This is a genomic window from Variovorax sp. GW821-FHT09A10, from assembly GCF_059418385.1.
The window spans coordinates 110,818-160,283 of the sequence record NZ_JBWKPT010000012.1; the positions used below are offsets into that span (position 1 = coordinate 110,818).

The 49,466-nt window shown below is 69.5% G+C and carries 55 protein-coding genes (1 of these 55 running past the window's edge); 18 read left to right on the top strand and 37 right to left on the bottom strand.

The genetic code is table 11. The annotated features are described in order from the left end of the window. The 6 genes from AC07Q9_RS29115 to ispC all read left to right on the top strand — a co-directional run. Positions 1–387, top strand: the final stretch of a protein-coding gene (locus AC07Q9_RS29115) for a Rieske 2Fe-2S domain-containing protein (protein WP_495312683.1). 738 nt of this gene lie to the left of the window's left edge; only the last 387 of its 1,125 coding nucleotides appear in the window; its start codon lies beyond the left edge, outside the window; the stop codon is at positions 385–387. Between the two features lie 73 nt (positions 388–460). Beyond that, positions 461–1,333 carry a polyprenyl synthetase family protein gene (locus AC07Q9_RS29120; protein ID WP_495312720.1) on the top strand — a complete coding sequence of 291 codons (873 nt, stop codon included), beginning with the start codon at positions 461–463 and terminating at the stop codon, positions 1,331–1,333. 38 nt (positions 1,334–1,371) lie between these two features. After that, entirely contained in the window at positions 1,372–2,496 is a 1,125-nt protein-coding gene (locus AC07Q9_RS29125) for a Rieske 2Fe-2S domain-containing protein (protein WP_495312684.1), read from the top strand. Positions 2,497–2,521: 25 nt separating this feature from the next. After that, on the top strand, positions 2,522–3,460 hold the full coding sequence (ispH, locus tag AC07Q9_RS29130) for a 4-hydroxy-3-methylbut-2-enyl diphosphate reductase (RefSeq protein ID WP_495312685.1): 939 nt from the start codon (positions 2,522–2,524) through the stop codon (positions 3,458–3,460). Continuing rightward, positions 3,457–4,755 carry a flavodoxin-dependent (E)-4-hydroxy-3-methylbut-2-enyl-diphosphate synthase gene (ispG, locus tag AC07Q9_RS29135; protein ID WP_495312686.1) on the top strand — a complete coding sequence of 433 codons (1,299 nt, stop codon included), beginning with the start codon at positions 3,457–3,459 and terminating at the stop codon, positions 4,753–4,755. Before ispH ends, ispG begins: the two co-directional genes overlap by 4 nt. Positions 4,756–4,765: 10 nt before the next feature. Beyond that, positions 4,766–6,013 (top strand): 1-deoxy-D-xylulose-5-phosphate reductoisomerase, encoded by a 1,248-nt coding sequence (ispC, locus tag AC07Q9_RS29140; RefSeq protein ID WP_495312687.1) that lies wholly within the window; start codon positions 4,766–4,768, stop codon positions 6,011–6,013. 94 nt (positions 6,014–6,107) lie between these two features. On the opposite strand, the gene phnY is transcribed toward ispC, so the two are convergent. The 4 genes from phnY to psrA form a co-directional block, all read right to left on the bottom strand. Beyond that, positions 6,108–7,565 carry a phosphonoacetaldehyde dehydrogenase gene (gene phnY, locus AC07Q9_RS29145; protein ID WP_495312688.1) on the bottom strand — a complete coding sequence of 486 codons (1,458 nt, stop codon included), beginning with the start codon at positions 7,563–7,565 and terminating at the stop codon, positions 6,108–6,110. A gap of 22 nt (positions 7,566–7,587) precedes the next feature. Beyond that, a complete protein-coding gene (gene phnA / locus AC07Q9_RS29150) occupies positions 7,588–8,829 on the bottom strand; it encodes a phosphonoacetate hydrolase (RefSeq protein ID WP_495312689.1) in 1,242 nt (413 codons plus the stop codon). Positions 8,830–8,863: 34 nt separating this feature from the next. Continuing rightward, positions 8,864–10,180 (bottom strand): MFS transporter, encoded by a 1,317-nt coding sequence (locus AC07Q9_RS29155; protein ID WP_495312690.1) that lies wholly within the window; start codon positions 10,178–10,180, stop codon positions 8,864–8,866. A 103-nt stretch (positions 10,181–10,283) separates the two neighbouring features. Then, a complete protein-coding gene (psrA, locus tag AC07Q9_RS29160; protein ID WP_495312691.1) occupies positions 10,284–11,378 on the bottom strand; it encodes an iron-containing alcohol dehydrogenase PsrA in 1,095 nt (364 codons plus the stop codon). A gap of 175 nt (positions 11,379–11,553) precedes the next feature. Between psrA and AC07Q9_RS29165 the strand changes: the two genes are divergently transcribed. From AC07Q9_RS29165 to AC07Q9_RS29190, 6 genes are all read left to right on the top strand, one after another. Then, on the top strand, positions 11,554–12,438 hold the full coding sequence (locus AC07Q9_RS29165) for a LysR substrate-binding domain-containing protein (protein WP_495312692.1): 885 nt from the start codon (positions 11,554–11,556) through the stop codon (positions 12,436–12,438). An 86-nt stretch (positions 12,439–12,524) separates the two neighbouring features. After that, entirely contained in the window at positions 12,525–14,078 is a 1,554-nt protein-coding gene (locus AC07Q9_RS29170; RefSeq protein WP_495312721.1) for a class I adenylate-forming enzyme family protein, read from the top strand. A 4-nt stretch (positions 14,079–14,082) separates the two neighbouring features. Continuing rightward, positions 14,083–15,204, top strand: a complete 1,122-nt coding sequence (locus AC07Q9_RS29175; RefSeq protein WP_495312693.1) for an SLC13 family permease — start codon at positions 14,083–14,085, stop codon at positions 15,202–15,204. Positions 15,205–15,244: 40 nt separating this feature from the next. Continuing rightward, complete coding sequence (locus tag AC07Q9_RS29180) at positions 15,245–15,934, top strand: helix-turn-helix domain-containing protein (RefSeq protein WP_495312694.1); 690 nt, start codon at positions 15,245–15,247, stop codon at positions 15,932–15,934. Positions 15,935–16,124: 190 nt separating this feature from the next. Beyond that, positions 16,125–16,976 (top strand): DMT family transporter, encoded by an 852-nt coding sequence (locus AC07Q9_RS29185; RefSeq protein ID WP_495312695.1) that lies wholly within the window; start codon positions 16,125–16,127, stop codon positions 16,974–16,976. Between the two features lie 79 nt (positions 16,977–17,055). Further along, positions 17,056–17,385 (top strand): hypothetical protein, encoded by a 330-nt coding sequence (locus tag AC07Q9_RS29190; RefSeq protein WP_492683071.1) that lies wholly within the window; start codon positions 17,056–17,058, stop codon positions 17,383–17,385. Between the two features lie 31 nt (positions 17,386–17,416). Here AC07Q9_RS29190 and AC07Q9_RS29195 read toward each other — a convergent pair whose 3' ends face one another. The 7 genes from AC07Q9_RS29195 to AC07Q9_RS29225 all read right to left on the bottom strand — a co-directional run bounded on the left by AC07Q9_RS29195 (position 17,417) and on the right by AC07Q9_RS29225 (position 26,053). Next, positions 17,417–18,460 (bottom strand): NADP-dependent oxidoreductase, encoded by a 1,044-nt coding sequence (locus tag AC07Q9_RS29195; protein ID WP_495312696.1) that lies wholly within the window; start codon positions 18,458–18,460, stop codon positions 17,417–17,419. 118 nt (positions 18,461–18,578) lie between these two features. Beyond that, the gene (locus AC07Q9_RS29200; RefSeq protein WP_495312697.1) at positions 18,579–18,941 is read right to left on the bottom strand and encodes a DUF3325 domain-containing protein; all 363 of its coding nucleotides are present in this window, start codon (positions 18,939–18,941) and stop codon (positions 18,579–18,581) included. Positions 18,942–18,972: 31 nt separating this feature from the next. Continuing rightward, the gene (locus tag AC07Q9_RS29205) at positions 18,973–19,614 is read right to left on the bottom strand and encodes a DUF4198 domain-containing protein (protein ID WP_495312698.1); all 642 of its coding nucleotides are present in this window, start codon (positions 19,612–19,614) and stop codon (positions 18,973–18,975) included. A gap of 53 nt (positions 19,615–19,667) precedes the next feature. Continuing rightward, positions 19,668–21,842, bottom strand: coding sequence for a TonB-dependent siderophore receptor (locus AC07Q9_RS29210; protein ID WP_495312699.1), 2,175 nt, complete (start codon positions 21,840–21,842; stop codon positions 19,668–19,670). 171 nt (positions 21,843–22,013) lie between these two features. Then, positions 22,014–24,497, bottom strand: a complete 2,484-nt coding sequence (locus AC07Q9_RS29215) for a TonB-dependent siderophore receptor (RefSeq protein WP_495312700.1) — start codon at positions 24,495–24,497, stop codon at positions 22,014–22,016. Between the two features lie 85 nt (positions 24,498–24,582). Beyond that, positions 24,583–25,521, bottom strand: coding sequence for a FecR family protein (locus AC07Q9_RS29220; protein WP_495312701.1), 939 nt, complete (start codon positions 25,519–25,521; stop codon positions 24,583–24,585). Further along, complete coding sequence (locus AC07Q9_RS29225; protein ID WP_174543711.1) at positions 25,514–26,053, bottom strand: sigma-70 family RNA polymerase sigma factor; 540 nt, start codon at positions 26,051–26,053, stop codon at positions 25,514–25,516. Before AC07Q9_RS29225 ends, AC07Q9_RS29220 begins: the two co-directional genes overlap by 8 nt. Positions 26,054–26,236: 183 nt before the next feature. On the opposite strand from AC07Q9_RS29225, the gene AC07Q9_RS29230 reads away from it, so the two are divergent. Genes AC07Q9_RS29230 through AC07Q9_RS29240 form a run of 3 tightly spaced genes read left to right on the top strand, consistent with a single transcriptional unit; the run spans position 26,237 to position 30,779 of the window. After that, entirely contained in the window at positions 26,237–27,430 is a 1,194-nt protein-coding gene (locus tag AC07Q9_RS29230; RefSeq protein WP_495312702.1) for an efflux RND transporter periplasmic adaptor subunit, read from the top strand. After that, entirely contained in the window at positions 27,427–29,403 is a 1,977-nt protein-coding gene (locus tag AC07Q9_RS29235) for a MacB family efflux pump subunit (RefSeq protein WP_495312703.1), read from the top strand. The genes AC07Q9_RS29230 and AC07Q9_RS29235 overlap by 4 nt, the downstream gene beginning before the upstream one ends. An 8-nt stretch (positions 29,404–29,411) precedes the next feature. Beyond that, a complete protein-coding gene (locus AC07Q9_RS29240; RefSeq protein WP_495312704.1) occupies positions 29,412–30,779 on the top strand; it encodes an efflux transporter outer membrane subunit in 1,368 nt (455 codons plus the stop codon). Here the strand turns inward: AC07Q9_RS29240 and AC07Q9_RS29245 are convergent. The 10 genes from AC07Q9_RS29245 to AC07Q9_RS29290 form a co-directional block, all read right to left on the bottom strand. Continuing rightward, positions 30,760–32,160, bottom strand: coding sequence for a sensor histidine kinase (locus AC07Q9_RS29245; RefSeq protein WP_495312705.1), 1,401 nt, complete (start codon positions 32,158–32,160; stop codon positions 30,760–30,762). The genes AC07Q9_RS29240 and AC07Q9_RS29245 overlap by 20 nt on opposite strands. Next, positions 32,157–32,855, bottom strand: coding sequence for a response regulator transcription factor (locus AC07Q9_RS29250; protein WP_495312706.1), 699 nt, complete (start codon positions 32,853–32,855; stop codon positions 32,157–32,159). Before AC07Q9_RS29250 ends, AC07Q9_RS29245 begins: the two co-directional genes overlap by 4 nt. A 50-nt stretch (positions 32,856–32,905) precedes the next feature. Beyond that, a complete protein-coding gene (locus tag AC07Q9_RS29255; protein ID WP_495312707.1) occupies positions 32,906–33,265 on the bottom strand; it encodes a hypothetical protein in 360 nt (119 codons plus the stop codon). Positions 33,266–33,291: 26 nt separating this feature from the next. After that, positions 33,292–33,783: a DUF4260 domain-containing protein gene (locus AC07Q9_RS29260; protein ID WP_495312708.1), complete on the bottom strand. Its 492-nt coding sequence runs from the start codon at positions 33,781–33,783 to the stop codon at positions 33,292–33,294. After that, on the bottom strand, positions 33,776–34,240 hold the full coding sequence (locus tag AC07Q9_RS29265) for a Spy/CpxP family protein refolding chaperone (RefSeq protein ID WP_495312709.1): 465 nt from the start codon (positions 34,238–34,240) through the stop codon (positions 33,776–33,778). The genes AC07Q9_RS29260 and AC07Q9_RS29265 overlap by 8 nt, the downstream gene beginning before the upstream one ends. A gap of 83 nt (positions 34,241–34,323) precedes the next feature. Beyond that, the gene (locus AC07Q9_RS29270) at positions 34,324–34,707 is read right to left on the bottom strand and encodes a hypothetical protein (protein ID WP_062478905.1); all 384 of its coding nucleotides are present in this window, start codon (positions 34,705–34,707) and stop codon (positions 34,324–34,326) included. 168 nt (positions 34,708–34,875) lie between these two features. Continuing rightward, a complete protein-coding gene (ptsP, locus tag AC07Q9_RS29275; RefSeq protein WP_495312710.1) occupies positions 34,876–36,687 on the bottom strand; it encodes a phosphoenolpyruvate--protein phosphotransferase in 1,812 nt (603 codons plus the stop codon). Positions 36,688–36,697: 10 nt separating this feature from the next. Next, positions 36,698–36,967, bottom strand: coding sequence for an HPr family phosphocarrier protein (locus AC07Q9_RS29280; RefSeq protein WP_062478901.1), 270 nt, complete (start codon positions 36,965–36,967; stop codon positions 36,698–36,700). Beyond that, positions 36,936–37,391 carry a PTS sugar transporter subunit IIA gene (locus AC07Q9_RS29285; protein ID WP_062478898.1) on the bottom strand — a complete coding sequence of 152 codons (456 nt, stop codon included), beginning with the start codon at positions 37,389–37,391 and terminating at the stop codon, positions 36,936–36,938. The genes AC07Q9_RS29280 and AC07Q9_RS29285 overlap by 32 nt, the downstream gene beginning before the upstream one ends. A 149-nt stretch (positions 37,392–37,540) precedes the next feature. Next, positions 37,541–38,077 carry a hypothetical protein gene (locus AC07Q9_RS29290; protein WP_492683100.1) on the bottom strand — a complete coding sequence of 179 codons (537 nt, stop codon included), beginning with the start codon at positions 38,075–38,077 and terminating at the stop codon, positions 37,541–37,543. Between the two features lie 103 nt (positions 38,078–38,180). Here AC07Q9_RS29290 and AC07Q9_RS29295 point away from each other — a divergent pair, with 103 nt between their 5' ends. Next, complete coding sequence (locus AC07Q9_RS29295; RefSeq protein ID WP_495312711.1) at positions 38,181–38,678, top strand: TlpA disulfide reductase family protein; 498 nt, start codon at positions 38,181–38,183, stop codon at positions 38,676–38,678. 150 nt (positions 38,679–38,828) lie between these two features. Here AC07Q9_RS29295 and AC07Q9_RS29300 read toward each other — a convergent pair whose 3' ends face one another. Further along, on the bottom strand, positions 38,829–39,275 hold the full coding sequence (locus AC07Q9_RS29300) for a c-type cytochrome (RefSeq protein ID WP_495312712.1): 447 nt from the start codon (positions 39,273–39,275) through the stop codon (positions 38,829–38,831). 159 nt (positions 39,276–39,434) lie between these two features. On the opposite strand from AC07Q9_RS29300, the gene AC07Q9_RS29305 reads away from it, so the two are divergent. Both AC07Q9_RS29305 and AC07Q9_RS29310 read left to right on the top strand, forming a co-directional pair. Further along, positions 39,435–40,142 carry a cytochrome b/b6 domain-containing protein gene (locus AC07Q9_RS29305; protein WP_495312713.1) on the top strand — a complete coding sequence of 236 codons (708 nt, stop codon included), beginning with the start codon at positions 39,435–39,437 and terminating at the stop codon, positions 40,140–40,142. Continuing rightward, on the top strand, positions 40,139–40,729 hold the full coding sequence (locus AC07Q9_RS29310) for a GNAT family N-acetyltransferase (protein ID WP_495312714.1): 591 nt from the start codon (positions 40,139–40,141) through the stop codon (positions 40,727–40,729). The genes AC07Q9_RS29305 and AC07Q9_RS29310 overlap by 4 nt, the downstream gene beginning before the upstream one ends. A gap of 109 nt (positions 40,730–40,838) precedes the next feature. Here AC07Q9_RS29310 and AC07Q9_RS29315 read toward each other — a convergent pair whose 3' ends face one another. The 15 genes from AC07Q9_RS29315 to AC07Q9_RS29385 form a co-directional block, all read right to left on the bottom strand. Then, entirely contained in the window at positions 40,839–41,345 is a 507-nt protein-coding gene (locus AC07Q9_RS29315; RefSeq protein ID WP_070061892.1) for a peroxiredoxin, read from the bottom strand. Between the two features lie 83 nt (positions 41,346–41,428). Further along, positions 41,429–41,698, bottom strand: coding sequence for a 30S ribosomal protein S17 (rpsQ, locus tag AC07Q9_RS29320; protein ID WP_056576548.1), 270 nt, complete (start codon positions 41,696–41,698; stop codon positions 41,429–41,431). A 9-nt stretch (positions 41,699–41,707) separates the two neighbouring features. Beyond that, positions 41,708–41,917 (bottom strand): 50S ribosomal protein L29, encoded by a 210-nt coding sequence (gene rpmC / locus AC07Q9_RS29325; RefSeq protein ID WP_056577224.1) that lies wholly within the window; start codon positions 41,915–41,917, stop codon positions 41,708–41,710. Between the two features lie 55 nt (positions 41,918–41,972). Then, complete coding sequence (gene rplP / locus AC07Q9_RS29330) at positions 41,973–42,389, bottom strand: 50S ribosomal protein L16 (protein WP_007838137.1); 417 nt, start codon at positions 42,387–42,389, stop codon at positions 41,973–41,975. Positions 42,390–42,441: 52 nt separating this feature from the next. Beyond that, positions 42,442–43,353, bottom strand: a complete 912-nt coding sequence (gene rpsC, locus AC07Q9_RS29335) for a 30S ribosomal protein S3 (protein WP_056576551.1) — start codon at positions 43,351–43,353, stop codon at positions 42,442–42,444. Positions 43,354–43,370: 17 nt separating this feature from the next. Further along, the gene (rplV, locus tag AC07Q9_RS29340) at positions 43,371–43,703 is read right to left on the bottom strand and encodes a 50S ribosomal protein L22 (protein WP_007838134.1); all 333 of its coding nucleotides are present in this window, start codon (positions 43,701–43,703) and stop codon (positions 43,371–43,373) included. 9 nt (positions 43,704–43,712) lie between these two features. Then, positions 43,713–43,991 (bottom strand): 30S ribosomal protein S19, encoded by a 279-nt coding sequence (gene rpsS, locus AC07Q9_RS29345; RefSeq protein WP_062478874.1) that lies wholly within the window; start codon positions 43,989–43,991, stop codon positions 43,713–43,715. Positions 43,992–44,001: 10 nt separating this feature from the next. Then, positions 44,002–44,826 carry a 50S ribosomal protein L2 gene (gene rplB / locus AC07Q9_RS29350; RefSeq protein WP_056576555.1) on the bottom strand — a complete coding sequence of 275 codons (825 nt, stop codon included), beginning with the start codon at positions 44,824–44,826 and terminating at the stop codon, positions 44,002–44,004. 2 nt (positions 44,827–44,828) lie between these two features. Next, positions 44,829–45,164, bottom strand: a complete 336-nt coding sequence (rplW, locus tag AC07Q9_RS29355) for a 50S ribosomal protein L23 (RefSeq protein ID WP_056576559.1) — start codon at positions 45,162–45,164, stop codon at positions 44,829–44,831. Further along, complete coding sequence (gene rplD, locus AC07Q9_RS29360) at positions 45,161–45,781, bottom strand: 50S ribosomal protein L4 (protein WP_013543942.1); 621 nt, start codon at positions 45,779–45,781, stop codon at positions 45,161–45,163. The genes rplW and rplD overlap by 4 nt, the downstream gene beginning before the upstream one ends. Next, a complete protein-coding gene (rplC, locus tag AC07Q9_RS29365; protein ID WP_489061989.1) occupies positions 45,781–46,461 on the bottom strand; it encodes a 50S ribosomal protein L3 in 681 nt (226 codons plus the stop codon). Before rplC ends, rplD begins: the two co-directional genes overlap by 1 nt. A gap of 236 nt (positions 46,462–46,697) precedes the next feature. Further along, complete coding sequence (locus AC07Q9_RS29370) at positions 46,698–47,252, bottom strand: hypothetical protein (protein WP_495312715.1); 555 nt, start codon at positions 47,250–47,252, stop codon at positions 46,698–46,700. 17 nt (positions 47,253–47,269) lie between these two features. Then, positions 47,270–48,856 carry a hypothetical protein gene (locus AC07Q9_RS29375; RefSeq protein ID WP_495312716.1) on the bottom strand — a complete coding sequence of 529 codons (1,587 nt, stop codon included), beginning with the start codon at positions 48,854–48,856 and terminating at the stop codon, positions 47,270–47,272. A 151-nt stretch (positions 48,857–49,007) separates the two neighbouring features. Continuing rightward, the gene (gene rpsJ, locus AC07Q9_RS29380) at positions 49,008–49,322 is read right to left on the bottom strand and encodes a 30S ribosomal protein S10 (protein WP_007838118.1); all 315 of its coding nucleotides are present in this window, start codon (positions 49,320–49,322) and stop codon (positions 49,008–49,010) included. A gap of 21 nt (positions 49,323–49,343) precedes the next feature. Further along, the coding region (locus AC07Q9_RS29385; RefSeq protein WP_455342413.1) for an EF-Tu C-terminal domain-related protein at positions 49,344–49,466 on the bottom strand (123 nt) is incomplete at its 5' end.

Sequence of the window (49,466 nt, forward strand, 5' to 3'; positions counted from 1 at the left end):
TACGGCGTCGGCTATGTGATGGGCTCGTTCGAGATGCCCGACCTGGGCGTGCGGCTGCAGACGCAGGTCTTCTTCACGCAGATCGCACCGCTGAAATGGAAGCTGGCGATCGCGGACCGGCTGCGCATCGTGCGGCTTGGCCGCGCGCCGCGGATGGTAAGGAGCGCGATCTACGCCGTGCTCACGCCGATCGCCAGCCGATGGATGCGGTGGTTCATCGAGCCGGACTTTCCGATATGGAATGCCAAGAGTTTCATCAAGCACCCCCGGCTGACCGCGGGCGACAAGACCCTCATCGTCCACCGGCGCTGGGCGTCCCGGTTCTATCCAGGCGGCCTGGTGGACGACCCTGGCGCACTGCATGCGGGAGACCACCATGCCACTTGAAGCCCTGCTGCCGTGCGACGTCCGCGAGGCCCCGGTGCCGCAGGGCGGACCCGCCGCCCCCTTCGACACCTGGATGCACGACGCGGTCCGCCGCACCGAGCACGCCCTCGCCGCCGGCCTGCCGCCGGCCGACACCCTGCCCACGCACCTGCACGAAGCGCTGCGCTACGCCGCGCTCGGCGGCGGCAAGCGCATCCGCCCGCTGCTGTGCCAGGCGGCGGGCGCCCTCGCGGACGCACCGCCCGACGCGCTCGACGCCACGGGCGCCGCGATCGAGATGGTCCACGTCTACTCGTTGGTGCACGACGACCTGCCCGCGATGGACGACGACGACCTGCGCCGCGGCAAGCCGACCGTGCACGTGGCGTATGACGAGGCCACCGCCATCCTCGTGGGCGATGCGCTGCAGGCCCAGGCCTTCTTCACGCTGAGCGAACTGCCGCTGCCGGCCGAGCGCCGCATCGCGCTGGTGCGCGAGCTGGCGCAGGCGGCCGGCTCGCGCCAGCTCGTGGGCGGCCAGGCCATCGACCTGCAGAGCGCAGGCCGGTCCTTGAGCCAGCCCGCGCTCGAGCAGATGCATCGCATGAAGACCGGTGCGCTGATCCGCGCGGCCGTGCGCATGGGGGCGCTGTGCGGCGCGGCCGACGTGCCGGCCAACGCCGCGCTGTACCGCGCGCTCGACGACTACAGCAGCGCCGTCGGCCTGGCCTTCCAGGTGGTCGACGACATCCTCGACGCGACCGCCGACACGGCCACGCTCGGCAAGACCGCGGGCAAGGACGCGTACGACGACAAGGCGACCTGCGTGTCGATGCTCGGCCTCGACGCCTCGCGCACGCTGGCCCGCACGCTGAACGCGCGCGCCCATGCGGCGCTCGCGCCCTTCGGTGAGCGCGCCGCGCGGCTCGGCCAGCTGGCCGACCTGGTGGTCCAGCGCGCGCACTGAGCCCCACCTGCGAATGCCCCCGCCCCAGGAGCCCCGACATGCCTGAACCGTCGACCCATTTCATGAGGGAACCGCTGGGCGTGAACAGCGCCTCGCCCGCTGCCGACGAACGCCACGCGCGCGTCGTGGAGGTTCGCACGCCGCCGCGGCCCATGCGCAGCACCACGGGAGAGACACGCCCCCCGCACCCGTATGCCAACGGCTGGTTCGCCGTGTGCTTCAGCCACGAGGTCAAGCCGGGCGCGGTGCGCATCGTGCCGTTCGCGGGACAGGACCTGGTGATCTACCGCACGCAGTCGGGCCTGGCCCGTGCCATCGATCCGTACTGCCCGCACCTGGGGGCGCACCTGGGCCACGGCGGGAAGGTCGACGGCGAGAACCTGGTCTGCCCGTTCCACGGCCTGAGCTTCGGCCCCGATGGCGGCTGCGTGCGCGCCTGCACGGGCCAGACCCCGCCGAACGCGGCGCTGACGGGGCGCTACATGAAGGAGATGAACGGCGCGATCATGGTGTGGCGACACAGCGAGGACCGGCCGCCCGACTGGGACATTCCGGAAATGGACCTCAGCGACCGCATCAATCCCCGGTACGGCAGCCACGCGCTCGAAGGCTACTTCGACTCGATGGTCGAGAACAGCATGGACCTGACCCACTTCGGATGGGTGCACGGGTTCACCGAGACCGCGCTGTCGCACGAGGTGGACGGGCACAAGCTCATCGTCACGATCACCGCCCGCTGGAAGGGGCAGCGTTTCCACTCGCGCCTGACCAACTTCGGCCTCGGCTTCACCCGCGGGGAGAACGCGTTGCCGGACCTCGGCGTGCAGGTCGTGACCCTGGCCTTCGCGACACCCGTCGCGCCCATGAAGTGGACCTTCCGCTGGAGCGACAACCCCAGCGTCGCGCGCTTCGATCGCTGGCCGGCCCCGCTGCGCAAGCTCGCCTACCAGGTGCTCAATCCGCTGGCGCACCGCTGGCTGATCTCGGTGGTGGGCGGCGACTTCCCGATCTGGGACGCCCGCACCCGCCTGCCGCATCCCAAGCTCATGGCGGGGGAGCGCTCCTTCACCGCCTTCCGGCGCTGGTCGGCGCAGTTCTACCCGCCCACCTCCGGCGACGACGCGCAGGCCAACCATGTCCTGCGCATGTCTGCGGGACGCTGAGCCACCCCCACCAGGAGTTCCCACCATGCGCGTCATCCTTGCCCAGCCCCGAGGCTTCTGCGCCGGCGTCGTGCGGGCCATCGACACGGTCGAACACGCACTGCGGCGCCACGGCACGCCCATCTACGTGCGCCACGAGATCGTGCACAACAAACACGTCGTCGACGACCTGAAGGCGCAGGGCGCGGTCTTCGTCGAGGAGCTGGCCGAAGTGCCCGCGGACGCGGTGGCGATCTTCAGCGCGCACGGCGTGAGCCACGCGGTGGAGGTCGAGGCCCGCGCGCGCGGCCTGCGCGCGATCGACGCCACCTGCCCGCTCGTCACCAAGGTGCACGAGCAGGGGCGCCGCTATGCCGCCAAGGGCTACGCGCTGATCCTCATCGGCCACGCCGGGCACCCCGAGGTGACCGGCACGCTGGGGCAGATTCCCGCGTCGGTCACGCTGGTGCAGACCGAGGCCGACGTGGACGCGCTGGTGCTCGATGCCGACACGCCGCTGGCCTACATCACGCAGACCACGCTGTCGGTGGACGACACGCGCGGCATCATCGATGCGCTGCAGCGGCGCTTTCCGCAGATCGTCGGGCCCGACACGCGCGACATCTGCTACGCCACGCAGAACCGGCAGACGGCGGTGCGCGAACTGAGCCAGCAGGTCGACGTGGTGCTGGTGGTCGGCGCGCAGAACAGCTCCAACTCGCAGCGCCTGCGCGAGATCGCGGCGCAGGCCGGCGTGCGCAGCTACCTCATCGCGCAGGGCAGCGAGCTCAAGCCCGACTGGGTGCGCGACGCCGGCGCGGTGGGCGTCACCGCCGGCGCCTCGGCGCCCGAGACCATGGTGCAGGACGTGGTCGCCGCGCTGCGCCGGCTGGCCGAGGTGGAACTGCTGACGCTGCCCGGGCGCGAGGAGCACGTGGTGTTCCGGCTGCCGGCGGAACTCGCAACGGAAGTGGCCGTGCCATGAAACCGCCTGTCGCACGCCGCGGCTCGCGGCAGGTGCGCGTGGGCACCGTGCGCATCGGCGGCGACGCGCCCGTGGCCGTGCAGGCCATGACCAACACCGACACCGCCGACGCGGCCGCCACCGTGGCGCAGGTGGCGGCGCTCGCGCGCGCGGGGGCCGAACTGGTGCGCCTCACGGTCAACAACGAAGAGGCCGCCGCGCAGGTGGCGCCGATCCGCGACGCGCTCGCGCGCCAGCAGGTGCACGTGCCGCTGGTGGGCGACTTCCACTTCAACGGCCACCGCCTGCTCGCGCAGCACCCCGACTGCGCGCAGGCGCTGGCCAAGTACCGCATCAACCCCGGCAACGTGGGCCGGGGCGACAAGCGCGACGCGCAGTTCTGCCAGCTCATCGAGATCGCCTGCCGCCACGGCAAGCCGGTGCGCATCGGCGTGAACTGGGGCAGCCTCGACCCCGCGCTGCTGGCGCGCCTGATGGACGCGAACGCGCAGGCGGCGCAGCCGCAGCCGGCGGACGAGGTGATGCGCCAGGCGCTCATCGTCTCGGCGCTGGAGAACGCCGCGCGCGCCGAAGACGTGGGCCTGCCGCCCGATCGCATCGTGCTGTCGGCCAAGGTGAGCCAGGGGCAGGACCTGATCGCCGTGTACCGCGAACTCGCCGCGCGCTGCGACTACCCGCTGCACCTGGGCCTGACCGAGGCGGGCATGGGCTCCAAGGGCATCGTCGCCTCGGCCACCGCGATGGGCGTGCTGTTGCAGCAGGGCATCGGCGACACCATCCGCGTGTCGCTCACGCCCGAGCCGAACGGCGACCGCACGCGCGAGGTGCTGGTGGCGCAGCAGATCCTGCAGTCGATGGGCCTGCGCGCCTTCACGCCCAGCGTGACCGCCTGCCCCGGCTGCGGGCGCACCACGAGCACCTTCTTCCAGTCGCTGGCCAGCCAGATCGAAGGCTGGCTGCACGCGCAGGCGCCGGCCTGGCGCGTGCGCTTCCCGGGCGTGGAAGACATGCACGTGGCCGTGATGGGCTGCGTGGTCAACGGCCCCGGCGAGAGCCGCCTCGCGCACCTGGGCATCTCGCTGCCGGGCTCGGGCGAGCAGCCCGTGGCGCCGGTGTACATCGACGGCGAACGCGCGCTGACGCTCAAGGGCGAGCACATCGCCGACGACTTCACGCGGCTGGTCGAGACCTACGTGGCCGCGCGCTACGGCGCCGACGCCGAAGCGCGCGAGCGGCTCGGTGCGTGGATGAAGCCGTCGTCGCGCGAGCGCGTCGTGCCGATCGCTGCCGTCTGAAGGCATCGCCATGGCCACGCAACGCCTCACCCTGCTCGGTGCCACCGGGTCGATCGGCGACAGCACGCTCGACCTCGTGGCGCGCCACCCCGACCGCTTCACGGTGCACGCGCTGACGGCGCACCGCAACCTCGACAAGCTCTTCACGCACTGCGTCGCCTTCCGCCCCGAGGTCGCGGTGGTCGGCGATGCGCGAGACGCCATGCAGTTGCAGGCCCGGCTGCGTACAGCCGGCCTGCGCACCGAGGTCATGCACGGCCCGCAGGCGCTGTGCGAAGTGGCGCAGTCGGCGGGTTGCGACACGGTGGTTGCGGCCATCGTCGGTGCGGCGGGGTTGCTGTCGTCGCTGGCGGCGGCGCGCGCGGGCAAGAAGATCCTGCTGGCGAACAAGGAGGCGCTCGTGATGTCCGGCGCGCTGTTCATGCGCGCGGTGGCCGCGCACGGCGCCACGCTGCTGCCGCTGGACAGCGAGCACAACGCGATCTTCCAGTGCCTGGCGGGCGCACCGGCCGGCTGCGTAGGCGTGCAGCGGCTGGTGCTCACCGCGTCGGGCGGGCCGTTCCTGCACCGCCCGCTGGAGGCGCTGGACCGCGTCACGCCCGACGAGGCCTGCGCGCACCCGACCTGGCGCATGGGCCGCAAGATCTCGGTCGACTCCGCGACGATGATGAACAAGGGCCTCGAGACCATCGAGGCCCGCTGGCTGTTCGCGATGCCGCCCGAGCGCATCGAGGTGGTGATCCACCCGCAGAGCGTGATCCATTCGATGGTGGCCTATGCCGACCAGTCGGTGCTGGCGCAGCTGGGCCGCCCCGACATGCGCACGCCGATCGCGCACGCGCTGGCCTGGCCCGAGCGCATCGACTCGGGCGTGGCGCCGCTGGACTTCCTGCAGCTCGCCCACCTGAGCTTCGCCGCGCCCGAGCTGAAACGCTTTCCCTGCCTGCGGCTGGCGCTGGAGGTGCTGCGCGAGGGGTGCGCGGCCAGTGTGACGCTCAATGCGGCGAACGAAGTGGCGGTCGATGCCTTCCTGAACGGGCGCCTGCGCTACACCGACATTGCGCACGTGGTGGAAGACTGCCTTCAGCACGCGCCCTCGTCCGCGCACGAGAACCTGGACGACATCCTCGCGGCCGACGCGCAGGCGCGCGTGCGGGCGGGTCAGGCGATCCAGCGTGCGGCGTTGCGGTCCCCATCGCCTGCGGTCCCGCTTTCCGAGTCGGTCACCTTGGACGAAGGCATGGGCGCGCGGCTGTAGCGCGACAGCCATTTGGCTGCCACGGCCAGCGCCATCGGCGGCGGGGTCTCACGCACGGCGCGCGACGCGCCATGCGCCTCGTGCGCCGCGCCGCTCACCATGGCAGCGAGTAGGTCTTGGTGTTGGTGAAGCTCTTCATCGCTTCGAGCACGCCTTCCTTGTAGCCCAGGCCCGAGTCCTTGATGCCGCCGAAAGGCGTGAGCTCCAGGCGGTAGCCCGGCACTTCGCGCACATTGACGCTGCCCACGTTCAGCTCGCGGATGAAACGCGTGATGTAGTCCAGCCGGTTGGTGCAGATCGACGAAGACAGACCGTAGGCCGTGCCGTTGGAGATGCGGATCGCCTCGTCGATGTTCTTGAAACGGATCACCGGCGACACGGGGCCGAAGGTCTCTTGCTTGGCGACGGTCATCTCGGGATCGACGTGGTCGAGCACGGTGGGCGAGTACAGCGCACCGCGGCGCTCGTTGCCGTACAGGAGCTTGGCACCGGCTGCGATCGCTTCATTGACGACGGCTTCGAATTGCTTGGCCGCCGCTTCGTCGATCACGGTGCCCATGTCGGTGTCGGGGTCCATCGGGTCGCCGTACTTCAGGGCGCGGGTCTTCTCGACCAGCAGTTCGACGAAGCGGTCAGCGACCGATTCGTGCACCAGCATGCGCTTCACGGCTGTGCACCGCTGCCCCGAGTTCTTGTATGACCCGTTGGCAGCCAGCGTCGCCGCCTCCTCGATGTCCGCGTCTTCCATCACGATGATCGGGTCGTTGCCGCCCAGCTCCAGGATCTGGCGCTTGTAGGTGGCCTTGCCCGCGATGTACTTGCCGATGGGCACGCCGCCCGTGAAGGTGACGAGGTCGACGTCGGCATTGGTCAGCAGCTCGTCGGCGATCTCCTTCGGGTCGCCCGTGAGCACCGACAGCATCTGCGGCGGCAGGCCGGCTTCGTACAGGATGTCGGCCAGCAGGAAGGCCGTGAGCGGCGTCTTCTCGCTGGGCTTCAAGACGATGCGGTTGTTGGTCGCAATGGCCGGCGCCACCTTGTGGATCACCTGGTTCAGCGGATGGTTGAACGGCGTGATGGCGGTGATGGCGCCCAGCAAGGGTTCGCGCATCGTGTAGACCTTGCGGCTCTTGCCGTGGTGCGTGAGGTCGCAGGAGAAGACCTGGCCGTCGTCCACCAGCGCCTGGTTGGCGGCGAACAGCAGCACGTCGGAGGCGCGGCCCACTTCGTACAGCGAGTCCTTGCGCGACAGGCCCGACTCGAGCGTGATGGTGCGCGACATCTCGTCCAGGCGCGAGGCGATGATCTCGCCGGCGCGCATGAGGATCTTGTAGCGCTCGTAGCGCGTGAGCGTGGGCTTGTAGTCGCGGGCGATGCGCAGGGCATTGCGCACGTCGTCCAGCGTGGCCTTGGGCACGGTGGCGATCACTTCGCCGGTGTACGGGTAGGTGACCTCGATGGTGCGGTCGCGGTGGACTTTCTCGCCGGCGATGCGCAGGGCCTCGCGGTACACGGTGCCGGACTTCAGGCCGGCGTGGTCGGATGGGCTCATGGAATGCTCCGTCAAATGGGGTTCAGGCGGCCACGGGGCCTTGGGCGTGGTTCAGTGCGAGGTCGAGCGCGTCGAAGTTGCGCAGCCGGCGCGTGCTCGCCACGCCTGCGACGGGGCGGTTGCAGATCAAGGGCACCTTCTGCTCCGAGACACCACCGTGCGAGCGCAGCGGCACTTCGAGCGCCGTGAGGTCGTGGCGCGTGGCCGAGGTGCCGATGACGGTGCTTTGCTCGCTGACCACCACGATGTCGCCGATGCGGTCCGGCGGCAGCTCGAAGCGCTGCGCGGCCTCCTTGCGCGAGAGCACGAGCTGCATGCCGGGGATGCGCTGGATGCGGTCGATCCAGCCGGGCACCTCGTCCTCGCTCGGCACATACACGGTGGCAAACGAGCCGAGCGCACCGTGGTGCACCACGTACGGATCGGTGATCGGCAGGATCACGCGCGCGCGGTCCGGGCCGTACCAGCCGTCGAGCACGTCCTGCAGGTAGATCACGTTGGGCGAGCCGTCGGCGCCATGCTTGTCGTTCATGCCGTGGTCGGCCGTGAGCACGATGGTGGCGCCCAATGCGTCGAGCTGCGCAAGGTAGTCGTCCATCATCTTGTAGAAGGCATTCGCTGCGGGGCTGCCCGGCGCCGCCTTGTGCTGCACGTAGTCGGTGGTCGACAGGTACATCAGGTCGGGGCGGCGCGATTCCATCAGCTTCACGCCGGCGGCGAACACGAACTCCGAGAGTTCGGCGCTGTAGACCGAAGGCACCGGCATGCCGACCATGTCGAGCACGTTGTCGATGCCGTTCTCTTCCATCGTCACCTGGTCCGACTTCTCGGACGAGAAGCAGATGCCCTTCATCTTGTGGCCCAGCAGCTTGCGCAGCTTGTCCTTGGCCGTGACCACCGCGAGCTTGGCGCCCGCGTCGGCAAACGCGGCCAGCACGGTGCCGGCGCGCAGGTACTTGGGGTCGTTCATCATCACTTCCTGGCCCAGCTCGCGGTCGAAGAAGTAGTTGCCGCAGATGCCGTGCACCGCGGGCGGTGCGCCGGTCACGATCGACAGGTTGTTGGGGTTGGTGAACGAGGGCACGACGCAGTCGGCGAGCAGGTCGGCGCCGCCCTTGCGCATGGCCTCGAGGTACGGGGCCACGCCGGCGGCAATGGCCGCGTCGAGGTACGCGGGCTCGCAGCCGTCGACGCAGACGACGACCACCGGGCGGACCATCCAGCGGTAGCTGCGGCCGTTCACTTCGAGTCGATCGGATTTCATGAAGAGATGCTCCTTGGCAAGTTGGGGGGTGGCTTCAGCGGCGGATGAACACCGCGATGCAGGCGCTGATGAGGCAGCTGGCCGCGACGATGGGGAACACCATCGAGGTGTTGCCCGAGTGGTCCAGCATCCGGCCGATCAGCGGTTCACCGAGGCCGGCCAGCAGGTACGAGAAGAAGTTCATGACGCCGGTGGCGGTGCCGGCGCGCTTGGCGCCCACGAGGTCGGGGCACAGGGCCCAGAACGACGAGGCCGGGCCGTAGACGAAGAAGCCCGCCAGGAACAGCAGCCCCAGGCCGAGGATGCTGGTGGGCAGCAGGTACATGCCCATCGAGGCGACGCAGCCCAGCAGCATGTACAGCACGATGGCCTTGTAGCGCTTGGAGCCGAACACCTTGTCGGAGATCCAGCCGTTGGTGAGCGCGCCGAAGGCCATGCCCACGGGCAGCGCCACCGAGATCCAGGCCGGGTCGATCATGCCGTCGGCGGCCTTGGCCCAGTCCTTGCCCAGGAAGTGCACCGGCACCCAGACGATGAGGCCGTAGCGTGCGGCGTTCTGGAAGCCGATGGCCAGCGCGGCAATCATCAGCTTGGGGTTACTGAGCACGGCCTTGTAGCGCGACCAGGAGCTTTCCTGCGGCTCGCCGTCGGCCACGCCGGCCTTGTCGGCTTCCTGCGGGTTGTTGTTGGCCACGCCGGTGTCGGGCGACTTGAAGCCCATGTCTTCCGGCCGCTCACGGGCGATCAGGTAGAAGGCGATGCCGCCCACCAGCATCAGCAGCACGGGGAGCCGGAAGATCCAGCGCCAATCGAGGTGCAGCACGTTGACGACGATGATCGACGTGACGAACGACAGCACCGAGGCGCAGCCGGCGGCGAACACGTAGAAGCCGTAGACCTTGCCGCGCTCGCCCGCGCCCCACCAGTTCGACAGCAGCCGGCTGCCCGGCGCCCAGCCCAGGGCCTGGAAGTAGCCGTTGATGCCCCACGGAATGGCCAGGCTCTTGAAGCCGACGGCGAAGCTCACGACCCAGTTGGCGGCGCACGAGAGGATGGCGCCGGCGGTCATCACGCGGCGCCCGCCGAACTTGTCGCCCAGGTTGCCGTTGATGGCCTGCCCGACGGCATAGCACCACAGCAGCGAGGTCGAGGCCCAGCCGAGCACTTCCTTCGAGAGGCCGAACTCCTTCTGGATGCCGGGGATGGCGAAGCCGAAGGTCTGGCGCCCCGTGTAGAAGAAGAAGTAGCAGAACATGGCCGCCAGCAGCATCCGCCACTGCGCCTTGCGGAACGAATTGTCGAGGGGGCGCGCGTAGGTGCCCGCCTGCAGGATGGGATTGGCCGCTTGCATGGTATGTCTCCTTGTCTTGACGGGCGTGGGGCCCGTGGGGCCGGCTCGATGGCCGGCATGCTGTCTGTCTGGTTGTCTTGTCTCGCTGCGCAGTCCCTGCCTGTCAGGCCAACGCCGCCGCGCCGATGAAGTTCTTGCCGCGCGCCCCGTCCATGGCGCGCGCGATCATGGCCGCCGCTTCGCTGTCCGCCACGCCATAGTCGGCAAACTCGGTCTTCACGCCAAGCCCCTGCAGGAAAGCCCGCAGTTGCTGCGTGGCGGTCGCCAGGTCGGCACCGAACAGCAGCTGCAGCGTCCGGTCGCGGTCGGGCGAGCGGGCCCAGGCTTTCTCCAGCACGAGGGGCAGCGTGAACGAGCACGCGATGCCGTGGGCCAGGCCGTGGCGCAGCGTCATCTCGTAGGAGATGGAATGCGCCAGCGCCGTCTTGGTGTTGGAGAACGCCATGCCGGCCTTCAGCGCGGCCAGCGCCATGCGCTCGCGCAGGTCGAGGTTGCCCAGGTCTTTGAGCAGCGCCGGCAGGCAGTCGAAGATGTCGCGCACGGCCGAGACGGCGAAGGTGTCGGAGACCGGGTTGGCATTGACGTTCCAGATCGCTTCGAGCGCGTGCGAGAGCGCGTCGAGCCCCGTCGACACCGTGGTGCCCGCCGGCACCGAGAGCATGAGCTCGGGGTCGACGATGGCGGCCTCGGGCCAGGTGGCGTCCAGGTGCAGCGAATACTTCTTCTGGTTGCCGGCGTCCCAGATGGTGGCCCAGGGCGTCACCTCGCTGCCGGTGCCGGCGGTGGTCGGCACGGCGATCAGCGGCTTGACGCTGGCGGGCTCGAAGGGCTTGCCGGTGGCCAGCAGCGCGACGAGTTCGTCGAACTGGCCGTTGGCCGTGCCCACCATCAGGGCCTTGGCCGTGTCGATGGCGCTGCCGCCACCCACCGCCACGATGGCGTCGCAGGGCGCGTCCGATTGCCAGAAGGCGTTGTACAGCTCGCGCAGGTGGGCGACGTCGGGGTTGGGACGCACGTCGTCGATCACGGTGACGAGCGCGTCGCCCAGCAGCGCCTGCAGGCGCTCGACCAGGCCCAGGCCGCGGGCCTCGGGGAAGGTGACGAGCGCGACGCGGCGCCCCGCCAGGAGCGCGGGCAGCCGTGCGAGGCTGCCTCGCCCGGAATGAATGGACACGGGGTTGCGGTAGGCGTGGGGCATTTTTTTGTCTCCGGTTTCTGTCTGGGCCGCAGTGTCGAAGCGGCGCACCGGGGCGTCCAATCGCATTTCGCGCGTGCACTCGGTCCAAAACCGATGGATGCCTTCGGGAAAGCCTGCATAGGCGCCGGCGCCGCATCTGAGGGAGGCTCGCCGCACGCCCCTCACGACCGCCCTCATGTTTCACCAGTACTACAAGTGGATCCGCTGCTTCCACGCCGTCGCCAAGACCGGCGGCTTCACCACGGCCGCGCGCTACCTGCACATCGGCCAGCCCACCGTGACCGACCAGGTCAAGGCGCTGGAAGAGCGCTTCAACGTCGAGCTGTTCCTGCGCAGCGGGCGCGCCGTGCGGCTCACGGCCGCGGGCGAGCAGCTGTATGCGATCACGCAGGGCCTGTTCGGGCAGGAGGAAGAGGCGATGCAGTTCCTGCAGCGCGCCCATACGCTGCGCACGGGGCTGGTGCGCGTGGGCGCGGTGTCGCCGCCCATCGCGCTGGAGCTGGCGCGCAGCTTCAAGCGCAGCCACGCCGGGCTCGACCTGACGGTGTCGATCGGCTCCGAGGCCTCCACGCTCGGCGGGCTGCAGGACTTCGACATCGACGTGGGCATCCTCGTGGAGCCGCCCGAAATCGAAGGCCTGCACCAGGTGCCGTACCGCGTGGAGCGCATCGTGGCCGTGGTGCCCGCGAAGCACCCGTGGGCCAGGAAGCGCACCATCGCCACGCGCGACATCGCGGGCGAGCCGGTGATCTTGCGCGAGCCCGGCTCCAAGACGCGCCACCGCGTCGAGCGCGCCTGCGCGCAGCAGGGCGTGCAGATGAATTGCGTGATGGAGATCAACAGCCGCGAGGCCATCCTGCATGCCGTGGCCAACGGCATGGGCGTGGGCTTCGTGACGCAGATCGAGTGCATTCCGCTGCCCGGCCTGAAGATGGTGGAGATCGACGACGACGAGCTCTCGATCAGTTACTCGCTGTGCTGCCTGGCGGTGCGCAAGGACCGGCCGCTGATCCGCGCGCTGTTCGAGGTGGCGCAGCAGGGCGACGACACGGCCGGCTGATCGGGTTTCGTCGCGGGCGGCACACCCCGCGGCGGGCTTCTTCGCTATCCTGCCGTCTGGCCCCAGACGAAGGATCGACCTTGAACTTGCACCCCGCCCTCCAGGACGCCGCCGCGCGCGACTTCGGCACGCTTGCCGACCTGGTCCGCCTCCACGCCCAGCACACGCCCGAGCGCCCCGCGCTGGCCGACGCCCAGCAGACGCTGGACTACCGCGCGCTCGACGCGCTCATGGACCGCATCGCCGCCGCCCTGCAGCGCGACGGCCTGCGCGCGGGCGACGCCATCGCCGTCTGCGCCGCCTCGTCGGTGCCCTACGCCGCTGTGTTCCTGGGCGCGCTGCGCGCGGGCGTCGCGGTGGCCCCGCTGGCCCCCGGCTCGGCGCCCGCCAGCCTGGCGCGCATGATCACCGACGCCGACGCGCGCCTGCTGTTCACCGACGCCTCGGCCGCCGAGGTGGTCGGCGCCGCGCAGGCCACCGGCCTGCCGCACATCGCGCTCGACGGTTCCAACGTCGGCCGCGCGCTCGACGACTGGCTCGCGACGCCCGGCGCAAAGCCGGAGCCCGTCGAGGTGCAGCCCGACTGGGCCTTCAACATCATCTATTCGTCGGGCACCACCGGCGAGCCCAAGGGCATCGTGCAGGGCCATGGCATGCGCTGGTCGCACATCCAGCGCGGCGCCAAGTACGAGTACGGGCCCGAGACGGTCACGCTGCTGTCGACGCCGCTGTACTCCAACACCACGCTGGTCGTGTTCTTCCCCACCCTCGCCTTCGGCGGCTGCGTGGTGCTGATGCCCAAGTTCGACGCGCTGGGCTACCTGCAATTGGCCGTGCAGCACCGCGTGACGCACACCATGCTCGTGCCGGTGCAGTACCAGCGCCTGATGGCGCACCCGCGCTTCGACGCGCACGACCTCTCGACCTTCCGCCACAAGTTCAGCACCAGCGCGCCCTTCAACGCGGCGCTCAAGGCCGACGTGCTCCAGCGCTGGCCGGGCGGGCTGGTCGAGTTCTACGGCATGACCGAAGGCGGCGGCACCTGCATCCTCGAGGCGCACCTGAACCCGACCAAGCTGCACACCGTGGGCCAGCCCGCGCCGGGCAGCGACATCCGCCTGATCGACGAGGAAGGCCACGAACTGCCGCGCGGCGACACCGAGGTGGCCGGCGAGGTGGTGGGCCACTCGGCCGGCATGATGACCGGCTACCACCGCCAGCCCGCGAAGACGCGCGAGGCCGAGTGGTTCGACGCCACCGGCAAGCGCTTCATCCGCACCGGCGACGTGGGCCGCTTCGACGCCGACGGCTTCCTCACGCTGTTCGACCGCAAGAAGGACATGATCATCAGCGGCGGTTTCAACATCTACCCGAGCGACCTCGAAGGCGTGCTGCGCGGCCATGCGGCGGTGGCCGACGTGGCGGTGGTCGGCGTGCCGTCCGAGCAGTGGGGCGAGACGCCCGTGGCCTTCGTGGTGCGCCGCGAGGGCGACACCACCACCGAAGAGGCGCTGCTGCAGTGGGCCAACGCCCAGGTCGGCAAGACCCAGCGGCTGGCGCGCCTGCGCTTCATCGACGAGCTGCCGCGCAGCGCGATCGGCAAGGTGCTCAAGCGCGAGCTGCGCGACCTGAGTGCCTGATCGGGTGACCGCTGCAAGCACCAACACCGCCCCGCCCGAACACGGCGGCGGCAACGGCCTGCTGTGGGTGCTCGTGGCCGTGGCGGTCGTGTTCGCCTTCGTGCGCCCGCGCGCGCCGATGGACTGGCTGCGGCTGGTCGATTGGCAGACCGTGGGCGCGCTGGCGGGCCTGCTCGCCATCACCCAGGGCGTCGAGAAGAGCGGCATGCTGCAGGCCGCCGCGCGGCGCCTGCTGGCCCACACGCACAGCCAGCGCGGGCTGGCGATGGCGCTCACGGCCACGGCCGCGCTGCTGTCGGCGCTGGTGACCAACGACGTGAGCCTGTTCCTGCTGGTGCCGCTCACGCGCGTGCTGGCCGTGCAGGCGCACCTGCCGCTGGCGCGGCTGGTGGTGCTGCAGGCACTGGCCGTGAACGCGGGCTCGGCGCTCACGCCCATCGGCAACCCGCAGAACCTGTACCTGTGGCACCGCTCGGGCGAGAGCTTCTTCGGCTTCATGGCCATGATGGGCCCGACCGTGGCGGTCATGCTGTTCTGGCTCTTCGTGGCCGTGTGGTGGCTGGTGCCGCGCACGCCGATCGCGCTGCGCGAGGAGACCGAGGCCGCGCCCGTGCAGCCGCGCCTGCTGGCGCTGGCCGGCGTGCTGTTCATCGGCTTCGTGGTCGCGCTCGACCGCCACTGGCTGCTGCCCGGCCTGGGCGTGGTGTTCGGCGTGCTGCTGCTCACCTACCCGCGCGTGCTGCGCGGCATCGACTGGGCCTTGCTGGCGATCATCGCGCTGATGTTTGTCGACCTGCGCCAGGCCGCCGAGCTGCCCGCCATCGCGGCGCTGCTGGGCCACTGGCCCATCGGCGAGGGCTGGCGCGCCTACCTGGCGGCCATTGCCGCCTCGCAGGTCATCAGCAACGTGCCGGCGGCGATCCTGCTCGACCGCTACGTGCACGACCTGCCCGCGCTGGCGGCCGGCGTGAGCGTGGGCGGCTTCGGCTGCGTGCTGGGCTCGCTGGCCAACCTGATCGCGCTGCGGCTGGCCAAGCTGCCGCACGGGCTGCGCGAGTTCCACCGCATCAGCATTCCGTTCCTGCTGGTGTGCGCGGCCTCGGCGCTGCTGCTGCGGCTGGGGTGATGACAGGCGGCGGGGCGGCGCGGACAATCGGTTCCGCGTCATGAACACCTCCGCCCCCGTCCTCTCGCTGCGCGACTACACCCAATCGCGCGGCAGCCATGCGCACGACCACTTCCAGGTGCTGCTCGGGCTCGACGGCGTGCTCGAGATCGAAGTCGAAGGCCGCGGTTCGGGCATCGGCACGGGCCAGGCCCAGGTGGTCGCGCCCGGCGACCGGCACGACTTCGAGGCCCGGCGCGGCGGCAGCGTCTGCCTGGTGCTCGACACGCCGCACGCCCCGTGGGCGCGTTGCGTCGAACAGCCGCCGGCCGATGCGCCCCGGCTGCACGCGCTGGCCCGCTACCTTGCGCACTGCCTGCAGCAGCCGCAGCACGCGGCGCTCGCCCTGCAGCACGGTCCGGCGCTGCTGCTCGAGGCCTGGGGCGCCGCCCCGTCGGTCGCCGACACGCGCCGCCGCCGCATCGACTGGCCGGCCCTCGCGGCCTGGGCGCAGACGAACTGGCACCGGCCGCTGGGCGTGGCCGACCTGGCCGAGGTCGCCTGCCTGAGCCCCAGCCAGTTCGCGCAGCGCTGCCGCGAGGAACAGGGCCAGAGCGCCATGCTCTGGCTGCGCACGCTGCGGCTGGCCCATGCGCGCGAACTGCGGCTCGAAGGCCTGAGCGTGGCCGAGACGGCGCGCCGCACGGGCTACCGGTCGCCATCGGCGCTCACGGCCGCGCTGCGCCGCTGACCTCGCATTTCTCCCTCCCCCGCTGGGGGAGGGCCGGGGTGGGGGCACGACGGCCTCCGCAAGAACGCGGCGCCTCATCGAAGGCCTGCCCCCATCCCCGCCTTCCCCCAGCGGGGGAAGGAGCAAAACCGTCGTTGCGCGACGATGCACCGTCGGGCCGCGACGACCGCCTCATGTAGCTTCGACCGCCATGCCCGCCACCTTCTACGCCCTGCTCGCCATCGCGCTGTGGGCCACCCTCGCCACCTTCGGCACCGCGCTGTCGCACCTGCCGCCGTTCCTCCTGACCGGGCTGGCGTTGATCGTCGGCAGCGTGCCGAGCTGGCCGCTGGTGCTGCGCGACCGCCGCGCCTGGTGCGTGCCGCCGCGCACGCTGGCGCTCGGGGTGTACGGACTCTTCGGCTTTCATTTCCTGCTGTTCATCGCGCTGCGGCATGCGCCGCCGGTCGAGGCCAACCTCGTGAACTACCTCTGGCCGCTGCTGATGGTGGTGCTGGCGCCGGTGCTGCTGCCAGGCGTGTCGCTGCGCCCGCTGCACGTGGTGGCGGCGCTGCTGGGCTTCGCGGGCGCGGCCATCGCGATCCTCGGCGCGCGCGGCGGCAGTGCGGCGCTTCCCGGCGCGCCCGCCACGTACTGGGGCTTCCTGCCGGCGGCCGGCTCGGCCTTCATCTGGGCCAGCTACTCGCTGTGGACGAAGCGCGTCACGCCCTTCCCGACCTCGGCCATTGGTCTCTTCGGGCTGGTGTCGGGCGCGCTCTCGCTGGCCTGCCATGCGCTGCTGGAGCCGTCGGTGGCGCTGTCGGCCAAAGACGGGCTGCTGGTCGCGCTGTGCGGCCTGGGCCCGCTGGGCGCGGCCTTCTTCGTGTGGGACATGGCGCTCAAACGCGGCGACGCGCGGCAGATCGGCATCCTGAGCTACCTCACGCCGCTGGCCTCCACGGCGCTGCTGCTGGCCGTGACCGGCCGGGCGCTCACGGCCAGCATCGCGCTGGCGGCGGCGCTGATCATCTCGGCCGCCGTGATGGGCACGCGTGCGAAATGAGACAAATCAGGGCGATGCCCGACAGAGCTTGTCGTTTTTTGTGGCTAGAGTGGAGGCTCAGGAAAAAGGAGTCACCCCCATGGATCAGAAGAACAACAAGACCGAGGATTTCGAGATCACGCCCAAGCTGGTGTTCGACATGAACCTGGCGCTGTACCTCGACCTGGTGGCCGCGCTGGAGGGCGCGGGCGCCGTCACCTACCGGCAGATGGCGGCGCGGGTCCTGAACATCAGCATGGACGCCCGCACCGACGGCGACACCGGCCTGTCGACCGTGCTCGAGGGCATCGCCCAGGGCTTTGCAGGCCACGGCGACGGCCTCTCGATCGAACTGCTGAAGGCCGCGCGCGGCCTGCGCGAGGACGATGCGATGGGCGACATTCCGATGCGGCCCAATCTGGACGATTGAGGTCCGGGGCGCCGAGGTGCCCCTTCTCTTGTTACTCCTCGGCGACCTGGAGCACCAGCTTGCCGAAGTTCTCCCCCGCGAACAGCTTGTTCAGCGACTCGGGGAAGGTGTCGAGGCCCTTCACGACGTCTTCCTTGCTCTTCATGCGGCCGTCCTTCAGGTAGCCGGCCATTTCGGCGATCGCGATCGGGTAACGGTCGGCGTAGTCGAACACCACGATGCCTTCCATGCGCGCGCGGTTCACGAGCAGGCTCAGGTAGTTCTTCGGGCCGGCGGCCGGCATGCTGTTGGCGTTGTTGTACTGGCTGATGGCGCCGCAGATGATCACGCGGGCCTTGCGCGCCAGGCGTGCCAGCACGGCGTCCAGGATCTCGCCGCCGACGTTGTCGAAGTAGATGTCCACGCCCTTCGGGCAGTGGGTCTTGAGGCCTTCGCGCACGGCGCCCGCGCCGGCCTTGTAGTCGATGCAGGCGTCGAAGCCCAGCTCCTTGACCACCCAGTCGCACTTGGCGGCGCCGCCTGCGATGCCGACCACGCGGCAGCCCTTGATCTTGGCCAGCTGGCCCACGGTCTGGCCCACGGCGCCGGCCGCGCCCGAGACGACGACGGTTTCGCCTGCCTGGGGCATGCCCACGTCCATCAGGCCGAAGTAGCCGGTCATGCCGGGCATGCCCAGCACGTTGAGCCACTGGGTGATGGTGCCCACGCGCAGGTCGACCTTCACGAGGCCGTTGCGCTTGACCTGGTCCTGCGGGATCAGCATGTATTCCTGCACGCCGAGCGTGCCGTACACGGTATCGCCCACGGCGAACTGCGGGTTCTTCGAGGCCACCACGCGGCCGATGCCGCCGGCGCGCATCACCTCGTCGATGGCCACGGGCGGGATGTAACTCTTGGCGTCGTTGAGCCAGCCGCGCATGGCGGGGTCGAGCGACAGCGACAGCGTCTTGACCAGCACGCCGCCCTCGTCGGGCTGGGCCACGGGCTCGGTGCTGAAGCGCCAGTGTTCGCGCGTGGCCGTGCCCTCGGGGCGCTTGGCAAGACGGACCTGGTGGTTGGTGAGGGCGCTGCTCATGGTGTCTCCTTGATGGGTGAATGTGCCGGGCATCGGCGACGCAGCCGCATCGTAGTCGCGGGCCAAGACCCCGCGCGTAGCGCAGGCGACAGCCCGCGCGCGCCCTCCGGGCGCCCTGCTATGGAAGCAGGAGCAGCCCGTACGCCGCCGCCGTGGCGACGCCCAGCACCGAGGCCACGGCGCCGACGCGCCGCGCCCAGCCGGGCCGGTAGCTCACGAGGCCGACCACCACGAGCGCGGCGGCCGTGAGGGCGCCCAGCCACAGCACCCAGCCCATGGCCGGCCCGCGCAGGCGCAGCGCGGCGACCAGCGACAGCCCCAGCAACGCCGCGCCGCCCAGCTGCTGCCAGGGCCGCGACGGCCCCGGCGTGCGGCCGCGCCCGTGGGCGTCTTCGTAGTGCCGGTCCATCGCCAGGCTCAGCGTGACGAAGCCGCCGAGCGCGGACGCGAACAGGGCGCACACCAGCGCGAGGGTGCTCATGGGCAGCCCCCCCGCGCCGGAAGCCCCGCCCTCACCGGACGACGAAGCTCAGCGTGGCGACGTGGCGCGTCTGCGTGTAGGGCTTGCCGTCCCAGCTGCCCTTGCCGTCCTTGTCGGTGTGGTTCACCTCGACCACGTACTGGCCGGGCCAGGGCGTCTGCAGCGTGACCTGGCCGGCGTCGTCGGTGGTGAACTTCTTCTCCCACTTGGGCGGGCCGAACACGACCACCTCGGCCTTGGGCAGCGGCTTGCCCGCCAGCAGCAGCGTGAAGCTGTTGCTGTGGGCGGCCTGCGGCACGAGCTCGAGCGTGTGGCGCGCGACGGTTTCGGTGCGGCCGGTGCGCGCCTGGTAGAGGCTTGCCACGCCCTTGTCGCTGACGTAGGCGCCCACGAGGCGTGCGTCGCCGCTGACGTCGGCCTTGACCACGAAGTGGTCGGCATGGCGCGTGGCCGGCGTCTGTTGGCCGTCGGCGGCGATGCCGCGCGGCGCGCTGACCAGCTTCAGGTGGCCGGCCTCGGTCTCGCGCAGGTCGTCGGCCCATTCGCCGAAGTAGGCCTTGGCCTCGCCGCCCGCGGCGGGTTCGAGCCAGACGAAGTGGGCGTGCGCGGCGCCCGAGAAAACGAACGCGGCTGCCGCGAGGGTGGCAAGGGAGAACAGGGGTTTTTTCTTCATGGTCGAAGCTCCAGGGTTGATTGAGGATTGAGACGGATGGGAAGGTCGCTTGTTCAGAACTTGGCGCGCAGGGTCAGGCTCACGTTGCGCGGCTCGCCCCAGAACACGCTGTCGTAGAAGCCCACGTTGCGGTAGTACTTCTTGTCGAAGACGTTGCGGATGTTCAGCTGCGCCGTGACGTTCTTGTTGATCTCGTAGCTGGCCATGAGGCTGAAGACCGCGTACGCCTTCTGCGAGATGCGCGGCAGCGGGTCCTTCATGCTGAACAGCGGCGGCTGCCCATACCACGACTCGCCGTAGATGCCGCTTTGCGCCGTCATGTCGCCGCCGACCTTCAGGCCGCGCCAGGCGCCGCCGAAGCGGTAGGCGGTCGACAGGCGCAGCAGGTGCCTGGGCTGGTTGGGCACGGCACGCGCGCCCTTGGCGGTCTTGGCATCGAGGTACGTGTAGCCGGCGGCCACGTTCCAGTCGGGCGTGATCTGGCCCGACACGTCGAACTCGAGGCCGCGCGCGGTCACGCCGTCGCCGCTGGCCACGTAGGCCTGGCCGCCGTCGGGCAGGCGAAAGCCCGCGGGCACGCTGCGGTCCAGCTCGGCGAGGTTCTTTTTCTTGACCTGGAACACGGCCGCCGACGCATTGAGCGCGCCGCCGAAGTACTCGCCCTTCACACCCAGCTCGGCGCTGGTGCCGGTCTCGGGCGTGAGGTACTGGTCGTTGCGGTCCTTCGAGGTCTGCGGACGGAACAGCGTGGTGTAGCTCGCATACAGCGAGTGCTGCTTGTCCAGGTCGTAGACCACGCCGACATACGGCGTGACCTCGTCCTTCGACTCCGACTTGCCCGTGGTGCGCGTGTACTGCAGCGCCGTGTTGTAGGCGTGCGTGTAGCTGCGGTAGTTGCTCACGCGCGCGCCGACGATCACGCTCAGCGGGTCGGTGATGCTGAAGCGGCCCGCCACGTAGCCGCCGTTGAGCTGCGTGAAGCCCACGGTCTTCGAGCCGTCGGCCAGGAAGATCGGGCGCGGGATGTTGCCGGTCCACGTGCGGTAGTCGGGAATGGCCTCGGGGTACGGGATCACCGGCGTGCCGCCCTGCGAGGTGTAGGTCTGGTTGCCGCCGTTCCATCCGGCGATGAAGGTGTGGCGCCGCCCGAACAGGCTGAAGGGGCCGGTGGCGTACAGGTCGAAGTTGTCGTTGACGTACTCGCCCTCGCCCCACACGCCGCTCCACAGCTTCATGCCCTGACCGGTGAAGCGGTTGGGGTAGCCCGCGCCGCCGTTGGCCACGGTGGTGTTGTTGGTGCTGGTGGTGCGCGCATAGCCCAGGTGCACCTTCCAGTCGTTGTCGAAGCGGTGCTGCAGCGAGACGAAGGCCGTGTGCTGCTTGTTGGCCCAGGTGCTCCACGGCGCGCTCAGGCTGGTGTTGCGCGGCAGGTTGGCGAGCGTGCCGTCGTGGTTCCAGTACGGAACGGCGCCCCAGGTCGCGCCCGTGGGCTTGTTGTCCTGGAAGTCGATGCCGGCGGTGAGCAGCGTGGAGCGCGTGAGGTCGGCCTCGACGATCACCATGCCCACGGTCTTGCGCTCGTGGTACAGGTCCATGTACGAATCGCGGTCCTGCCAGGCCAGCGCGGTGCGCGCGCGGATGCGGCCGTCGGCGGTGAGCGGCACCGACAGGTCGACCTCGGCGCGCTTGTGGTTCCAGCGCCCGTAGCTGAGCGAGGCGCTGCCCTGGAACTCGCGCGTGGGGCGCTTGCGCACCGAGTTGATGGTGGCCGACGGGTCGCCCGTGCCGCCCATGAGGCCGGTGGCGCCGCGGATGACCTCGATGCGGTCGTACAGCACGGTGTCGGACAGCGGCGAATTCGGGCCGCGCGGCATGCCGTCGATCTGGAAGTTGTTGATCGAGAAACCGCGCGCCGAGTAGTTCACGCGCTCGCTGTCGGCCTGCCCGACCATGATGCCGGTGGTCTGGCCCAGCACGTCGTCGATGCGGGCGCTGCCCAGGTCGTCCATGCGCTCGCGCGTGATCACGGTCACCGACTGCGGCGTCTCGCGGATCGACAGGTCCATGCGGGTCGCGGTGGAGGCCTGCTCGGCGGTGTAGGAGCGGCTGCCCTCGGTGCGGCCGCTGCGGTCGCCCGAGACGGTGACCTCGGACAGCGCCGCGCCGCTGGCGGCGGGCTGTTGTTGCGCGCCGGCTGCGCCGCACAGGAGCAGGGCGACGAGGGCCACGGGAGACCGCCGGAAGCGGGCGCGTGAAAACGAATGCTGGTTCATGGCATGAAGAAAGGGGGCGGCCCGACCCGTGAGATCGGCAACGCCCGTTGGCAGGAGATGGCTAGCGACGCACCCGGCCGCGAAGGGACCGGCAGCGACCTGGCTGCGGAGAAAAAACGCGGTGCGTCAGTAGGTGCCGCGCAAGGTCACGAGCAGGTGGCGCGGGGCGCCGTAGAAGCTGCTGCTGGTGCTGGTGCGGTAGCGCGTGTCGAAGACGTTGTTCAGCGCCACCGACACGGCGAGGTGCTTGTTGATCGGGTAGCGCGCCATGAGGTCGAGCGTGGTGTAGGCCTGCTGCGTGAAGCGCGCATGGCCCGAGGGACCCAGGCCCGTGCTGTAGGTGTCGCTCTGCCAGTTCAGGCCACCGCCCACCGTGAGGCCGTTGCCGATGCCGGCGATGCGGTAGCTGGTGAAGAGCTTCAGCAGGTTCTTCGGCACCTGCGTGTTCAGGCGCCGACCGGCCGCGTCGCGTGCCACGCTGTGCGCAAAGCCGCCGCCGACCTGCCAGCCGGGCAGCAGCTCGCCGGCCACTTCGAATTCGTAACCGCGCGTGGTCGTGCCCTTGGCGGCGCGGTACGCGGCCGAGCCGTCGGGCGCGAATTCGTTGTCCAGGCGCACGGCGAGGTTGTCCTGCTTCACCTGGAACACGGCGGCGCTGAGGTTGAGGCGGTCGTTGTGGAAGGCGCCCTTCACGCCCGCTTCGTAGGCATGGCCCTCGAGCGGGTCGAGGTAGGTGCCGCTGCGGTCCTTGCCGGCCTGCGGCTTGAAGATGCTGGTGTAGCTGGCGTAGGCCGACCAGTGTTTGTCGAGGTCGACCACCACGCCCGCGTACGGCGTGACGACGCCCTTCTCGCTGCGCTTGGTGAGGGTGGCGGCACGCTGCAAGGGGACCGTGCGCGTCACGTCCTTCCAGTCGCTCGCGCGTGCGCCGACGATGACCGAGAGTGCGTCGGTCGGCCGCAGCCGCACCGTGGCATAGGCGCCCGACTGGCGCGTGGCCGTTTCCTGGCGGCCGGTCACGGGCTGGTGCGGCTGGGCCGGCAGCTCACCGGTCCAGGTGTTGAAGTTCGCGATCCACGGATCGAAGCCCGCCACGTTCCAGCCCGCGTACAGCGGCGCGTCGCTGTGCGTGCGCGAGGCGTTGTAGCCCAGCACCAGCTCATGGCGCCGGCCGAGGAATTCGAAGGGGCCGCTGGCGTACAGGTCGAATGCGTTCTGCACCGGCACCGCGTTCCAGCGGTTCGTCCACAGGCCGAGCCCCGCGCCGGTGGCGCGGTCCATGTAGCCGCGCAGCGCGTAGCCGATGACGTCGTCGTAGGCGCGGCGCGAGCGGTTGAAGGCGGCGTGCACGGCCCAGCCGTTGTCGAAGCGGTGGTCGAGCGCGGCGAAATACTGGCGCTGGTCCTGGTACGAATGGGCCCAGCGCGCGGCGGCGCTGCGCGAGCGGCCGTAGTCGGCCTCGCTGCCGTCGCTGAAAAACAGCGGCAGGCCGGCGCGCGCCACGCCGTCGTTGTCGTGGCGCTGCAGCTCGAAGCCGGCGCTCAGGCGCGTGCTGCGTGTGAGGTCGGCCTCGACGATGCCGTAGAACAGGCGCTTGTTCTCGTGGTGACGTTCGATCCACGAGTCGCCGTCCTGCACGGCCGCGACCACGCGCGCGCGCACGCGGCCGTCGGCGGTGACGGGCCCGCCGATGTCGAGCTCGGCGCGCTGGCGGTTCCAGGTGCCCGCGCTGAACGAGGCGCTGGCCTGCAGCGCGTTGCCAGGGCGCTTGCGCACGAGGTTGACGGTGGCCGCCGGCGTGCCCACGCCGTTGAGCAGGCCGGTGGCGCCGCGCACCACCTCGACGCGGTCGTAGAAGGCCAGGTCACCGGTCTGCATCAGCCAGGTGCCGACCTGCGGGATGCCGTCGACCTGGTAGTTCTCGACCTCGAAGCCGCGCGCATAGACGGCGTTGGCGTCGGTGCCGGCGTTGCCGCTCTGCACGAAGCTCAGGCCGGGCGCCTGGCGCAGCACATCGCTGATCTGGCTCAGGCCCTGGTCGTCGAGGCGGTCGCGCGTGAGCACGCTGACCGACTGCGGCGTCTCGCGCAACGTGAGTTCGAGCCGCGTCGCGGTGCCGATCGCGCCGTCGGTGGTGTAGGAGCCCGTGCCCTCGGTGACGGTGCCGGTGTCGCGACCGCCGGTGACCGTGACCTCGGTGAGCGCACCGCCTGCCACGGGTGCTTCGGAATGCGGCTTGGCGCCCGATGGGCGCTGCGCCGCAACGCGCAGCGCGTAGCCGCCCGACGCACCGCGCACCGCTTCAAGGCCGCTGCCTTCGAGCAGCTGCAGCAGCGCCTCGCGCGCCGTGTAGCGGCCCTGCAGCGCGGGCGCGCGTTTGCCGCGCACAACCTCGGCATCGACGCCGAGCAGCAACCCCGTGCGCACGGCGAGCGCGGTCAGTGCGCTGCTCAGCGGCTGCGCGGGCTGATGCCATTCGAAGGCCGCATCGGCGGTGGGCGTTTGCGCGGCGGCCGGCACGGTGAGCAGCACCAGGCTCGCGAGCGCGAAGGCGCGGCGCAGGCGATGCCAGCGCTGCGCGGTCTCGGTCGGGTCTGCGGGTCCTGTCATGGTGTGGTGAATCTCTTTTCACCACCTATGACAAGCGGGCACGGGAAACGGGTAGCGGTGGGCGCGAAAAAGTTCGACCGCCCGGTCACGGCGGCGCCGTGGTGGTCACCCGCACGAGCCACGGCGACAGCGTCGAGACTCGCAAGCTCGGCAGCGCGCTGGCGAGCAGCGCGAGCGCGGCGTCGCTCTGCTGGATCGGCAGCACGCCGGTGAAGCGCAGCGCGCCCAAGGCATCGTCGTCGGCCAGCAGCAGGCCGGGCCGGTGCCGCCCGAGCTGGCGCAGCACCTCGGCCACCGGTGCGTCGTCGAACACCAGCCGGCCCTGCGGCCAGGCCAGGCCGCCGGGCGCGGCGGGCACGGTGTCGGTGTTGACGCCGCGGCGGTCGAAGCGCACCTGCTGCCCCGCCTGCACGTCGACCCAGCGGTCGTCGTCGCCCTCGAGCGGCTGCACGCGCACGCGCGATTCGGTGACGGTGACGAGCGTGTCGCTCGCCTCGCGCCGCACGGCGTAGCGCGTGCCCAGCGCCTGCGCGCTGCCGTCGCGGTCGACCACGGCGAAGGGCTTGTCGCCGTGCGCGACCTCGACGAAGACCTCGCCGCGCAGCAGCTGCACGCGGCGCACGCTGCCGGAGAAATCGATGTCGATGGCCGAGTCGCTGTTCAGCGCGACGCGGCTGCCGTCCTCGAGCCGCAGGTGGCGGATCTCGCCGACGCCGGTGCGTTCATCCGCCAGCCAGGCCTGCCACGGCATCGCGGCGCCCGCCACGAGCAGGCAGGGCAGCAGCACGAGCGCGCCCAGCATCTGGCGCGACGGGCCGCGCCGCACGGGTTGCGGCGCGGGGGTGTCGGGTGTGACCGACTCCCACATGCGGCGCATCTCGGCCAGCAGCCGCGCATGGCGCTCGTCGAGCGCGCACCAGGCCGCGCAGGCGGCGCGCGTGGCGTCGTCCACGCTGTCGTCGGCGAGGGTCACGGCCCACAGCGCCGCCTCCTCGCGCAGGCGCTCGGCGGCCGCGTCAGGCATGGGCCGGGGCGTCGGCGCTTTCCGTCTCGGGCACAGCCGCGGCCATGCGGCCGTGGCAATGCGCCAGCACCTTCGCGAGGTACTGCTTCACGCGCGTCTCGGACACGCCCAGTTCGGCCGCGATCTCGCGGTACGAGCGGCCTTCGACGCGCGCCATCAGGAAGGCGGTGCGGCTCTTCACGTCGAGCTCGGTCGCCAGGAGCGCGAGCACCTGGCCCAGCAGCTCGCGCGCGCAGGCCTTGTCCTCGGCGCTCGGCGCGCAGGCGTCCTCGGCCATCAGCGCCACGGTGCGCAGCACCTCGGCCTCGACCTGCATGCGGCGAAAGCGGTTGATCATCAACCGGCTGGCCACCACCTGCAGGAAGGCGCGCGGCTGGCGCAGCACCGGCTGCTGGGGCAGCTCGATGAGGTTGAGAAAGGTGTCGTGCGTGAGATCGGCCGCGGTGAAGCCGCAGCGCAGGCGGCCCAGCAACCAGCTGCGCAGCCAGCCCTGGTGGTCGACGTACAGCTGCCGGACTTCCGGATGGGACATGGTGTGAAGGGGCATCGCGGGAGACGATGCAATTGAGAGTTATTCTCAATTATATAGATTTGTAAAGATTTCCTGTCCCCCGAAACGCCTCACTCCGCAGGAGGCGTTTCGCGCGGGCTAACCGTTTCGGCGCCTCGCACGTCTTAGCAGCATGACCCTCGTTTTCTTCCGCAAGGGCGCCCGGTGACGGCGCCCGCTTCCCGTTCGCGCGCCGGCCGGCGCCTGCGCATCGCCGCCTTCGCGGCCCTGGCCCTGGCCGCCGCCGCGGTGGCCTACGTTTGGGCGAGTCCGCGCGACCCCGGCTGGGACACCGCCGTGCTGCGCCGCGGCGACATCGAAAGCAGCGTGACCGCCATCGGCACGCTGCAGCCGCGCCGCTACGTGGACGTGGGCGCGCAGGTGTCGGGCCAGATCCTGCGGCTGCACGTGCAGCCCGGCGACGCGGTGAAGAAGGGCCAGCTGATGGTGGAGATCGACCCCAGCGTGCAGCAGGCCACGGTGGACGCCGGCCGCGCTTCGCTCGCGGGCCTGCGCGCACAGCTGGCCGACCAGCACGCGCAGCACCGGCTGGCGCGCCAGCAGTTCGCACGCCAGCAGCAGATGGCCGCCGAAGGCGCCACGCGCGCCGAAGACGTGCAGACCGCCGAAGCCACGCTGGCTTCCGCCGCCGCGAAGATCGCGCACCTCGAAGCCCAGATCGCCCAGACCCAGGCCACGCTGAAGGCCGACGAGGCGCGCCTGGGCTACACGCGCATCTACGCGCCGATGGCCGGCAGCGTGGTCTCGGTGCAGGCGCGCGAGGGCCAGACGCTCAACGCCACCTACCAGACGCCCGACATCCTGCGCGTGGCCGACCTGTCGAGCATGACGGTGTGGACCGAGGTCTCGGAAGCCGACGTGCGCCGCGTGAAGCGCGACATGGCCGTGTACTTCACCACGCTCGGCGCCGACCGCCGCCGCTGGGAAGGCACGGTGCGCCAGGTGCTGCCCTCGCCGCCCGTGCCGGCGGGCAAGAGCGGCGGCGACGCGCCGCAGGCGCCGGCCGCCAGCAAGGTCGTGCTCTACACCGTGCTGTTCGACGTGGACAACGCCGACGGCGAGCTCATGCCGCAGATGACCGCGCAGGTGAGCTTCGTCGCCGCCTCGGCGCGCGACGTGGTGGTGGCACCGCTGCCCGCGCTCACGGCTGTGAAGGGCCAGAGCGGACGCTTCACCGCGCGCGTGCTCGGCCCCGACGGCCAGCCCGCGCCGCGCGAGGTGCGCATCGGCGTGCGCGACCGGCTCTCGGGCGAAGTGCTCGAAGGCCTGGCGGAAGGCGAGCGCCTGATCACCGGCGAGCGCGCGGCCGACGGCGGCACGCGGAAGTTCCAGCTGTGAGTGCGGCCGAGACGAAGACGACCCCGCTGATCGCGCTGCACGACCTGCGCAAGTCCTACGGCGGCCACGACGGCGCGCCGGCCGTCGAGGTGCTGCGCGGCATCACGCTGGAGCTGCATGCGGGCGAGTTCGTCGCCATCGTCGGCAGTTCGGGCTCGGGCAAGTCGACGCTGATGAATCTGCTGGGCTGCCTCGACCGCCCGACCGGCGGGCGCTACCTGTTCGCCGGCCAGGACGTGGCCGGCATGGACGCCGACGCGCTCGCGCGGCTGCGGCGCGAGGCCTTCGGCTTCGTGTTCCAGGGCTACCACCTGATCTCCACCGAGTCGGCGCAGGAGAACGTCGAGATGCCCGCCATCTACGCCGGCGCGGCACCCGCCGAGCGCGCCTCGCGCGCACGCGGGCTGCTCACGCGCCTGGGCCTGGGCGAGCGGCTGGGCCACCGGCCGCACCAGCTGTCGGGCGGCCAGCAGCAGCGCGTGTCGATCGCGCGCGCGCTCATGAACGGCGGGCGCATCGTGCTGGCCGACGAGCCCACGGGCGCGCTCGACTCGCGCAGCGGCGAAGAGGTGATGGCGCTGCTCGACGAGATGGCCGCCGCCGGCCACACCGTGATCCTCATCACGCACGACCGCGAGGTGGCGCAGCGCGCACGCCGCGTGATCGAGATCCGCGACGGTTGCATCGTGTCGGACAGCGGGCGCGCGCCCGTCGAAGCACCACCCCAGGCGCTTGCGCTGCCCTCGCCCACGCACACAGCCGACGCCGCCGACACGCCGCGCGCCCTGCTCTCCGAACTGCACGAGGCGCTGCGCGCGGCCTGGCGCGTGATGTGGATCCACCGCTTTCGCACCGGCCTCACGCTGCTGGGGATTGTGATCGGCGTGGCCTCGGTCATCGTGATGCTCGCGGTCGGCACCGGCTCGCAGGAGGCGGTGATGAAGCAGATCTCGCTGTTCGGCGCCGACAAGATGTACGTGGCCGCCATTCCCGACAGCGCGCGCGGGCGCGGCGGCAAGCTCACGCTGGCCGACGTCGACACCATTCGCCGCCTGCCCAACGTGCGCGTGGCCATGCCCTACATCGAGGGCTTCGTGGTCGCGCGGCGCGGCAACGTGGACCACCGCACCGAGGGCGGCGGTGCCACCACCGACTTCGAACAGGCGCTGAAGTGGCCGACCGCGCGCGGCATCTTCTTCGACGAGAACGACGAGCAGGGCCTGGCCAAGGTCGCGGTGATCGGCGAGCGCGTGCAGGCCGCGCTGTTCGCCGACGGCACCGACCCGGTGGGCCAGCGCATCCTGCTGGACAACGTGCCCTTCGACGTGCTGGGCGTGCTCGCCGCCAAGGGCGCGGGCGGCGGCCAGGCCAGCGAGGACGAGCGCGTGATCGTGCCCTTCTCCACCGCCGCCGCGCGGCTGTACGGCAGCAACCATCCGACCTGGGTGGCGGTGGCCGTGCACGACGTCGACAAGGCCTCCGAGACGGCGGCCGAGATCGTCGAGGTGCTGGCCGCGCAGCGCCACGTGCGCGACGTGCAGGTGTTCAACCAGACCGAGTCGATCAAGGCGCGCGCGCAGACCCAGCGCACCATGACCGTGATGCTCGGGCTGATCGCGGCGGTGTCGCTGGTGGTCGGCGGCATCGGCGTGATGAACGTGATGCTCATGACCGTGCGCGAGCGCACGCGCGAGATCGGCATCCGCATGGCCACCGGCGCACGGCAACGCGACATCCTGCGGCAGTTCCTGGTCGAGGCGGTGCTGGTCACCGTGACCGGCGGCGTCGCGGGCGTGGCGGGCGGGCTGCTCGTGGGCGCCGCGCTCATCGTGTGGAGCGTGCCGGTGATCTTCTCCCTCACGGCCATCGCGGGCGCCTTCGGCTGCGCCGTGCTCACCGGCCTGGTGTTCGGCTTCATGCCGGCCCGCAAGGCCGCCGCGCTCGATCCGGTCGCGGCCCTGTCTTCCGAATGACGACTGCCATGACGCGCCTTTTCTTCTCTCCCGCCGCACTGGCCCTGGCGGCGCTGCTGCTCGCGGGCTGCGCGACGCCCTCCACCGATGCGCCTGCGCGTACACCGCCCGTCGCCGATCCGTGGTGGACGGGCTTCGGCACCACCGAGCTGCCGGCCTTCGTCGCCGCGGTCGATGCCGGCAACCCCGATGGCGATGCCGCCGAAGCGCGCCTGCGCCAGGCCGAGGCGCAGGAGCGCATCACCGGCGCCTCGGCCTGGCCCGCGCTGTCGGCGACCGCCGATGTGCAGCGCCAGGGCCGGCTCGGCGGCGATGCGAACGTGAGCGGCAACCGGCGTGCGCTCGGGCTCGATGCGCGCTACGAGGTCGACCTGTGGGGCCGCCTGCGCGCGCAGCGCGACAGCGCCGGCGCCTCGCGGCAGGCCAGCGCCTTCGACCGCGACGCGGTGCGGCTCGCACTGCGCGCAGGCGCGGGCGCGGCTTGGCTCGAAGCGCTGGGCGGGCGCGAGCGCACGGCCATCGCGCGTCGCAGCCTGGACGATGCCGAACGGCTGCTGCAGCTGGTCGAGGCCCGTGCGCGCGCGGGCGCGGCCTCGCCGCTCGAGCTTGCGCAGCAGCGCGGCATCGTCGCGTCGCAGCGGCGCACGGCCGCGACGCTGCACCAGCAGTCGCGCGCGGCGGACGTCCGCCTGGCGCGCTGGCTCGGACAGGCCGGCAGCGAAGTGCCGATCGCCGTCGCCAGCCTGCAGCAGCTCGCGCTGCCCGCGGTCGAAGCCAACCTGCCGGCCGACCTGCTGGCGCGCCGGCCCGACATCGCACGCGCCGAGGCCGCATTGGCCGCGGCCGATGCGGACGTGGCGGCGGCGCGCGCGGCGATGTTCCCGACACTCACGCTGAGTGCCGGCCTCGTGGCCGCGGGGCCGCGCTTCGGCACGCTGTTCGACCACCCGGTGTACAGCCTGGCCGCGGCGCTCGCGGCGCCGATCTTCGACGGCGGCCGGCGCGCCGCGGCGCGTGACCTGTCGGCTGCGCGGCGCGAGGAACTGCTCGCGAACTACCGCGCCGCCACGGTGGCCGCCTTCACCGACGCGCTGACCGCACTCGACGCCGTGGCCGCGCTCGACACGCAGCGGGCGGCACAAGACGAAGAGCTGGCGCAAGCCGAACGCGCGCGCACGCTCGCCGAATCGCGCTACCGCGCAGGCGCCGAAACATTGCTCACGCTGCTCGATGCGCAGCGCACGCTGTTCGCCGCACAGGATGCACGCGCCCAGTTGCTGCAGGCGCGCTTGCAAGCCAGCATGGCGCTGTACCACGCGCTCGGCGGCGGATGGTCCGCCGAAGCCACCACGCGCCTCAGCCGAACCGCACGCTGATCTGCAGGCCGGGGTGCGCGTTGCGCACCGTGAGCCGGCCGCCGTGGGCTTCGGCGATGAGCCGGCACAGGTACATGCCGAGGCCGACACCGCCCGTGGCGCGCGCCCGCGCGCCGTCGGTGCGATAGAAGGGCTCGGTCAGGCGTTCGAGCTGCGCGTCGTCCACGCCGGGACCGAAGTCGCGCACCTCCAGCTCGGCACCGCCGTCGGCCGGCGCGCGCAAGCTCACGGTCGGCGGCTGCGGTGCGCCGGCGCTGTAGCGCAGCGCGTTGTCCAGCAGGTTGCGCACCATCAGGCGCACGCGCATGCGGTCGACGGGCTGCGGCGCCAGGCCGTCCGCGAGGTCGAGCCGCACCGCCTGCGCGCCGGGCATCTCCGCCACGATCTCGCGCACCAGCGCGGCCAGGTCGACCGGCTCGCGTTGCAACGCGGCATGCGGGCTCGCGAGGCGTTCGCTCTCGAGCAGGTCGCTGATCAGGTCGCGCATCTCGTTGAGGTCGCGCAACAGCGCCTCGCGCTCGGCCTCGCCTTCGGGCGTGGCGGGCAGCAGCTCGGCGTTGAGCCGGGCCCGCGTGAGCGGCGAGCGCAGCTCGTGGCTCAGCGCCAGCAGCAGGCCGCGCTTGGCGTCGAGCATGGCCTGGATGTCGCTGGCCATGGTGTTGACGCGCTGCGCGAGGTCGCCCAGGTCGTCGTTGCGGCGGATCGGAATGGGCTGCGTGAACTCGCCGCGGCCGAAGCGCTGCGCGCCCTCGCGGATGTCGATCAGCGGACGCAGCAGCCGGCTCACCAGTGCGTAGGCCACCACCACGAGCAGCAGCAGCACGCACAGCGTGGTCCAGCCCGCCGCGCGCGGCGCGAGCTGCCACAGCCGGGGCGCCCAGCCGAAGATGACCTTGTGCCCGTCGGCCGTGGGACGCACGAACCAGCGCTCGGTGGAGAACATCGACTCCTCGCGGTCGCGGTCGTAGAACCAGCCGCCGCGCGCGTGCATGTCGTTGCCGGGGTTCGACTCCCAGTTCACGCTGGGCCCGGTGATGCGGATGGTGATCGGCAGCCGGTCGACCAGCGCCTGCGCGCGCACCGTGTCGGGCGGCGTGCCGAGTTCGGCGACGAGGCGGTCGGCGTAGTCCATCAGCATCGGCTGCGCGGCCTCGGCCCAGGTGCTGGAGAACGACCGCTTCATGCCGCCCACGAACACCGCCGCCATCACGAGCGCGAGCACCACGAACATCATCACGATCCGCACGCGCACCGAGCTGCGCCAGCGCTGCTGCATGTGCGCGTGCATGCGCGCGTGCCAGTGCCGGCGGCGCTCCTTGCCGGGGCACAGGCCTTCGTTGTCGGCGGGCACGGCGCCTGCGCGCCTGCGGGGAAATCTCATGAAGACGGCTCGCCCGGCGCCACGGCCAGCGCGTAGCCGGCGTTGCGCAGCGTCTTGATGCAGTCGAGCGGCTCGAGCTTCTTGCGCAGCCGGCTCACCACGATGTCGACCGCGCGCGTGAAGAGCTCGGCCTCGTGGCCGCGCAGCCGGTTGAGGATGTCGTCGCGGCTGAACACCTTGCCGGGCTCGCCGGCCAGCAGCGCGAGCAGGTCGAACTCGGTGCCGGTGAGTTCCACGCGCTCGCCGTGGCGCAGCACCTGGCGCCGGTCGAGGTCGATCGAGAGGCCGTCGAACACGCGCAGCTGGGCATTGGCGGCGGCTGTCGCCGGCGCGCTGCGCTGGCGGCGCAGGATGGTCTGCACGCGCGCCACGAGTTCGCGCGGCTCGAAGGGCTTGGGCACGTAGTCGTCGGCACCGAGTTCGAGGCCGACCACGCGGTCCATGACCTCGCCGCGCGCGGTGAGCATCACGATGGGGATGTCGCTTTCCTTGCGGATCTCGCGGCACAGTTCGAAGCCGTCCATCTCGGGCAGCATGACGTCGAGGATGGCCGCGTCGTAGTGCCCCGCGCGCAGCTTGGCGATGCCCTCGCTCGGGCGCTTGGCGCTGTCGAGCGTGCAGCCGAAGCGTGCGAAGTAGGTGGTCAGCGGCGCGGCGAGGTGTTCGTCGTCGTCGATCAGCAGGATGCGCGGCATGGCGGGATTGTGCCTCCTGGCAAAGAGAGCGCGAATGGCAAGGCTTGCAATCAATCCGGCCGGCATCGCACCGTCCAGACCAGGCCGGCGCTGAGGCCGGCGAGCAAGAGCACGTGGTAGACCACGTCGGGCACCGTGCGCGGGCCGATGCCCGCGACGATGGTGCCAAGGCCGACCAGCGTGCCCAGCAGGGCAAAGCCCTGTCCGGCGATCGCCGCCGTGCGGGCATGCGCGGGGCGGCGCCAGGTTTCGAGCGCCGCGAGCACCAGCACGGTGGCGATCACGGCCTCGGCGGTGCGCGCCTGCGGATGCGCGTGGCCGGCCACGAGCCAGCCGCCGTGCACCGCCGACGCGACGGCGAGCGTGAGCGCCTCGCCCAGCATCACGGTGCGCGCGAGCGCAGGGCGCATCAGGGGACGCGAACGGGCCACGGCACTCACCACGGATCGGCGCGGCCGATGCGGCCGAGGTGGGTGGACGCAAAACCGGTCGCGTACTTCAGGCCGAAGCCCAGTGCATGGTCGAGCCCGACGCGGGCCAGCCAGATCAGGCCGCCGGCCACCGCCCACGGCTGCGCCGCGAACACGCCCAGCGCCAGCAGCAGCACCGGCCCGATCAGCGCATGCGCTGCGTTGTACAGCGCCGCGCCGACGCGCGGCCCCGCGAGGTAGCCGAGCAGCGAGAGGTCGGGCGCGAACAGCCAGAGCGCGAACACGCCCCAGCCCATGCCGAACTGGGCATAGCCGACCAGCGCCACCGCGAGCACCACCGCGCCTTCGAAGCGCAGCACGGTGCGCACGCCGTCCATGGCCGGTGCTTCGGGTTCGCGGGACACCACGGAGGCGACGTGCGGCTGCGGCGCCCGCAGAGCGGGTCGATGCAGCGACACGAAGCGCGCCCAGCCCGGGGGCGAGCCGATTTCAGCCATGGCGCGACCAGCGGCGGCCGCCGCGCTCCATGAAGTCACGCACCTTCTGTTGCTGGGCGGGATTCAGGTGGTCGAAGAAGTCGGCCGCGGCGGCGATGACCTCGGGGCTGCCGGTGCGCACCACGGCGGTCTTCTCTTCGATCAGGCGCGCGGCGCCGGACTGGTCGAGCGTGTTGCCCGCGAACAGCGCCTTGAACTGCGAGCGCGGATCGCCCGAGCCGCCCGCTCCGCGCATCGCCTGGCGCTGCGCCTGCAGCTTCTCGGCCAGCACGGTGAGCTTCTGCTTCTGTGCGGCGTCGAGTTCGAGCTTGCTGCCGACACGCTCGACCATCTTGGCGCGGAACTCGGCGCTGTCGCCGCCCCAGCCGTGGCGGTTGCCGGCACAGCCGGCGATGCTGCCGGCGACGACGGCCAGGCCGGCGAATCCGAACAGGGTGCGTTTGATCCAGTGCTTCATGGGGGTGCTCCTTCATGCGCCCCTGCGCGGGGCTGCTTCAGTGATGAACGTGGCGACGGCGGCGATCCGTGCGCCGCAGTGGCTCAGAGGCGGTTGCCGCTGTCGCGCGCGGCGGCGGCACGCGCGTCGACGGGGTTCTGCATCGTCGAGATGACCTTGCTGTTCACGCGCGAGCCGGAGGTCACGTTCTGGTCGGGGGCGGCGGCGGTGCGCACGGCTTCGGCGATGACGCGGGCACGGTCGGTCGACACGGCCACGGTCTCGGGGCCGCGCGAACCCCGCACGACGTTCTGGTCGGGGGCGGCGGCGGCACGCACGGCTTCGGCGTTGACATCGGCGCGGCTCATGGCCGACACGGGCGCGTGGACGCCCTCGTAACTTTCAGCCTTGGCGCCGGCGGCGGCGAGCATGGCGAAGGAACCGACAGCGACGAGCTGCGCGAGGGAGAAGGACGACTTGACGATCATGATGCAGGCCTTTCTTTCAGGGGTTGGAAGAGGAGACCTGATGGTGCGCGTCGATGCCCGGAGAGTCCTTTCACCCCCGTATCGCCGTATTTCGGTTTGTTTCGTCCGGCCCGCAACCCACCGTTTTCACGGTGCATCACGAAGACAAAGGTATGCGAAAGCGCGGGCTCAGCCCGCGAGCGCCGCGGCGGGATCGTCCGCGTCGAGCACGCCCCGCGCCCAGGGCTCGAGCTTGCCCGTGTCGGCGCGCAGCACTTCCTGCTTCACGGCGAGGATGCGCGACGGGTGCATCGAGAAGCTGCGCAGGCCCAGGCCCAGCAGCAGGCGCGTGAAGGCGACGTCGCCCGCCATCTCGCCGCACACCGACACGCCCTTGCCCTGGCGACGGCACTCGGTGATGGTGTCGGCCACGAGCTTGAGCACCGCGGGGTGCGCGGGGTCGTACAGGTGGGCGACGGCTTCGTCGGCGCGGTCGATGGCCAGCGTGTACTGGATCAGGTCGTTGGTGCCGATCGACAGGAAGTCGAAGTGCTTGAGGAAAGTCTTGAGCGTGAGCGCGGCGGCCGGGATCTCGATCATGGCGCCGAGCTTGACCGGGCCGTACACCGCGCCGCGGTTGTCGAGTTCGGCGCGCGCGAAGTCGATGAGCGACAGCGTCTGGCGGATCTCGCTGGCGTGCGCGAGCATCGGAATGAGCAGGTGGATCTCACCGTGCGCCGCCGCGCGCAGGATGGCGCGCAGCTGCGTGAGGAACATCGCCGGATCGGCCAGGCTCCAGCGGATGGCGCGCAGGCCCAGCGCGGGGTTCAGGTGCTCCTGCTTGCTGGCCGACTTGCCGTCCAGCGGCTTGTCGGCGCCCACGTCGATGGTGCGGATGGTGACGGGCATGCCCTGCATGCCCTCGACCGCGCGCTTGTAGGCCTGGTACTGCTCTTCTTCGTCGGGCAGGCGCGTCTGGCGCGCCGAGTTCTCGCGGCCCATGAAGAGGAATTCGCTGCGGAACAGGCCCACGCCCACGGCGCCGGCCTTGACGGCACCCAGGGTGTCTTCGGGCATCTCGATGTTGGCCAGCAGCTCGACGCGCTGGCCGTCGAGCGTGACGGCGGGCTTGTGGCGCAGCCGCGCGAGCCGGCCGCGTTCGAGGTCGCCCTGGCGCTGCTTGAAGCCGTACTCGGCCAGGATGATCGGCGACGGGTCGACGATCATCACGCCGGCCTCGCCATCGATGATGACCCAGTCGTCCTGGCGCACCAGCTGGCTCGCGGAGCGCGCGCCGACGATGGCCGGGATGTCCATGCTGCGCGCCACGATGGCGGTGTGCGAGGTGCGCCCGCCCACGTCGGTCACGAAGCCCGCGAACACGCTCTTCTTGAACTGCAGCATGTCGGCCGGCGAGAGGTCGTGCGCGATGAGCACCAGCGGCGCGTCGAAGCCGTCGCCCGCGGTGGGGTCGTCGTCTTCGTCGTCGTGGTCGTGATGGGCGGCAGCGCGCTTGCGCCGCGGCGGGCTCGGCGCGAGCACGGCGGCCGTGCCCTTCATGCGATGCAGCATGCGCTCGACCACCTGTTCGAGGTCGGCCTTGCGCTCGCGCAGGTACGGGTCCTCCATCTCGTCGAACTGGCGCGCGATGATTTCGAGCTGCGTGGTCAGCGCCCATTCGGCGTTGTACAGCCGCTCGCTGATCCAGTGCTTCACGCCGCCGCTGAGCACGTCGTCCTGCAGCAGCATCTGGTGCACTTCGAGCAGCGCCGCGAGCTCGTGCGGCGCGTCGTTGGGGCCCATCTGCGCCACGCTGGCCTGCAGCTTGGTGAGCTCGTCGGCCACCGCGTTGCGCGCGGTGCGCACGCGGTCGATCTCGCTCTCGATCTCGTCGGGCTTGATGAAGTAGTGCGCCACGTCGATGCGGCTGGACACCACCAGCACCGCGCGGCCGATGGCAATGCCACGGGCGACTGGGAGGCCGTGGACTGCGAAGGTCATGCGCGGGTCCTTATTCGCCTTCGCCGAACTTGTCGTCCATCAGTTGGACGATGGCGTTCATGGCTTCGTCTTCCTGCGGGCCGTTGGTCTCGAGCTCGACGGTCACGCCGAGGCCGGCGGCCAGCATCATGACGCCCATGATGCTCTTGGCATTGATGCGGCGGTCGCCGCGCGACAGCCACACCTCGCAGGGGAAGCTGCCCGCGAGCTTGGTCAGCTTGGCCGACGCGCGTGCGTGCAGGCCCAGCTTATTGCTGATGGTCACGGATTTCTTGATCACTGTGCTTTCTTTTCGCCTGGTTCTGGGGAGCCGCCACCGCCACCTGCATCACGCCGGCGGTGCCGCCCGCGAGGGCCCGCTGCACCAGGGTGTCGAGCGGTTCGTGGCGGTAGGTGACGGCGCGCAGCAGCATCGGCAGGTTGACACCGGCCACGAGCCGCGAGCGCACGCCGTCCACCAGCTTCTGCGCCACGTTGCAGGGCGTGGCGCCGAACACGTCGGCCAGCACCAGCACCTGCGAGCGCGGAGCATGCAACTGCTGCGCGAGCGTGATGCGCGCGGCGGCCAGCGTTTCTTCGGGCGACACGTTGGGCAGCACGTCGAGCGCCACGACCGCCTGTTCGCAGTCGGGGAACACATGCAGCGCGCACTGCCGCAGCGCCTGTGCGAACGGAGAGTGGGCAATGATGAGGATGCTGTTCATGCGGCTCGGAGGACGACGCGTCGATTATGCGGGGGCGCCCAGAGGAAGTAGAGACATGGATGGAGGACACAACGCGCCAGCCGGGGAAGGCGGCCATTGGCGCCACGGCAACAGCTACAAAAACGATAGCTGCGCCTCACGGCCCGGGCTCAGGGCAGGCGCAGGCCCTCGAAGAAAGTCCTGGCCGCCTCGGGCGACGACGGACGACCGAGCACGGTGGCCTGGTAGAGCGACACGGTGCCGTCTTTCTGCGACTGGGCGAACCAGAGCACCTGGACCGGCGCCACGCCCTGCTGCGCCGACTGCCCGTCGAGCCGCACCGGCGCGGGCACGGCGGTGGCACGCGGCAAGGTGGCCGGCGCCTCGATCACCTGCGCCACGCCCAGCTGGCCGCGCGTGGCCGTGCGCCAGGCCGTGAGCCAGGCCTCGGCCTGCGCCGGGCTGGTGGCGGCGGCATGGGCCACGGCGAAGGTCGCGCCGCCGGCTTCGCAGCCGGTCATGTCGACCTGCACCGACTCGGCGCCCAGCGGCAGCGCGCGCTGGGCGCGGTCGGCCTTGCAGGGCAACAGCGCGACCAGGCCGGCGTCGGCGATCGGCACTTCGCGCCAGTTGAAAGTGGGGCTGCAGGCGCCCAGCGCGGCGGCCAGGGCCAGCACGGGCCAGGAGGGGGAAGGAAGCGATGGCATCGGAGAATGATTATCGAGCGGCCTTCGGGAGGATGAAGGGCCTGCGCCGACGCGATCCGGCACGCGGAACTAAAATCGCCCCGCCTTTCTCTTTCAGGTGCCCATGAAAAAATACCTCGCTGCCGCCGCCGTCGTGATCGCCCTGGCCGCCGGCGTGGGCGTGTACCTCGGTTCGGGCAGCACCACCGCCCCGGCCTCGACCTTCGTGCTGCTCGACGGCACCACCAAGAGCACGGCCGACCTGAAGGGCAAGGTCACGCTGGTCAACTTCTGGGCCACGAGTTGCGTGACCTGCGTGGCCGAGATGCCCAAGGTGATCTCGACCTACGACAAGTACAAGGCCCAGGGCTACGACACGCTGGCGGTGGCCATGAGCTACGACCCGCCGAGCTACGTCGTCAACTTCGCCGAAACCCGCAAGCTGCCGTTCAAGGTGGCGATCGACAACACCGGCAGCGTGGCGCAGGCCTGGGGCGACGTGAAGCTCACGCCGACCACCTTCATCGTCAACAAGAAGGGCGAGATCGTGAAGCGCTATGTGGGCGAGCCCGACTTCGCCGAGCTGCACAAGCTGATCGAAAAACTCCTGGCGGAAGCTTGACTCGCCCCCAGGCTGCGCGCACTTCGTGTCGCTTCGCCACCCCCCTACCGGGGGCGATACCAGCGGCCCGGCAAAGCCGGTTCCGCGGTATCCCTGGAATGAAAAAGGCGCTCCTTGCGGAGCGCCTTTTTCATTGCGAAAGCCCGCGGCTTACTGGTTGCGGAAGCTGTCGTGGCAGGCCTTGCAGCTCGCGCCGGTCGGGCCGAACTGGGCCTTGAGCGCGTCGATGTTGCCGGCCTTGGCGGCGATGACGAGCTTGCCGGTCTCGGCGATCACCTTGTCCTGGTGTTCCTTGAACTTCGCGGCTTCCTTCCAGACTTCGGGCTTGGCCTTGCCGCCCTCAGTGCCGGCACCGAAGCCGGCCCAAGGCAGCTTGGCCATGTCGGCGACGATCTCGGCGTTGGCGGCAGCGGCGGCGGCGTCGTAGGACGCCCGGCCGTTGGCCATGGCGCCGAGGCGGCCGAAGTGCTGAGCCATCACGAACAGCGCGCTCTGGCGGTACTTGATGGCATCTTCGGGCTTGGCGAACTGTGCCGCGGCGGGCAGGGACATCGCAGCGCAGGCGGCTGCAAGGGCGAACGAAGCAAAACGGGTCATCGTGGGTCCTTGTGTGGGGTTTCGGCACCGTCGAACGCGGTGCTGCAGGCAGTGTAGGGGCTGCCCGTGTCGGGCGCATAGCAACAACCCGGTGGAAGGACCGGGCCGGACTTTGCTAATCTGCGCCTTCCGCAGCCTCGCGCCCCGGCGCCTTTTTCGATGACCGACACCCTCTCGGTGGCCCGCACACGCGTCTGGGACCTGCCGACCCGCCTCTTTCACTGGGCGCTCGCCTTCGCCGTGATCGGCCTGATCGTGACGGGCCTGAACGGCATCATGGAATGGCATTTCCGCCTCGGCTACACCGTGCTGGCGCTGCTGCTGTTCCGGCTGGTCTGGGGGGTCGTGGGCGGGCGCTGGTCGCGCTTCGCGGCCTTCATCTATGCGCCGGGTTCGGTCATCGCCTACCTGCGCGGCAAGTCGCACCCCGACCACCTGATCGGCCACACGCCACTGGGCGCGCTGTCGGTGTTCGCGGTGCTGGCGCTGTTGATCCTGCAGGTCGCCACCGGGCTGATGGCCGACGACGAGATTTCCGCCTCCGGGCCACTGACCCGCTTCGTGTCGGGCGCGATGGTGAGCCTGGCGACGGGCTGGCACAAGGCGCAGGGCAAGTGGATCGTGATCGCCCTCGTGAGCCTGCATGTGCTGGCGGTGCTGTTCTATGTGCTGGTCAAGCGGCACCGGCTGGTCGGGCCGATGCTGTCGGGCGACAAGCTGGTGATTGCGGGTACGGCCTCCAACGGGAACGGCAATGGCAACGGCGTGCCCCCGAGCCGCGACGATGCGGTATCGCGCACGCTGGCGCTGGTGCTGTTCGCGCTGTGCGCGGGCGTGGCGTTCTGGGTGGCGTCGTTGCGCGTATGAGCGGCTTTTCCGTCTCCCGCCCACTGCCGCTGTCGGACATGCCGGCCGTGGTGCTCCTCGTGCCCGACGAACCACATGAAGTCGACGCCGTGCGCGCCATCTTCCGCGACTATGCCGGCTCGCTGACCATCGACCTCGCGTTCCAGGATTTCGATGGCGAGCTGGCCGATCTGCCCGGCGAGTACGCCGAGCCGCGCGGCACCTTGCTGCTGGCGCTGGTCGATCCCGCCCATGTGAACGAAGACGCCGGCCGCGCCGCGCCCACGCTGAAGCGCGCCGACGGCACGCTCGCCCACGTGGCGGGCTGCTGCGCGCTGCGCCCGCTCGACACCACGGACTACGCGAACGCGGCGGAAATGAAACGTCTGTATGTGCGCCCCGGGTTCCGGGGGCTTGGGCTCGGCCGGCAGCTGGCCGAAGCCATCCTGGATGCCGCGCGCGGCGCAGGCTATGCCTGCGTGCTGCTCGACACCCTCGACGACATGGAGTCGGCGCGCGCCCTCTACGAAGACCTGGGCTTCGCGGAGGTGCCGCCCTACTATCACAACCCCGTGGCCGGGGCTCACTACCTCAAAGTAGAGTTGTAGGCTCGCCCCCAGGCTGCGCGCACTTCGTGTCGCTGCGCCAACCCCCTACCGGGGGCGGGCCGGCCGCTTCGGGCGGCCGTGCGCGGCGGCCCCCACGAAAGATCCGAGTTCAGCCGCGGGCTTGTGCGAGAAGCGTGTCGGCGTCGCTCACTTCGAACTTGCCCGGGCCTTCGACGTTCAGCGTCGCGACTTTGCCGTCCTTCACGAGCATCGAGTAACGATTGCTGCGCAGGCCCATGCCGCGGCCGGTCAGGTCGAGCGTGAGGCCGGTGGCTTTGGCGAAGTCGGCACTGCCGTCGGCCAGCATGCGCACCTTGGCGCCGGTCTTCTGGTCGCGCGCCCAGGCGCCCATCACGAACGCGTCGTTCACGCTCACGCACCAGATCTCGTCCACGCCGGCGGCCTTGAAGTCGTCGAAGTGCTGCACGTAGCCCGGCACGTGCTTGGCCGAGCAGGTGGGCGTGAAGGCGCCCGGCAGTGCGAACAGCGCGATGGTCTTGCCCGCCGTGGCCTTGGTCACGTCGACCGGGTTCGGGCCGATGCTGCAGCCCTCGCCCTCGACTTCGGAATATTCCTGCAGGGTGGCCGAAGGAAGGGTGTCGCCGACTTTGATCATGTAATTTGCTCCTGAAAAAGAAAAACGGCCCACATTGTGGGCCGTTTTCGGATGGGTTGCCTCGAGGGCGACCGGGTGCTTGATCAGACCAGGGCGGCCTTCTCGACCAGACGGGTCACAACCCAGTTCTTGGTCTTCGAGATCGGACGGCTTTCCGTGATCTCGATGGTGTCGCCCAGCTTGTACTCGCCCTTTTCGTCATGGGCGTGGTACTTGCTCGTCTTGGCCACGATCTTGCCGTAGAGCTCGTGCTTCACACGGCGCTCGACCAGCACGGTCACGGTCTTGGCACGCTTGTCGCTGACCACCTTGCCGATCAAGGTGCGCTTGAGGGATTTTTTAGCTTCCGTCATGTTCACTCCTTACTTGGCGGCTTGGGTCTCTTGCTCTTTCTGAGCAAGAATGGTCTTGGCGCGAGCGATGTCGCGACGCGTCACGCGCAGCGTCGTGGTGTTCGACAGCTGTTGCGTGGCTTTCTGCATGCGCAGGCCGAAGTGGGCCTTCTGCAGATCCTTGATTTCGGCTTGCAGGCCTGCGACGTCCTTCGTGCGCAGGGTTGCGGCCTTCGTCACCTTGGCCGAAGCCGCGGTTTCTTTCTTCTTACGTGTTGCCATGGGTGTTCTCCTCTCAGGCGCCGAGCTGGCGAGCGACGAACGTCGTACGCAGCGGAAGCTTGGCGGCGGCCAGGCGGAACGCTTCGCGGGCGAGTTCTTCGGGCACGCCGACGATCTCGAACACGATCTTGCCAGGCTGAATTTCAGCGACGTAGTACTCGGGGTTGCCCTTACCGTTACCCATCCGCACTTCAGCGGGCTTGGTAGAGATCGGCTTGTCCGGGAACACGCGGATCCAGATACGGCCACCGCGCTTCACGTGACGCGAAATCGCGCGACGAGCGGCTTCGATCTGGCGCGCCGTGAGGCGACCGCGGTCGGTGCATTTGAGACCGAAATCACCGAACGCAACCGAGTTACCCGTGGTTGCGATGCCGGTGTTGCGGCCCTTTTGTTCCTTGCGGAACTTTCTGCGTGCAGGTTGCAGCATGTTTTGTTACTCCGTGAGGGCCCCAGGCACTTGCGTGCCCGGGAGCGACCGATTACTCGGTCTTGGCACCGTCCGCTGCTGCAGCGGGCGCGGCTTTGCGGACGCGCTTAACGGCGGGTTTCGAGTCTGCACCGGCACCGCCGGTTGCTTCTGCGGGCTTGTCGCTGCCATCGGCCGGAGCGGTGTTGCCACCGATCGGACCACGGGCACCGGCACGGGGGCCGGGACCACGACGGTCGCCACCCGGACGGTCGCCAGGGCGACCATCACGGCGGGGACCACGCGGGCGGCGCTCTTCGTCCGGACGCGGCGTTTCGACGGCCGGCAGGTCGTTACGACCCAGCGTGTCGCCCTTGTAGACCCAGACCTTGACGCCGATGACGCCGTACGTGGTCTTGGCTTCCGAGGTGCCGTAGTCGATGTCGGCGCGCAGCGTGTGGAGGGGCACGCGACCTTCGCGGTACCACTCGCAACGAGCGATTTCGATGCCGTTCAGGCGGCCCGACGACATGATCTTGATGCCCAGGGCACCCAGACGCATGGCGTTTTGCATGGCGCGCTTCATGGCACGGCGGAACATGATCCGCTTTTCGAGCTGCTGCGTGATGCTGTCGGCAATCAGCTGCGCATCGATTTCAGGCTTGCGCACTTCTTCGATGTTGACTGCAACCGGCACGCCGAGCTGCTTGCCCAGTTCGCGCTTGAGGTTCTCGATGTCTTCGCCCTTCTTGCCGATCACGACGCCCGGACGAGCCGAGTAGATCGTGATGCGTGCGTTCTTGGCGGGACGCTCGATCATGACGCGCGACACCGAAGCGTTCTTCAGCTTCTTCTTCAGGTATTCGCGAACCTTGATGTCTTCGGCCAGCATGCCCGCGAAATCGCGGTCGCTTGCGTACCAACGGCTGGACCAGTTACGGGTGACCGCAAGGCGGAACCCGGTTGGGTGGATTTTCTGTCCCATATTTCTTCCAGGCCTTCTTAGTTGCCAACCGTCACGTACACATGGCACGTGGGCTTGCTGATGCGATTGCCGCGACCCTTGGCGCGCGCCGTGAAGCGCTTGAGCGTTGCACCTTGCTCGACGTAGATGGTCTTGACCTTCAGCTCGTCGATGTCGGCACCGTCGTTGTGCTCGGCGTTGGCAATTGCCGACTCGAGCACCTTCTTGATGATCACAGCGGCCTTCTTCTGCGTGAATTGCAGAACGTTGAGCGCTTGATCGACCTTCTTGCCGCGGATCAGGTCCGCGACCAAACGGCCCTTGTCGACCGACAGGCGGACACCGCGGAGGACTGCACGTGTTTCAGACATGGTCGTTCCTTACTTCTTCTGGACTTTTTTGTCCGCGGGGTGCCCCTTGAACGTGCGCGTGAGCGCAAATTCGCCGAGCTTGTGGCCGACCATCTGGTCGGTGATGTACACGGGCACGTGTTGCTTGCCGTTGTGCACAGCGATGGTCAGACCGATGAACTCGGGCAGAACCATCGAGCGGCGCGACCAGGTCTTGATCGGCTTCTTGTCCTTGTTCGTCACGGCCTTGTCGGCCTTGGCCACCAGGTGGTGGTCGACGAAAGGACCCTTTTTGAGAGAGCGAGTCATTGGCTATCCCTTACTTCTTGCGACGCGACACGATGAAGACCTGCGTGCGCTTGTTGTTACGGGTGCGATAGCCCTTGGTCAGGTTGCCCCACGGGTCGACAGGATGGCGGCCTTCGCCAGTCTTGCCTTCGCCACCACCGTGCGGGTGGTCGACCGGGTTCATCACCACGCCGCGAACGGTCGGGCGGATACCCATGTGACGCTTCACACCGGCCTTGCCGAGCTGGCGCAGGCTGTGTTCTTCGTTCGCCACTTCACCGATGGTCGCGCGGCATTCGATGTGAATGCGGCGGACTTCGCCCGAACGCATGCGGACCTGGGCGTAGACGCCTTCACGGGCCAGCAGCGTGGCCGAGGTACCGGCCGAACGAGCGATCTGCGCACCCTTGCCGGGTTGCAGCTCGATGCAGTGGATCGTCGAACCCACGGGGATGTTGCGGATCGGCAGGGTGTTGCCGGCGCGGATCGGGGCTTCGGCGCCCGACATCAGGGTTGCACCGGCTTCCAGACCGCGCGGGGCGATGATGTAGCGGCGCTCGCCGTCGGCGTAGCAGACCAGAGCGATGTGGGCGGTGCGGTTCGGGTCGTACTCGATGCGTTCGACCTTGGCCGGGATGCCGTCCTTGTTGCGCACGAAGTCGACAATGCGGTAGTGGTGCTTGGCACCACCGCCACGATGGCGGATCGTGATGTGACCGTTGTTGTTACGGCCGGCCTTCTGGAACTGGGGTTCCAGCAGGGCTGCGTGAGGCGCACCCTTGTGCAGGTGGTCACGCGAAATCTTCACCGCGCCGCGTTGGCCCGGCGAAGTGGGTTTCATCTTGATGACGGCCATGATTAAGCGCCTTCCCCGACGAGGTTGAGCTCTTGACCGGCCTTCAGCGTCACATAAGCCTTGCGAACGTTGTCGCGGCGGCCGATGGACTTGCCAAAGCGCTTGGTCTTGCCCTTGGTGTTGAGCACCGACACGCCCTGGACTTCGACCTTGAACATCAGTTCAACAGCGGCCTTGATCTCGGGCTTGGTGGCGTCTTGCAGCACCTTGAAAGTGACAGCGTTCGACTTCTCGCCGACCATCGTGGCCTTTTCGGACACGATCGGTGCGACCAGCACGTTCATGAGACGGCCTTCGTCGAACTTACGTTGTGCAGGGGTGGGGTTCACGCGGCTCATGCGAACATCTCCTTGAGCTTGTCGACGGCACCCTTGGTGACCAGCACCTTCTTGTAGTGAACCAGCGACACCGGATCGGCGTAACGGGGTTCGACCACGAGGATGTTGACCAGATTGCGCGAGGCAAGGTACAGGTTTTCGTCGACTTCTTCGGCGATCACGAGCACGGACTCGAGATTCATTGCCTTGAAACGGGCTGCCAGCGGCTTCGTCTTGGGCGAATCCACGGTCAGCGAATCGACCACGGCCAGACGACCTTCGCGAGCGAGCTGCGAGAAGATGGCGGCCATGCCGGCGCGGTACATCTTCTTGTTGATCTTCTGCGAGAAGTTTTCGTCAGGCATGTTCGGGAAAATACGACCGCCTCCGCGCCACAGGGGCGAGGACGTCATACCGGCACGGGCGCGGCCCGTTCCCTTTTGCTTGAAAGGCTTCTTGGTCGAGTGCTTGACCTGTTCGCGGTCCTTCTGGGCGCGCGTGCCTTGACGGGCGTTGGCCTGGAATGCAACGACGATCTGGTGAACCAGGTCTTCGTTGTAGTCACGGCCGAACACGGTCTCGGGGGCGTCGTACTTCGACGCGGCCTGGCCTTGTTCGTTCAGGAGTTCGAGTTGCATTACTTCGCTCCTTCAGCCGCTTGCGGCTTGGCCTTGATGGCGGGACGCACGGTGACGAAGCCACCCTTCGAACCCGGGATCGCGCCCTTGATGAGCAGCAGCTGACGTGCTTCGTCGATGCGGAACACGTCGAGGTTTTGCGTCGTGCGGGTGACGTCGCCGAGGTGGCCCGTCATGCGCTTGCCGGGGAACACGCGACCGGGGTCTTGTGCCATGCCGATCGAGCCGGGCACGTTGTGCGAACGGCTGTTACCGTGCGACGCGCGCTGCGAGCTCATGTTGTGACGCTTGATCGTGCCGGCGTAGCCCTTGCCGATGGTCGTGCCTTGCACGTCCACCTTCTGGCCCACGGAGAACACGCTGCTTGCCGCGATCACGCCGCCAGCCTTGTGCTGACCTGCGGTATCGGCGGTGACGCGGAATTCCTGGCTGATTTCACCAGCTTCGACACCTGCCTTGGCGAGGTGGCCGGCTTGGGGCTTGGTCACGCGCGATGCTTTGCGCGAACCGAACGTCACCTGCAGGGCGACGTAGCCATCGGTCTCTTGGGACTTGATCTGGGTCACACGGTTGTTGGACACATCCACCACCGTGACAGGAACTGCGTCCCCGTCATCGGTGAAGAGACGCATCATCCCCACCTTGCGGCCCAGCAACCCGAGGGAGTTGCTCAGACTCATTTGTTTTCTCCAAAAATGGAAGACTTCCTTCGCCGCTGCCACTTCAATTGGCGACAGCGTTTGGCTGGTTTCCCGGCCTGCGAGAGAAGGTTGATAAATCTCTGCCAAAACGGCGCCCGAACGGACGCAACAAGGGCAGAGCCAGAGATTATAGCCCGCAGTCGAACCGGGGCGCAAGTGGCCCTTTTCGGGCCGGATTCAGGGGGTTCCGGCCTCGTTTCGGCTGGCTTTCGGGCCTATTTCGCGGGCAGCGAGATGATGTTGTCGCCGCCTGGCAGCGACTTGATCTCGCCGCCGGCCTTCATGGCGGGCGCCGCCGCGCCGGTCTGGATCGGGATGGAAATGGCGCTGGTCCGGCCGCCCTGCGTGATGAACACGTTCAGGTAGGCCAGCCCCTCGCCCTGGCTGACCACCGTGACGGAAGCGTCGGAGCGCTGCCCCGGCGGCAGGCTCAGCGACGCGCTGCCGGACAGCGTCAGCCCCGCATCGACCGTCAACGCCACGCTGGCGCCCGCGGGATCGGTGACGCCGTCGAACTGGAGGACGACCACGGTCGGCTTGCCGGCCTGCGGCGCGCCGCCCAGCCGGTACTGCAGCTTGACGCCGGAGTCGTTGGGTTTTCTCGATGCGGTCACCCAGGGGGTGGCGGAGCCCTTCGGGCCTGCAGGTGACAACTTCGCGGTGGTGCGCGTCGGCGGCACCCCGTCGGCCAGGGCGCAGGCCGAGAGCGCGGACAGTGCAAGCCCCGCCGTCAGTGCGGCAGCCAGAGAGAGGCGAGTGTTCAGGATCATCGCGAGCCTTCCCTTCCTTATTGAACGAGCACGCTGAGGCACACCGGCGAAGCAGAGGAGCTCGTCATTGCGGCATCCCGCACCGCCAGAACGTACTCGCCCGCGCTCAGGCTGACCCGGCTGCCCGATCGAGCGATCTCTCCGCCCCGGAAGACGTCGAAGTCCGGCTGCACGGCGCCCCCGACCGTGACCTGGTAGTCCCGGTTCGCCAGCGCGGTGAAGCGAAGGTAGGCAATGTTGCCGAGCTTGTTGCCCGAGCCCGCCACGTTGGAAACACAGACGTTGTTGAGCATCGCACCAACAGTCAAGGCCCGGTACATCGGCAGCACGCCGGTCACGGTGGGCAACCCGCCATCGTTCGTTTCGCCCGCGCCGAAGGCATCGTTGGAGATGATGTTCTGCGCGCTCAACAGGCTGTTCAGCGCCGAGGCGTTGCCAGGCGACGTCGCATTGAACGCCGCGGCGAAGGCGTGGATCGACGTGACCGCCGCGCCGCTTCGGAACTGGAAGCCGGTCAAGGTGTCGTGGATGGGCTTGAAGCCAGCCTGCCGGTTGAGGTTCCACAGGATGGACTGGACTGACAGTTCGCGGAACCAGCCCGGATTGCTCGAAGGACCGGCCGACAGATCGAGCGGCTTGCCCCCGCCCTGCTGCCCGCCGGCAGTCGAATCCACATAGTTGCTTCGATTGAGGGCGATGCCCGACCACGCATTGCCCCAGCCCTCGGACAACGCGAGCCGGCGGTCGAGACGATCGGTCCCGTCATGCTCGCCGCCCATCGAATCGTCGCGGCTGAAGGCCGACTGGTAGTAGTGCCCCCACTCGTGCGCGATCACCGGCGCATCGAACTCGTCGGTGTCGACGTCTTCCTTGCCGAGCACATAGATCTGCCGGCCGCTGCTTCCGTTATTGAAGAAGAAGGTCGTGCCGATCTGCCCCGCCGCCAGGCTGCCGGCCGACGGCGCATTGTTGGCGCTCCAGAAGACCTTCAGCACAGGAAACGCCGAGGCCGGCGCCACCGACAGCACCTTCTGCATCGAGGTGTAGACCGTGTCGAGCACGGCGAACGGCGCCGCGACGCGCGTCCCGCTGTAGCCAGAGCCTCCCCAGCCGCTGTCCGCGCGCAGGTCGCGCGTCAGTGCCACGCTGCCCGATGAAAAGCTCGCCGACTGCATCGAATAGAGCGCGTCGCTGCGGGTGTTGTCGCGCACCGTGACATCCCAGGTCGCGCCCGGGCCGGTCCGCGTCAGCTGGGCCCGCACGCGCACGATGATGTTCGTGTTCGCCGGCACCGAAGCCGTGTAATTGCCACCGTCATCCGTAGTCGTCAACGCGAGCTGCGCCGATGTGGTGGCATCGAGCACTTCCACCGTGGCGCCGCGCACGGGCTTGGCCGTGGTGTCCGCGTACACAAGGGGGCCGTTGTTGTTCGGCACCGAGTCGTAGGTGGCCTTCCCGCTCAGGGCGACCGGGTTCAGCACGATCGGCAGGCCGATGGGGAACCCACCGCCGCCTCCGCCGCCACCGCCTCCCCCACCGCAACCTGCCAGCAATGCCGCGGCGACGCACGCCGCACCGAATGCAAAAGAGAACTTCTGGCTCATCACGTGTGCTGCCCTCATTTCAGCCCCGGCGCACTGCGTCCCGCAGGCCGGTGCGCGAGGATGCCACACTTGAGAAACAAACGTGAAGCACAAAAAAGCCCGCCGGCATTTCTGCGGGCGGGCTGTGCTCGGAATGCGACGCGAGGTCGAATTACTGCAGCTTGATCTCGACGTCGACGCCGGCCGGCAGGTCGAGCTTCATCAGCGCGTCCACGGTCTTGTCGGTGGGATCAACGATGTCCATCAGGCGCTGGTGCGTGCGGATTTCCAGCTGGTCGCGCGACGTCTTGTTGACGTGCGGCGAACGCAGGATGTCGAAACGCTTCATGCGGGTCGGCAGGGGCACGGGGCCCTTGACGATCGCGCCAGTGCGCTTGGCGGTGTCCACGATTTCAGCGGCCGACTGATCGATCAGCTTGTAGTCGAATGCCTTCAGGCGGATGCGGATCTTTTGCTTGGTAGCCATGGTGATTCCTTTGCTTCCAGCTTAGATGTCGAGGATCTTGGCCACGACGCCCGAACCCACGGTACGGCCGCCTTCACGGATGGCGAAGCGCAGGCCTTCTTCCATCGCGATCGGGTTGATCAGCTTGACGGTGATGCTGACGTT

Excerpts from the sequence above, each read along its gene's own strand:
- rpsJ (WP_007838118.1), bottom strand. The coding sequence starts at position 49,322 with ATGGCTACCAAGCAAAAGATCCGCATCCGCCTGAAGGCATTCGACTAC.
- ispH (WP_495312685.1), top strand. The coding sequence starts at position 2,522 with ATGCGCGTCATCCTTGCCCAGCCCCGAGGCTTCTGCGCCGGCGTCGTG.
- rpsQ (WP_056576548.1), bottom strand. The coding sequence starts at position 41,698 with ATGACGGAAGCTAAAAAATCCCTCAAGCGCACCTTGATCGGCAAGGTG.
- AC07Q9_RS29205 (WP_495312698.1), bottom strand. The coding sequence starts at position 19,614 with ATGAAGAAAAAACCCCTGTTCTCCCTTGCCACCCTCGCGGCAGCCGCG.
- AC07Q9_RS29155 (WP_495312690.1), bottom strand. The coding sequence starts at position 10,180 with ATGCAAGCGGCCAATCCCATCCTGCAGGCGGGCACCTACGCGCGCCCC.
- rpsS (WP_062478874.1), bottom strand. The coding sequence starts at position 43,991 with ATGACTCGCTCTCTCAAAAAGGGTCCTTTCGTCGACCACCACCTGGTG.
- AC07Q9_RS29185 (WP_495312695.1), top strand. The coding sequence starts at position 16,125 with ATGCCCGCCACCTTCTACGCCCTGCTCGCCATCGCGCTGTGGGCCACC.
- AC07Q9_RS29300 (WP_495312712.1), bottom strand. The coding sequence starts at position 39,275 with ATGACCCGTTTTGCTTCGTTCGCCCTTGCAGCCGCCTGCGCTGCGATG.
- ispC (WP_495312687.1), top strand. The coding sequence starts at position 4,766 with ATGGCCACGCAACGCCTCACCCTGCTCGGTGCCACCGGGTCGATCGGC.
- psrA (WP_495312691.1), bottom strand. The coding sequence starts at position 11,378 with ATGCCCCACGCCTACCGCAACCCCGTGTCCATTCATTCCGGGCGAGGC.
- rplW (WP_056576559.1), bottom strand. The coding sequence starts at position 45,164 with ATGAGCCGCGTGAACCCCACCCCTGCACAACGTAAGTTCGACGAAGGC.
- AC07Q9_RS29120 (WP_495312720.1), top strand. The coding sequence starts at position 461 with ATGCACGACGCGGTCCGCCGCACCGAGCACGCCCTCGCCGCCGGCCTG.
- AC07Q9_RS29240 (WP_495312704.1), top strand. The coding sequence starts at position 29,412 with ATGACGCGCCTTTTCTTCTCTCCCGCCGCACTGGCCCTGGCGGCGCTG.
- AC07Q9_RS29250 (WP_495312706.1), bottom strand. The coding sequence starts at position 32,855 with ATGCCGCGCATCCTGCTGATCGACGACGACGAACACCTCGCCGCGCCG.
- AC07Q9_RS29220 (WP_495312701.1), bottom strand. The coding sequence starts at position 25,521 with ATGCCTGACGCGGCCGCCGAGCGCCTGCGCGAGGAGGCGGCGCTGTGG.
- rplC (WP_489061989.1), bottom strand. The coding sequence starts at position 46,461 with ATGAGTCTGAGCAACTCCCTCGGGTTGCTGGGCCGCAAGGTGGGGATG.
- AC07Q9_RS29190 (WP_492683071.1), top strand. The coding sequence starts at position 17,056 with ATGGATCAGAAGAACAACAAGACCGAGGATTTCGAGATCACGCCCAAG.
- AC07Q9_RS29225 (WP_174543711.1), bottom strand. The coding sequence starts at position 26,053 with ATGTCCCATCCGGAAGTCCGGCAGCTGTACGTCGACCACCAGGGCTGG.
- rplV (WP_007838134.1), bottom strand. The coding sequence starts at position 43,703 with ATGTCTGAAACACGTGCAGTCCTCCGCGGTGTCCGCCTGTCGGTCGAC.
- AC07Q9_RS29295 (WP_495312711.1), top strand. The coding sequence starts at position 38,181 with ATGAAAAAATACCTCGCTGCCGCCGCCGTCGTGATCGCCCTGGCCGCC.
- AC07Q9_RS29195 (WP_495312696.1), bottom strand. The coding sequence starts at position 18,460 with ATGAGCAGCGCCCTCACCAACCACCAGGTCCGTCTTGCCAAGCGCCCC.
- AC07Q9_RS29200 (WP_495312697.1), bottom strand. The coding sequence starts at position 18,941 with ATGAGCACCCTCGCGCTGGTGTGCGCCCTGTTCGCGTCCGCGCTCGGC.
- rplD (WP_013543942.1), bottom strand. The coding sequence starts at position 45,781 with ATGCAACTCGAACTCCTGAACGAACAAGGCCAGGCCGCGTCGAAGTAC.
- AC07Q9_RS29305 (WP_495312713.1), top strand. The coding sequence starts at position 39,435 with ATGACCGACACCCTCTCGGTGGCCCGCACACGCGTCTGGGACCTGCCG.
- AC07Q9_RS29180 (WP_495312694.1), top strand. The coding sequence starts at position 15,245 with ATGAACACCTCCGCCCCCGTCCTCTCGCTGCGCGACTACACCCAATCG.
- AC07Q9_RS29375 (WP_495312716.1), bottom strand. The coding sequence starts at position 48,856 with ATGAGCCAGAAGTTCTCTTTTGCATTCGGTGCGGCGTGCGTCGCCGCG.
- AC07Q9_RS29125 (WP_495312684.1), top strand. The coding sequence starts at position 1,372 with ATGCCTGAACCGTCGACCCATTTCATGAGGGAACCGCTGGGCGTGAAC.
- AC07Q9_RS29315 (WP_070061892.1), bottom strand. The coding sequence starts at position 41,345 with ATGATCAAAGTCGGCGACACCCTTCCTTCGGCCACCCTGCAGGAATAT.
- AC07Q9_RS29285 (WP_062478898.1), bottom strand. The coding sequence starts at position 37,391 with ATGAACAGCATCCTCATCATTGCCCACTCTCCGTTCGCACAGGCGCTG.
- ptsP (WP_495312710.1), bottom strand. The coding sequence starts at position 36,687 with ATGACCTTCGCAGTCCACGGCCTCCCAGTCGCCCGTGGCATTGCCATC.
- rplP (WP_007838137.1), bottom strand. The coding sequence starts at position 42,389 with ATGCTGCAACCTGCACGCAGAAAGTTCCGCAAGGAACAAAAGGGCCGC.
- AC07Q9_RS29165 (WP_495312692.1), top strand. The coding sequence starts at position 11,554 with ATGTTTCACCAGTACTACAAGTGGATCCGCTGCTTCCACGCCGTCGCC.
- phnY (WP_495312688.1), bottom strand. The coding sequence starts at position 7,565 with ATGAGCCCATCCGACCACGCCGGCCTGAAGTCCGGCACCGTGTACCGC.
- AC07Q9_RS29245 (WP_495312705.1), bottom strand. The coding sequence starts at position 32,160 with ATGAGATTTCCCCGCAGGCGCGCAGGCGCCGTGCCCGCCGACAACGAA.
- ispG (WP_495312686.1), top strand. The coding sequence starts at position 3,457 with ATGAAACCGCCTGTCGCACGCCGCGGCTCGCGGCAGGTGCGCGTGGGC.
- AC07Q9_RS29370 (WP_495312715.1), bottom strand. The coding sequence starts at position 47,252 with ATGATCCTGAACACTCGCCTCTCTCTGGCTGCCGCACTGACGGCGGGG.
- AC07Q9_RS29255 (WP_495312707.1), bottom strand. The coding sequence starts at position 33,265 with ATGCGCCCTGCGCTCGCGCGCACCGTGATGCTGGGCGAGGCGCTCACG.
- AC07Q9_RS29215 (WP_495312700.1), bottom strand. The coding sequence starts at position 24,497 with ATGACAGGACCCGCAGACCCGACCGAGACCGCGCAGCGCTGGCATCGC.
- AC07Q9_RS29265 (WP_495312709.1), bottom strand. The coding sequence starts at position 34,240 with ATGAAGCACTGGATCAAACGCACCCTGTTCGGATTCGCCGGCCTGGCC.
- AC07Q9_RS29290 (WP_492683100.1), bottom strand. The coding sequence starts at position 38,077 with ATGCCATCGCTTCCTTCCCCCTCCTGGCCCGTGCTGGCCCTGGCCGCC.
- phnA (WP_495312689.1), bottom strand. The coding sequence starts at position 8,829 with ATGAAATCCGATCGACTCGAAGTGAACGGCCGCAGCTACCGCTGGATG.
- AC07Q9_RS29260 (WP_495312708.1), bottom strand. The coding sequence starts at position 33,783 with ATGGCTGAAATCGGCTCGCCCCCGGGCTGGGCGCGCTTCGTGTCGCTG.
- AC07Q9_RS29270 (WP_062478905.1), bottom strand. The coding sequence starts at position 34,707 with ATGATCGTCAAGTCGTCCTTCTCCCTCGCGCAGCTCGTCGCTGTCGGT.
- rplB (WP_056576555.1), bottom strand. The coding sequence starts at position 44,826 with ATGGCCGTCATCAAGATGAAACCCACTTCGCCGGGCCAACGCGGCGCG.
- AC07Q9_RS29310 (WP_495312714.1), top strand. The coding sequence starts at position 40,139 with ATGAGCGGCTTTTCCGTCTCCCGCCCACTGCCGCTGTCGGACATGCCG.
- rpsC (WP_056576551.1), bottom strand. The coding sequence starts at position 43,353 with ATGGGACAGAAAATCCACCCAACCGGGTTCCGCCTTGCGGTCACCCGT.